This window comes from Bacillus sp. V33-4 (assembly GCF_002860225.1).
Classification (GTDB): Bacteria; Bacillota; Bacilli; order Bacillales; family Cytobacillaceae; genus Bacillus_BJ; species Bacillus_BJ canaveralius.
The window spans coordinates 1-57671 of sequence record NZ_PGVC01000001.1; the positions used below are offsets into that span (position 1 = coordinate 1).

Annotated in this window: 54 protein-coding genes, 1 tRNA gene and 1 other RNA gene (1 of these 56 running past the window's edge); 46 read left to right on the forward strand and 10 right to left on the reverse strand. The window is 43.9% G+C overall.

The window, feature by feature from the left end:
* Positions 1-290 precede the first annotated feature (290 nt).
* From CVD23_RS00005 to CVD23_RS00035, 7 genes are all read left to right on the forward strand, one after another.
* Positions 291-1139 carry an STAS domain-containing protein gene (locus CVD23_RS00005; RefSeq protein WP_101575933.1) on the forward strand — a complete coding sequence of 283 codons (849 nt, stop codon included), beginning with the start codon at positions 291-293 and terminating at the stop codon, positions 1137-1139.
* Positions 1140-1188: 49 nt separating this feature from the next.
* Entirely contained in the window at positions 1189-1422 is a 234-nt protein-coding gene (locus CVD23_RS00010; RefSeq protein WP_101575934.1) for a CsbA family protein, read from the forward strand.
* Positions 1423-1716: 294 nt separating this feature from the next.
* Entirely contained in the window at positions 1717-3696 is a 1980-nt protein-coding gene (uvrB, locus tag CVD23_RS00015) for an excinuclease ABC subunit UvrB (protein ID WP_101664578.1), read from the forward strand.
* Between the two features lie 7 nt (positions 3697-3703).
* Positions 3704-6580 (forward strand): excinuclease ABC subunit UvrA, encoded by a 2877-nt coding sequence (uvrA, locus tag CVD23_RS00020; protein ID WP_101664580.1) that lies wholly within the window; start codon positions 3704-3706, stop codon positions 6578-6580.
* 334 nt (positions 6581-6914) lie between these two features.
* Positions 6915-8036 carry a DUF4097 family beta strand repeat-containing protein gene (locus CVD23_RS00025; protein ID WP_101664582.1) on the forward strand — a complete coding sequence of 374 codons (1122 nt, stop codon included), beginning with the start codon at positions 6915-6917 and terminating at the stop codon, positions 8034-8036.
* A gap of 5 nt (positions 8037-8041) precedes the next feature.
* Positions 8042-8236 (forward strand): PspC domain-containing protein, encoded by a 195-nt coding sequence (locus tag CVD23_RS00030; RefSeq protein ID WP_101575938.1) that lies wholly within the window; start codon positions 8042-8044, stop codon positions 8234-8236.
* A 3-nt stretch (positions 8237-8239) separates the two neighbouring features.
* Positions 8240-8596 carry a phage holin family protein gene (locus CVD23_RS00035; RefSeq protein ID WP_101664584.1) on the forward strand — a complete coding sequence of 119 codons (357 nt, stop codon included), beginning with the start codon at positions 8240-8242 and terminating at the stop codon, positions 8594-8596.
* 48 nt (positions 8597-8644) lie between these two features.
* Here the strand turns inward: CVD23_RS00035 and CVD23_RS00040 are convergent, their stop codons facing one another.
* The 6 genes from CVD23_RS00040 to CVD23_RS00065 form a co-directional block, all read right to left on the reverse strand.
* A complete protein-coding gene (locus CVD23_RS00040; RefSeq protein WP_101664586.1) occupies positions 8645-9373 on the reverse strand; it encodes a GntR family transcriptional regulator in 729 nt (242 codons plus the stop codon).
* 23 nt (positions 9374-9396) lie between these two features.
* Entirely contained in the window at positions 9397-10122 is a 726-nt protein-coding gene (gene nagB / locus CVD23_RS00045) for a glucosamine-6-phosphate deaminase (RefSeq protein WP_101575941.1), read from the reverse strand.
* Positions 10119-11312: an N-acetylglucosamine-6-phosphate deacetylase gene (nagA, locus tag CVD23_RS00050; RefSeq protein ID WP_101664588.1), complete on the reverse strand. Its 1194-nt coding sequence runs from the start codon at positions 11310-11312 to the stop codon at positions 10119-10121. The genes nagB and nagA overlap by 4 nt, the downstream gene beginning before the upstream one ends.
* A gap of 281 nt (positions 11313-11593) precedes the next feature.
* Positions 11594-12487: an N-acetylmuramic acid 6-phosphate etherase gene (gene murQ / locus CVD23_RS00055; protein WP_101664590.1), complete on the reverse strand. Its 894-nt coding sequence runs from the start codon at positions 12485-12487 to the stop codon at positions 11594-11596.
* Position 12488: 1 nt separating this feature from the next.
* Complete coding sequence (locus tag CVD23_RS00060) at positions 12489-13556, reverse strand: DUF871 domain-containing protein (protein ID WP_101664657.1); 1068 nt, start codon at positions 13554-13556, stop codon at positions 12489-12491.
* 215 nt (positions 13557-13771) lie between these two features.
* Positions 13772-15145 carry a PTS transporter subunit EIIC gene (locus tag CVD23_RS00065; protein ID WP_101664592.1) on the reverse strand — a complete coding sequence of 458 codons (1374 nt, stop codon included), beginning with the start codon at positions 15143-15145 and terminating at the stop codon, positions 13772-13774.
* A 327-nt stretch (positions 15146-15472) separates the two neighbouring features.
* Here CVD23_RS00065 and hprK point away from each other — a divergent pair, with 327 nt between their 5' ends.
* The 20 genes from hprK (at position 15473) to CVD23_RS00165 (ending at position 33096) form a co-directional block, all read left to right on the forward strand.
* Positions 15473-16408: an HPr(Ser) kinase/phosphatase gene (gene hprK, locus CVD23_RS00070; protein WP_101575946.1), complete on the forward strand. Its 936-nt coding sequence runs from the start codon at positions 15473-15475 to the stop codon at positions 16406-16408.
* Positions 16409-16438: 30 nt separating this feature from the next.
* Positions 16439-17254 (forward strand): prolipoprotein diacylglyceryl transferase, encoded by an 816-nt coding sequence (gene lgt, locus CVD23_RS00075; protein WP_101664594.1) that lies wholly within the window; start codon positions 16439-16441, stop codon positions 17252-17254.
* 16 nt (positions 17255-17270) lie between these two features.
* A complete protein-coding gene (locus CVD23_RS00080) occupies positions 17271-18218 on the forward strand; it encodes a nucleoside recognition domain-containing protein (protein ID WP_101575948.1) in 948 nt (315 codons plus the stop codon).
* Positions 18208-18852: a pyrophosphatase PpaX gene (gene ppaX / locus CVD23_RS00085; RefSeq protein WP_101664596.1), complete on the forward strand. Its 645-nt coding sequence runs from the start codon at positions 18208-18210 to the stop codon at positions 18850-18852. Before CVD23_RS00080 ends, ppaX begins: the two co-directional genes overlap by 11 nt.
* Position 18853: 1 nt before the next feature.
* The gene (locus CVD23_RS00090; RefSeq protein ID WP_101664598.1) at positions 18854-19399 is read left to right on the forward strand and encodes an acyltransferase; all 546 of its coding nucleotides are present in this window, start codon (positions 18854-18856) and stop codon (positions 19397-19399) included.
* A 248-nt stretch (positions 19400-19647) separates the two neighbouring features.
* The gene (locus CVD23_RS00095; RefSeq protein ID WP_101664600.1) at positions 19648-20835 is read left to right on the forward strand and encodes an ATP phosphoribosyltransferase regulatory subunit; all 1188 of its coding nucleotides are present in this window, start codon (positions 19648-19650) and stop codon (positions 20833-20835) included.
* Positions 20828-21466 carry an ATP phosphoribosyltransferase gene (hisG, locus tag CVD23_RS00100; protein ID WP_101575952.1) on the forward strand — a complete coding sequence of 213 codons (639 nt, stop codon included), beginning with the start codon at positions 20828-20830 and terminating at the stop codon, positions 21464-21466. Before CVD23_RS00095 ends, hisG begins: the two co-directional genes overlap by 8 nt.
* Positions 21467-21496: 30 nt before the next feature.
* Positions 21497-22768, forward strand: coding sequence for a histidinol dehydrogenase (hisD, locus tag CVD23_RS00105; RefSeq protein ID WP_101664602.1), 1272 nt, complete (start codon positions 21497-21499; stop codon positions 22766-22768).
* A 198-nt stretch (positions 22769-22966) separates the two neighbouring features.
* On the forward strand, positions 22967-23554 hold the full coding sequence (gene hisB / locus CVD23_RS00110; RefSeq protein WP_101664605.1) for an imidazoleglycerol-phosphate dehydratase HisB: 588 nt from the start codon (positions 22967-22969) through the stop codon (positions 23552-23554).
* A complete protein-coding gene (gene hisH / locus CVD23_RS00115) occupies positions 23555-24187 on the forward strand; it encodes an imidazole glycerol phosphate synthase subunit HisH (protein ID WP_101664607.1) in 633 nt (210 codons plus the stop codon).
* The gene (gene hisA / locus CVD23_RS00120) at positions 24187-24918 is read left to right on the forward strand and encodes a 1-(5-phosphoribosyl)-5-[(5-phosphoribosylamino)methylideneamino]imidazole-4-carboxamide isomerase (protein ID WP_101664609.1); all 732 of its coding nucleotides are present in this window, start codon (positions 24187-24189) and stop codon (positions 24916-24918) included. Before hisH ends, hisA begins: the two co-directional genes overlap by 1 nt.
* Positions 24919-25677 carry an imidazole glycerol phosphate synthase subunit HisF gene (gene hisF, locus CVD23_RS00125; RefSeq protein ID WP_101575957.1) on the forward strand — a complete coding sequence of 253 codons (759 nt, stop codon included), beginning with the start codon at positions 24919-24921 and terminating at the stop codon, positions 25675-25677.
* A complete protein-coding gene (gene hisIE / locus CVD23_RS00130; RefSeq protein ID WP_101575958.1) occupies positions 25674-26315 on the forward strand; it encodes a bifunctional phosphoribosyl-AMP cyclohydrolase/phosphoribosyl-ATP diphosphatase HisIE in 642 nt (213 codons plus the stop codon). The genes hisF and hisIE overlap by 4 nt, the downstream gene beginning before the upstream one ends.
* Before the next feature lie 173 nt (positions 26316-26488).
* Positions 26489-27994 carry a tetratricopeptide repeat protein gene (locus CVD23_RS00135; protein WP_101664611.1) on the forward strand — a complete coding sequence of 502 codons (1506 nt, stop codon included), beginning with the start codon at positions 26489-26491 and terminating at the stop codon, positions 27992-27994.
* A 121-nt stretch (positions 27995-28115) separates the two neighbouring features.
* Positions 28116-29069: a thioredoxin-disulfide reductase gene (trxB, locus tag CVD23_RS00140; protein WP_101664613.1), complete on the forward strand. Its 954-nt coding sequence runs from the start codon at positions 28116-28118 to the stop codon at positions 29067-29069.
* A gap of 399 nt (positions 29070-29468) precedes the next feature.
* Positions 29469-29927, forward strand: a complete 459-nt coding sequence (locus tag CVD23_RS00145) for an NUDIX hydrolase (RefSeq protein WP_101575961.1) — start codon at positions 29469-29471, stop codon at positions 29925-29927.
* Between the two features lie 27 nt (positions 29928-29954).
* Positions 29955-30845 (forward strand): RNase adapter RapZ, encoded by an 891-nt coding sequence (gene rapZ / locus CVD23_RS00150; RefSeq protein ID WP_101575962.1) that lies wholly within the window; start codon positions 29955-29957, stop codon positions 30843-30845.
* Positions 30842-31825, forward strand: coding sequence for a gluconeogenesis factor YvcK family protein (locus CVD23_RS00155; protein WP_101575963.1), 984 nt, complete (start codon positions 30842-30844; stop codon positions 31823-31825). Before rapZ ends, CVD23_RS00155 begins: the two co-directional genes overlap by 4 nt.
* Positions 31826-31862: 37 nt before the next feature.
* A complete protein-coding gene (gene whiA, locus CVD23_RS00160) occupies positions 31863-32816 on the forward strand; it encodes a DNA-binding protein WhiA (RefSeq protein ID WP_101575964.1) in 954 nt (317 codons plus the stop codon).
* Between the two features lie 22 nt (positions 32817-32838).
* Positions 32839-33096 carry an HPr family phosphocarrier protein gene (locus CVD23_RS00165; RefSeq protein WP_101575965.1) on the forward strand — a complete coding sequence of 86 codons (258 nt, stop codon included), beginning with the start codon at positions 32839-32841 and terminating at the stop codon, positions 33094-33096.
* 36 nt (positions 33097-33132) lie between these two features.
* Here CVD23_RS00165 and clpP read toward each other — a convergent pair whose 3' ends face one another.
* Positions 33133-33747 carry an ATP-dependent Clp endopeptidase proteolytic subunit ClpP gene (gene clpP, locus CVD23_RS00170; protein ID WP_101575966.1) on the reverse strand — a complete coding sequence of 205 codons (615 nt, stop codon included), beginning with the start codon at positions 33745-33747 and terminating at the stop codon, positions 33133-33135.
* A 327-nt stretch (positions 33748-34074) separates the two neighbouring features.
* Between clpP and CVD23_RS00175 the strand changes: the two genes are divergently transcribed.
* From CVD23_RS00175 to CVD23_RS00255, 17 genes are all read left to right on the forward strand, one after another.
* Positions 34075-34146 (forward strand) — tRNA-Arg (locus CVD23_RS00175).
* A gap of 319 nt (positions 34147-34465) precedes the next feature.
* Positions 34466-35788, forward strand: a complete 1323-nt coding sequence (rpoN, locus tag CVD23_RS00180; protein ID WP_101664615.1) for an RNA polymerase factor sigma-54 — start codon at positions 34466-34468, stop codon at positions 35786-35788.
* Between the two features lie 16 nt (positions 35789-35804).
* A complete protein-coding gene (locus CVD23_RS00185) occupies positions 35805-36047 on the forward strand; it encodes a glutaredoxin family protein (RefSeq protein WP_101664617.1) in 243 nt (80 codons plus the stop codon).
* Positions 36048-36190: 143 nt separating this feature from the next.
* A complete protein-coding gene (locus tag CVD23_RS00190) occupies positions 36191-37213 on the forward strand; it encodes a sugar-binding transcriptional regulator (protein WP_101575980.1) in 1023 nt (340 codons plus the stop codon).
* Between the two features lie 51 nt (positions 37214-37264).
* Entirely contained in the window at positions 37265-38272 is a 1008-nt protein-coding gene (gap, locus tag CVD23_RS00195) for a type I glyceraldehyde-3-phosphate dehydrogenase (protein WP_101664619.1), read from the forward strand.
* A gap of 151 nt (positions 38273-38423) precedes the next feature.
* A complete protein-coding gene (locus CVD23_RS00200) occupies positions 38424-39608 on the forward strand; it encodes a phosphoglycerate kinase (protein ID WP_101575970.1) in 1185 nt (394 codons plus the stop codon).
* Positions 39609-39659: 51 nt separating this feature from the next.
* Entirely contained in the window at positions 39660-40421 is a 762-nt protein-coding gene (gene tpiA / locus CVD23_RS00205) for a triose-phosphate isomerase (RefSeq protein ID WP_101664621.1), read from the forward strand.
* Positions 40414-41949 (forward strand): 2,3-bisphosphoglycerate-independent phosphoglycerate mutase, encoded by a 1536-nt coding sequence (gene gpmI, locus CVD23_RS00210; protein WP_101575972.1) that lies wholly within the window; start codon positions 40414-40416, stop codon positions 41947-41949. Before tpiA ends, gpmI begins: the two co-directional genes overlap by 8 nt.
* Before the next feature lie 26 nt (positions 41950-41975).
* Positions 41976-43271 (forward strand): phosphopyruvate hydratase, encoded by a 1296-nt coding sequence (gene eno / locus CVD23_RS00215; RefSeq protein ID WP_101575973.1) that lies wholly within the window; start codon positions 41976-41978, stop codon positions 43269-43271.
* A gap of 167 nt (positions 43272-43438) precedes the next feature.
* Entirely contained in the window at positions 43439-44149 is a 711-nt protein-coding gene (locus CVD23_RS00220) for a hypothetical protein (protein ID WP_101664623.1), read from the forward strand.
* A 130-nt stretch (positions 44150-44279) separates the two neighbouring features.
* Positions 44280-44513 (forward strand): preprotein translocase subunit SecG, encoded by a 234-nt coding sequence (gene secG, locus CVD23_RS00225; RefSeq protein ID WP_101575975.1) that lies wholly within the window; start codon positions 44280-44282, stop codon positions 44511-44513.
* Positions 44514-44705: 192 nt separating this feature from the next.
* On the forward strand, positions 44706-45452 hold the full coding sequence (locus tag CVD23_RS00230) for an alpha/beta hydrolase (protein WP_101575976.1): 747 nt from the start codon (positions 44706-44708) through the stop codon (positions 45450-45452).
* 30 nt (positions 45453-45482) lie between these two features.
* Positions 45483-47804, forward strand: coding sequence for a ribonuclease R (gene rnr, locus CVD23_RS00235; RefSeq protein WP_101575977.1), 2322 nt, complete (start codon positions 45483-45485; stop codon positions 47802-47804).
* Positions 47805-47937: 133 nt separating this feature from the next.
* Positions 47938-48405: an SsrA-binding protein SmpB gene (gene smpB / locus CVD23_RS00240; RefSeq protein WP_101575978.1), complete on the forward strand. Its 468-nt coding sequence runs from the start codon at positions 47938-47940 to the stop codon at positions 48403-48405.
* 157 nt (positions 48406-48562) lie between these two features.
* Positions 48563-48902, forward strand: a transfer-messenger RNA (tmRNA) gene (gene ssrA, locus CVD23_RS00245).
* 1026 nt (positions 48903-49928) lie between these two features.
* Positions 49929-51290 (forward strand): amino acid permease, encoded by a 1362-nt coding sequence (locus CVD23_RS00250; protein WP_101664625.1) that lies wholly within the window; start codon positions 49929-49931, stop codon positions 51288-51290.
* 877 nt (positions 51291-52167) lie between these two features.
* On the forward strand, positions 52168-53505 hold the full coding sequence (locus tag CVD23_RS00255; RefSeq protein WP_101664627.1) for an amino acid permease: 1338 nt from the start codon (positions 52168-52170) through the stop codon (positions 53503-53505).
* A 149-nt stretch (positions 53506-53654) separates the two neighbouring features.
* Here the strand turns inward: CVD23_RS00255 and CVD23_RS00265 are convergent, their stop codons facing one another.
* From CVD23_RS00265 to CVD23_RS00275, 3 genes are read right to left on the reverse strand one after another with little or no spacing between them, the layout of a single operon-like run.
* On the reverse strand, positions 53655-54155 hold the full coding sequence (locus tag CVD23_RS00265) for a PCYCGC motif-containing (lipo)protein (protein ID WP_308303499.1): 501 nt from the start codon (positions 54153-54155) through the stop codon (positions 53655-53657).
* 18 nt (positions 54156-54173) lie between these two features.
* Positions 54174-55265, reverse strand: a complete 1092-nt coding sequence (locus CVD23_RS00270; RefSeq protein WP_101664629.1) for a copper resistance D family protein — start codon at positions 55263-55265, stop codon at positions 54174-54176.
* Between the two features lie 4 nt (positions 55266-55269).
* Complete coding sequence (locus CVD23_RS00275; protein WP_101664631.1) at positions 55270-55857, reverse strand: copper resistance CopC family protein; 588 nt, start codon at positions 55855-55857, stop codon at positions 55270-55272.
* A gap of 489 nt (positions 55858-56346) precedes the next feature.
* Here CVD23_RS00275 and CVD23_RS00280 point away from each other — a divergent pair, with 489 nt between their 5' ends.
* Together CVD23_RS00280 and CVD23_RS00285 are read left to right on the forward strand one after the other, a co-directional pair.
* Positions 56347-57471, forward strand: a complete 1125-nt coding sequence (locus CVD23_RS00280) for a betaine/proline/choline family ABC transporter ATP-binding protein (protein WP_101664633.1) — start codon at positions 56347-56349, stop codon at positions 57469-57471.
* A protein-coding gene (locus tag CVD23_RS00285; RefSeq protein ID WP_101577431.1) for an ABC transporter permease/substrate-binding protein crosses the window boundary here: on the forward strand, positions 57471-57671 show its 5' portion. 1374 nt of this gene lie beyond the right edge of the window; only the first 201 of its 1575 coding nucleotides appear in the window; it begins with the start codon at positions 57471-57473; the stop codon falls past the right edge of the window. Before CVD23_RS00280 ends, CVD23_RS00285 begins: the two co-directional genes overlap by 1 nt.

Here is a 57671-nt window from a genome sequence, read left to right on the forward strand (position 1 = left end):
GTGGAACACCCTGAAACCCGAGGACAAGAAGACAATATCTAATTCCTGTTTTCTACTCTACATGCAGCGCTTCACTTAGTCTCTCTTTCGTTGTCTTTCTGGAGACAACTATAGTAAAATATAAAAGAGCTTCGCAATGCTGATAACTAGCATTAACAAGGTATTTTTAAAAAAGAACTCGCCTTTTCAAATTTCATTTTACGAACTGCATACTAATAGAATTGAAATTGTTCTGATTCACAGCGCAGATTTTACTTGCATTCGATTGTTACCAGGGGGAGGACGCGGCTATGGAAAATAATAATAGCCAGCTTCATGATTATATGATCAGCCATACAAACGAAATGACAGATGAATGGCTTTCAAGCCGGGACACAGCTGGATCGCTGATGTATTCGCCGGATGCTCCTGAGGAAGTTGTCAACAGGCTTCGTGAACAAAATGGCCTGACGGTTGTGGCGGTCTCAAAAGTGTTTTTAGATTCTGAAAATGTTTTTAACGAATATATAGAAAATTGGGCGTCGGAAGTTGGGAAGGACCGGGCTAACAGCAGCGTACCGATTTTTGAGGTTATCCACCATGTGAAGGTTTTTCGGGACATCTACTGGAAGCAGGTTAAAAACTATTTCCTTGAACATCAAAAAGATGCACACCTCGAAGAGATCTTTCATTGGAGCAGCCGCGTCAATTCTGCTTTTGACACGATTATTGAAAAGTTCTCTGAGCACTATTACCGGGCAACGCTCGATATGCTTGTTTCTCAGCAGGCGTTGATCCAGGAGCTAAGCAGTCCGGTTATACCGATTTCCGATGACATTGGCGTGCTGCCGCTGATCGGTGATATTGATACCCGGCGGGCGAAGATTATACTGGAATCGACCTTAAATCAATGTATTCAAAAGCAAGTAAAGCATTTATTTATCGATTTGTCAGGCGTGATTATTATCGATACAATGGTCGCCCAACAGATCTTTCAAGTGATCGCTGCATTGCGAATTGTCGGCGTCAAAACGACTTTATCCGGTTTGCGGCCGGAGGTTGCCCAGATCGCGACGCAACTTGGCGTCAACTTTAAAGATGTAGATATTCAAAACAATCTGGCGCGGGCTCTTCGTAAACTGGGATTCAACCATTCCTAAAGCAATTGTGAGGGTTTACAGCTAATTATGTTTAAAAGAGGTGTGGCTATTGGCTATTAAGTATTTATCAGCCCTTATATTGCCTGGACTGCTGGTGCTATTTTTCGCCAGGGTCACATACAGTAATGTTATCGGCTTAGTGTTAACCGTTGCATTAATTGCAGCTTCTGTCTATAAAGGCTACACGGATTCGTTCCTGTTGATCATTGTTGATGCTTTCTCATTAACAGCAGGATTCTGGTACGCTAAAAGAATGAAACAAAAGATAAAGAAAAGTGCTTAAAAAACCTGCCCGGGGAAGCCGCTGGCAGGTTTTTATTGTCGTGTTTAGAATCGTTACCCAGTATAAAGGAATCTACCTAGATTAGGCATTGGTCAAAAAAGGTTAAATCTAACCATTTTTGGAAAAAACGAATATCCGTTCGCATTTTATTGGTTTGTTTTAGGTGTTTTGTGGTAGAATGTTGATATGAGTTTTTTGATGAAAACCTATAAAACGATCTTTTGTTTCTATATTTAAGGAAATGAGTAGATTGTTTCGATATATTTCTGTTTTGTTTGAAAAGGAGGTTTGTTTATGAAGGACCAATTTGAGTTAGTCTCGAAATATTCCCCGCAAGGCGACCAGCCGGAAGCGATTAAAAAAATCGTTGCCGGACTCAAAGCGGGCGAGCGTTACCAGACCTTGCTCGGGGCAACCGGAACAGGGAAGACATTCACGATTTCCAATGTTATTAAGGAAGTCAATCGACCTACGCTCGTTATTGCTCACAACAAAACACTGGCCGGACAGCTATATAGCGAGTTTAAGGAATTCTTCCCGAATAACGCTGTGGAGTATTTTGTAAGCTATTACGACTATTATCAGCCAGAGGCATATGTCCCGCACACGGATACATTTATCGAAAAAGATTCAAGCATCAATGATGAAATTGATAAACTGCGCCACTCTGCGACTTCTTCGTTATTTGAGCGGAAAGATGTCATTATTATTGCCAGTGTTTCCTGTATTTATGGTCTCGGTTCCCCGGAAGAATACCGGGAACTTGTTGTATCGCTAAGGTCAGGAATGGAGATTGAACGTAACCAGCTGCTCCGGCGTCTTGTTGATATTCAATATGCACGAAATGATATTGATTTTAAACGGGGAACATTCCGGGTTCGCGGCGATGTCGTTGAAATTTTTCCTGTCGCAAAGGATGAACACTGTTTGCGTGTTGAGTTTTTTGGAGATGAAATTGACAGGATTCGTGAAGTAGATGCTTTGACAGGTGAAATTATCGGCGAGCGCGACCATATTGCGATTTTTCCTGCTTCCCACTTCGTTACCCGGGAAGAGAAAATGCGCAAAGCAATTGAGAACATTGAACAAGAGCTGGAGGAGCAATTGGCGAAGCTTCGTGCCGAGGATAAGCTATTGGAAGCACAGCGCCTCGAACAACGGACCCGTTATGATCTGGAAATGATGCGGGAAATGGGCTTTTGCTCGGGTATTGAAAACTATTCCCGCCATTTAACGCTGAGAGCTGCCGGGTCAACTCCTTATACTTTGCTTGATTATTTTCCCGAAGACCTCCTGATTGTAGTCGATGAGTCTCATGTTACACTCCCGCAAATTCGTGGTATGTACAATGGTGACCAGGCCAGAAAGAACGTCCTCGTTGAGCATGGTTTCCGCTTGCCATCTGCGCTGGACAACCGACCGCTCATGTTTGATGAATTTGAAGAACACGTCAATCAAATTGTCTACGTATCCGCTACACCTGGACCGTTTGAGATAGAGCATACGCCGACAATGATTGAACAAATCATCCGGCCAACCGGACTGCTTGACCCAACCATTGAAGTTCGCCCGATTGAAGGGCAAATAGACAATTTAATCGGCGAAATCCAGGAGCGAATTGACAAGAATGAGCGGGTTCTTATTACGACGCTGACGAAAAAGATGTCAGAGGATTTAACAGATTATTTAAAAGAAATCGGTATTAAAGTTCAGTATCTGCATTCTGAGGTCAAGACACTGGAACGAATCGAAATTATTCGTGAATTGCGCCTCGGAAAATATGATGCACTGGTCGGGATCAACCTGTTACGGGAAGGACTTGACATTCCGGAAGTCTCGCTCGTTGCGATTCTTGATGCGGATAAGGAAGGCTTCCTTCGTTCTGAACGTTCGTTGATCCAGACGATAGGCCGGGCGGCGAGAAATGCCAATGGCCAGGTAATCATGTATGCCGATCGGATCACCAATTCAATGGAACTGGCGCTTAATGAAACGAAACGGCGCCGTGAGATACAGGAAGAATATAATACGAAGCACGGTATTACACCGCAAACAATTCAAAAAGACATTCGCGACTCGATTCGTGCAACCTATGCGGCCGAAGAGAAGGAAGAATATAAACCGGCGGCATCTATTGGCAAGCTCAATAAGAAAGAACGTGAAAAACTGTTAGTCAGCATGGAAAAAGAAATGAAGGACGCGGCCAAAGCGTTAAACTTTGAACGGGCCGCCGAGCTTCGTGATTTAATATTAGAGTTGAAAGCGGAAGGATGACGGTTACATGGCTATGGATAAACTGATTGTGAAAGGTGCGAGAGCCCACAATTTAAAGAATGTTGATGTCACGATTCCGAGAGATAAGCTTGTTGTTTTGACAGGATTGTCGGGATCCGGAAAGTCGTCATTGGCTTTTGACACGATTTACGCAGAAGGCCAGCGCCGCTATGTTGAATCGCTTTCCGCCTATGCCCGCCAATTTCTCGGGCAAATGGATAAGCCGGATGTCGATGCCATCGAAGGGTTATCCCCGGCTATTTCGATTGACCAGAAAACGACGAGCCGGAATCCCCGTTCGACTGTTGGAACGGTGACGGAAATTTATGATTATTTGCGTCTGCTTTTTGCGCGGGTGGGCCGGCCGGTTTGTCCGGTCCACAACGTTGAAATCTCCTCGCAAACGATTGAACAAATGGTCGACCGTATCATGGAGTATCCGGAAAGAACAAAGCTGCAGGTTCTTGCTCCAATCGTTTCCGGAAGAAAAGGTACGCATCTTAAAGTACTTGAGGATATAAAAAAGCAAGGCTATGTCCGGGTCAGAATCAACGGGGAAATGCACGAAATCGGTGATGACATTGAGCTTGATAAAAATAAGAAGCACTCGATCGAAGTGGTCATCGACCGTATTGTTGTTAAAGAAGGGGTGGAAGCGCGTCTTGCAGACTCCCTTGAAGCAGCTCTAAGTCTGGGGGAAGGCAAAGTTGTCATTGATGTCATCGGGGAAGCTGAGCTTCTTTTCAGCGAGCATCATGCTTGCCCGCTCTGCGGATTTTCTATTGGCGAGCTTGAACCGCGCATGTTTTCTTTTAACAGTCCTTTCGGTGCTTGTCCTGACTGCGATGGCCTTGGCGCAAAGCGCGAAGTCGATGAGGATCTGGTCATACCTAACCGGGACCTGTCGTTGCGGGATCATGCGATTGCTCCATGGGAACCGACGAGCTCGCAATATTATCCGCAGCTTCTTGAAGCGGTATGCAATCATTATGGAGTTGATATGGATACACCTGTTAAAGACATCCCCGGCCATTTGCTTGATAAAATCCTTTACGGTTCAAACGAGGACAGAATTTATTTTCGTTATGAAAATGATTTTGGCCAAATACGGGAAAATTATATTGAATTTGAAGGCGTTATTCGCAATGTTGAGCGGCGCTTTAAAGAAACAAGCTCCGATTATATTCGCGAACAAATGGAAAAATATATGGGTGAAAAACCTTGTCCAACCTGTAAAGGCAACCGTCTAAAAAAGGAAAGCCTTGCGGTTCTCATAGCAGGACAGCATATTAGCCAGGTAACGGCTCGTTCGATTGAAGAGGCATACCAGTTTTTTGAGAATTTACAGCTAACAGATAAAGAAATGAAGATTGCTAACCTTATTTTTCGCGAAATAAAGGAACGCCTTGGCTTTCTGATTAATGTTGGGCTTGATTATTTAACGCTAAGCCGGGCAGCTGGAACCCTTTCAGGCGGGGAAGCCCAGCGGATCCGCCTTGCAACACAAATCGGATCCCGTCTAACGGGCGTTCTCTATATCCTGGATGAACCATCAATCGGCTTGCATCAGCGCGACAATGATCGCTTGATTGAGACCTTAAAAAATATGCGTGACATCGGTAATACATTGATTGTCGTTGAGCATGATGAGGATACGATGATTGCTGCGGATTACTTGATTGATGTCGGGCCAGGTGCCGGGGTTCACGGCGGTGAAATTATTTCAGCCGGGACCCCTGAAGAAGTTATGAATGATCCGGCCTCATTAACCGGCCAATACCTGTCTGGCAAAAAGTTCATCCCGCTTCCGGTTGAACGGCGCAAAGCAAATGGCCGTTATCTTGAAATTAAAGGGGCACGGGAAAATAATTTAAACAATGTTTCCGTAAAGCTACCATTAGGGCTGTTTATTGCGGTTACAGGCGTGTCCGGCTCTGGTAAGAGTACGCTTATCAATGAAATTCTTCATAAAAAACTTGCCCAGCAGCTTCACCATGCGAAAAGCAAACCGGGTGAGCATAAGGACATAAAGGGAATTGACCATTTAGAAAAGGTCATTGATATAGACCAGTCGCCAATCGGGCGGACGCCTCGTTCAAATCCGGCAACCTATACCGGTGTGTTTGATGATATCCGCGATGTGTTTGCTTCGACGAATGAAGCAAAGGTGCGGGGCTATAAAAAAGGCCGTTTTAGCTTTAATGTCAAGGGCGGACGCTGTGAAGCATGCCGTGGGGATGGAATTATCAAGATCGAAATGCACTTTTTACCTGATGTATATGTTCCATGTGAAGTTTGCCATGGCAAGCGGTACAACCGGGAGACGCTCGAAGTGAAATATAAAGGCAAGAATATTTCCGACATTTTAAATATGACGGTTGAAGACGCGAATGAATTTTTTGAAAACATTCCGAAAATCAAACGAAAGCTGCAAACGATTGCTGATGTCGGGCTTGGCTATATTACATTAGGGCAGCCGGCCACAACGCTGTCAGGAGGAGAAGCACAAAGGGTTAAACTGGCCTCCGAGCTGCACCGCCGTTCATCCGGACGATCACTTTATATTCTTGACGAACCGACAACCGGACTGCATGTTGATGATATCTCGAGACTTTTGGTTGTCCTGCAACGGCTTGTCGACAACGGTGATACAGTGCTGGTGATTGAACATAATCTTGACGTCATCAAAGCGGCTGATTATATCGTTGACCTCGGTCCGGAAGGCGGGGACCGGGGTGGCACCATTGTTGCTTCTGGAACACCGGAACAGGTAGCCAAAGTGCCTGGTTCGTACACTGGAAAGTATTTAAAGCCGGTCCTCGATCGAGACCGATTGCGAATGAAGAAACTGATTGAAGAGAAAGAACGCGTTGCGAATTCATAAAATGAGCGAGCAGCTGTCTTAAAATAGGCAGCTGCTCTTTTAGTTTTTAAATAGATGTTGATCTCTTTTCACAACGTTAAAGGTCTTAATCCAAACTCATTCCCGGGGCCGAGGTGTCGATCCGATGCAGTGTGGTAAAGTAATAGTAAGTATATTACCGAAAATAAAATTGGCTGAAACTTTGGGTCACTTCCTTGCGTACTACAATTAAGGAGTTGAACGTATCAATACAAAAAGGTTGCTTTAAGTTATTTTAATGTAATATTTGCCGTGTGTATTCAGTGATTGTAACTCAGAAATCCGTTAATAAATCATTCTTGTTGGAGGGAAGATAATGAAAGAGGAACGCAAGCGCATATTAAAGTTGGTCGAAGAAGGCAAGCTTTCTGTGGAAGAAGCATTAACCCTGTTGGAAGGGCTTGACGATGCAAGCAAGTCGAAGGAACAAAAGCAGCAGGATAGCGTCCATGAAATATCGACAAACGTCGAATTTCAGGAAGCAAAGAAAGAGCAGTTTACCCACCAAAAGCTGCAATCGACAAAAGACAAGATTTTTGAATTTGTCGATACCGCTTTCCAGAAAATAAAGGATTTCGATCTGGATTTTAACTTTGGTCATTCGGTCGATATATCGCATATTTTTCAGCATGGCGATGCGTTTTTAAAGGAGATAGACATTGACATAGCGAACGGGTCTATTCGAGTTTTACCGGGGAACGAGCGCGATGTCCGGATAGAATGCCACGCCAGGATCTACCGTGTCGAAAATCAGGACGAAGCGAGACGAAGCTTTTTAAAGGATACGATCTTTGCAATTGAAGGTGAGAAGCTCCGTTTTGTGACCCAGCAAAAGTGGATGAAAATTGATGCAACAGTCTATATTCCTGAGGACGAATACGAGCATGTGAAGGTGCGGATATTTAACGGGTATATTGCCGGCAATGGTTTATCCGCGAAAAATTGCAAAGTAAAGACAGCTAACGGGAAGATTAATCTTGATGGCGTAAGCTGCGAAAAGCTGGAAGCAGAAACAGCCAACGGTCCGATCACGATTGTTGGCAGCAGGATTGGAGAGGTTGATGCGGAAACGATTAACGGGCCGATAAAATTAGAAGGGGACTTTGCCGAGGTAGATATCCAGACCTTTAATGGCAATGTTCATTGCTCACTTACAGGGGATAGGGCCGAACGCATTATCGCAAAAGGAGCAACGGGGAGCATTGAATTATTCATTCCTGAGAAGCTCGCGGTCAATGGGAATTTGAGAACGAACCTCGGTGGTTTTACCGTAGACCTTGAGGGTATTCAAATAGTTGACGAAAAAAACGAAATTGCCCAAAAAACAATGACCTTCAAGCCTGTTAACGAGGAGATCAGAACTGTAAATCTGTCTGCAGAAACAAAAACAGGCTCGATTTCGGTGCGAAAATCTTTTGGAATTAATTTAAAAAAATAGGAGGAATGGAAATGAAGCTTGTCCGATCGCGAACAGACCGCAAGCTGGCAGGTGTCCTTGGTGGTTTAGCCCAGTCACTTGGCATAAATGCAACGATTTTACGAGTATTATTTGTCATTCTCCTTTTCTTGACCGGGTTTTTCCCGTTGACGATTGTTTACCTCGTTCTAGTGTTTATTTTGCCTAATAAGGAGTACTAACAGATGAGATGGCTGCTCGGTATAGGAATTAACTCGGTGTTATTTATGGCAATAGCCGGTTATTTTGAAGATTTTTATTTAGAGGGTTTTGGTTCGGCACTTGCTGCGAGTTTTATTTTAGCGGTGCTTAATATTCTTGTTCGTCCGATTCTGATTTTGCTCACTTTGCCTGTTACAGTTCTGACCCTCGGTCTGTTTTTATTTGTCGTGAATGCAATCACGTTACTTTTGACAGATGGAATTATGGGCACTGCGTTTGAAATTGAAGGATTCGGTATGGCGTTCCTTGCAGCAGTGCTTATGGCGGCAGTTAACCTGATTATTCAAAAAGCTGTGATCAAACCTGCAAGTCAAAAATAAATCAGGGAAGCCGGCACCCCAATCGGTGCCGGCTTTTCCTTTTCGAACCTATTTGCCACGCTGCATTGAGTGGATAAATTTATAACGGTCAGCGCGGTATGCCGATTTAACGTATTCAAACGGTTTGCCATCCTTTAAAAAGGAAGAGCGATGGATTAATAAGATAGGCGCGCCTTTTTCAATCTGTAAATGCTTAATTTCTATGTCTTTTGCGATTGCAGCCTCGATCTGCTGGGTAGCCTCATGGATAGTGAATGACAGCTTCTCCTCAATATAACGGTAGAGGGATTGGTTGATGATCTCTTCAGTGAGGCCCTTTATTAAGTTCGCAGGTAGATAAGTAGTCTCCAGCGCCATCGGAGCTGCATCTGCAAGGCGAACCCGCTTAATTTCGTAAACAGGTGTATTTTCTTTTATGTTTAGGCGGTGAGCTGTTTCAGCCCCGGCGGCAATGATCTCGAAAGAAAGCAGCTTACTGCTCGGCTTCATTCCCCGTTCGATCATATCCTCGGTAAAGCTCGTTAATCCGTGGAGCCGCTGCTCTACTTTTTTCTTATTGACAAATGTTCCTTTTCCTTTTTGACGGTATAAATAACCATCACTAACTAGATTGTTCAGCGCCTGCCTGACGGTCATTCTGCTGATCTGGTACCGTTCCGCATATTCCCGTTCGGATGGAATCGCCTCGTCCGCTTTAATAGCACCGCTCTCAATTTTGCTTTTAAGGTGTTCTTCAAGCTGATGATATATAGGAATCGGTGAGTTTTTATCAATCATGGTCGATTCTCCTTGTCTTTATGCTAAATCAAATTCAATGCGTCCTCATCAGCAAAAATCGTGACGTTTTTATGCAACTTCAATGCTGAAGCCGGAAACTGTTCATCGGCATCACCGCCAATTAGCCGCGCGATCGCGTCTGCTTTGGAAGATCCGGACGCCAAAAGGTAAATTTCCGCACTGTCTAAAATTGTTGCAATTCCCATTGTGATTGCCGAAGTCGGAACTTCATCGACGGACGTGAAAAATCTGGAATTTGCCTGCCGGGTACTCTCTGCAAGGGAAACAACATGGGTTCTGCTAGTAAAAGGGGTACCTGGTTCATTGAAGCCGATATGCCCATTATGTCCGATTCCCAATATTTGCAGATCGATTCCGCCAAGAGCTTGAATCGTCTTTTCATAGCGGGCGCACTCAGTAAGCAGGTCCGTCGCAGTGCCGTTAGGTATGAACGCCCGCTCAAGCGGAAGATCGATATGATCAAAAAACTCACGGCACATGAAAGAATGATAGCTGTTCCGGTCCTTTTGATCAAGGCCGATATATTCGTCAAGATTAACGGAGGCAGCCTGCTGATAGGAGGTGCCGCAATGCTTGTGGTCTTCAATGATGCACCGATAGACGCCTTTCGGTGTGCTGCCGGTAGCAAGCCCTAAAGTAATATCGGGTTTGCTGCGCACCTTCTCAATAATCCCTTTTGCAGCTTTCATGCTCATTTCTTCATAGTTGCTTGCACGAACAATCTTCATTGCTTGTCGAACACCTCTTTTCCGTAGGCGATTTGGCCGCGGCATAATGTGATGATCACTCGAAGCTGTTCATCAAGGATGACAATATCGGCATCTTTTCCAGGCGCAATGCTGCCTTTGCGATCAAACATGTTCAGCTGCTTTGCCGGGTTGGCGCTTGCAAGCGTAATCACATCGAGGAGTGGGGCGTTTGTAAATTCATTCACATTTTTAACCGCATTATTCATTTTTAGAATACTGCCGGCAAGGGTACCGTCAGCTAATAGCGCTTTTCCATCGGCTACTTTTACGGTTTGTCCCCCAAGATCGTATTCACCATTTTTGAGGCACTTAGCTCGCATCGCATCCGTGATTAATATTATTCCATCCTTGCCCTTTGCGTTGAGAACGAGTTTGACCATTTCAGGCCGGACATGGATTCCGTCTGCAATCAGTTCGATCTTAAGTTCATTGAGCAGCAAAGCCGCTCCGGCTGTTCCCGGCTCGCGATGGTGAAGCCCGCGCATTCCGTTAAAAAGGTGTGTCACGTGTCGGGCTCCGGCCCCGGCCGCTTTCGCCATTACCTCGTAGTTGGCATCTGAATGGCCGATTGAGGCGATCACATCTGTTTCGTGCAAATAGTGAATAAAATCGAGGCCGTTCGCAAGCTCGGGAGCTACAGTGACAAGCTTAATTTGGTTTTCTGCCGCCTGTTGCCAATCTCTGAACAGGTCTATATCCGGATCAATAATATATTCCTCCGGCTGGGCGCCGGCACGAATTTTATTAATAAACGGACCTTCGAGATGGATGCCGAGCATTTCTGCTTTACCTGGTTTATTTTGCGTTGTGCTGTACTGGGCCGCATTTTCAAGCGCTTTTTTAATTGCAGTTTTCTCCTGAGTAATCGTTGTCGCCAGAAAGCTTGTCGTCCCTTCTGCAGGCAGGGTGGCTGCGATTGTCGTTAACGCATCCGGGGTGGCGTCCATTGTATCTGCCCCGCCCGCACCATGAATATGGACATCAATGAATCCGGGGACGGCGGTATAGCCGGCGGATAAATCGATAATTCGAGCTTGTTCATCAAGATTAGGAAGCTGGTCCATTGTGCCGATTTCCTTAATGGCAGTGCCTTCTATATAGATGAACCCATTATTAAGCCACTCGTTTTCAAGAGCGATCCTTCCGTTAACAATAAGAAGACGATCCAACCTCTTCATCTCCATTTCCTAATAACTTTATAGTTGAATGAATTCATAAAGCAATTCTTTAATTGAAAAACGAACAGTTATTTAAAATTAAGACAGTATTATTCGTTTCCTACGGCATACTCCTGTATAACCAGACAACTTCATTCGTTTTTCGGTTTAGCTTATTATTGTGAAATTGACTTAGTTATATTATAAACGTTTTATTATATAGTTGTCTATACCAGTTGGTGTAAAATAGACCCCCATACCACTATTAGCAAGGGTATGGGGGCCTGTTTTTTCTATTCTCCAATCGCTTTCCGCAAATAGCCAGAATGCTTTTCAAGCAGGTCTGCTGCTGCTTTCGCTTCCAACCCGGTGATAATTTGTACAATCGCGGCTTTTGTATTGTAATTTTGTTCGTCCAATGCAGCTTTTACAGTTTCTTCGTCAGCACCGGTTGCCATTTTGACGATATTCTCGGCCCGTATAAACAGCTTTTCATTCGTCATTTGCACGTCAACCATGAGATTGCCGTAAACTTTCCCCATCTTAATCATCGATGCGGTTGTCAGCATATTTAGAACGAGTTTTTGCGCGGTCCCGGCTTTCATCCTTGTTGATCCGGTCACGACTTCCGGCCCGACAATCGGGGCTATCGTTACGTTTGCGACCTTTTCCATTTCAGAATCCTTACTGCAGACGACAGCAACAGTGGCAGCGCCGATTTGATTGGCATATTCAAGAGCGCCGATCGTGTACGGAGTGCGGCCGCTCGCAGCAATGCCGACGACAATATCCTGTGCCAATAAGTGAATGTCCTCTAAATCCTTCCGACCTTGATCGTGGTCATCTTCGGCACCTTCAACGGCTTCCGTCATCGCCTTTTTCCCGCCTGCAATGATGCCGACCACCATCTCGGGTTCTGTTCCATATGTAGGCGGGCATTCGGAAGCATCGATAATGCCGATCCGTCCCGATGTTCCTGCGCCGGTGTAAATAAGCCTGCCGCCGCTTTTAAAAGAAGCAACGATCATGTCAACTGTTTTTGAAATGGACGGCAGCTCCCGGGCGATCGCAATCGGAACGAGGCTATCCTCTTCATTGATAGTTGAGATGATCTCATCTGTTGCCATTAAATCGATATTCATCGTTTTTGGGTTACGCTGTTCTGTATTTAATTTCGATATATTCATATTAACCCTCCATGATAAATGTAAATTTCCCACCAGCCCGAATTTGCCTGAGCAGGGGAATATCCTCATCCTGTACATAGCCGATAACATTGACCCGTTCATCTTTCGGCAGATCTGTTAACGTGACCTGGAGCTCACCAGAGTATCGGCCGTAAAGCTGATTATCGAGCGTAATCGCGCCTGTACGGCGTTCAAGCTGATTGGCCGGCAGAATTTGTCCATTTCCGGTTTGGGCATATGACCGGGATTCTACGGAGCGAATGACGTCCCGGGCCGGATCCATCCGGTTTGTATGGATCTCGTTAAGTATCGGAAGAGAGTCGTTTTGATCGACAGGCTTCATTTTTAACAGGATCACGCCATTTACAAGGCTTGATAGCTGCTGTAAAGTGCTGTCGGTAACAGTATGATCTCCGATTAAAACTTTGTCTGTATAGAGTGAATACATTAATTCAGCGGCTGAAGCTGTCGGGGAAGCGCTTCGATGTTCCTCAACCGTTGGCAAACCGGCAAAGACCGGACCCCTTAAATCCAGGTTTCCCGGGATAAATGCCATTGTTGTCAAGCCTTTATTTTTTAAAAATTGATTTCTTTCCGATAGGAAGCGTGCATCGAGCCCGGTCTCAGGACGTGGGTAAAAGTTATGCCATGCTTCAACATTGCTAACGTTTAAGCCCATACTGATCCATTCATCAAGCTCCGTATGTGACACTGTACTGGCATTCATGCCTACTTTCATCAGCGCTGACAACTGGACGATTTGATCGGCACTAAACCCGTAATCAGCCCGGATTCCAGTAAGCCCCCAGTCCGTTAATTGGCTAATCGTTTCCCATGTCAAGCCAAGATAGCTTAATGATAAGGGGGAAACATCTGCCAGAAGCTCCATATCATTTTCTTTGGCCAAGGTTCCCAATTCAATGAGCAGCTCTTTATATCTGGCATGGTCATCTTCGGGAATATGGAGCGATGTAAAGATAGACTTTAAGCCGCACGAAGAAGCTTTTTCAATCCAGATGCGGTTTTGCTCTCTTTTATTCTCTGTTAAATACACGGAGATCCCAATCAACATGTACACCTCACAGCCATTAGGGATTTTTGAAAAACAAACACCAAGAAGGAGGAATAAGGTTTCCTCCTTGTTTTATTTTGTGCTTGAGCGTATACAAGCAACATTTGAGCCTACACCCATATTAAAAGTTATCAAGTATACGAGTTAAATGCAATTTCCTTCGGGACGAATCATTGTACAACCGGGTTATCCGGTCAAGTTGCACAGCGTCATTAAATATTTCTGGCCATTTCTTCTTTGAAACCAAACAGCCATGTGAAAAGAAATCCGAAAAAGTAAGCGATAAGCAAGCCGACTAAATACAAGACCATTTCGTTTGTATTGACGAGGAAGACAAGCGGAATTCCGGAAACGCCAATCGCAATGGTTGCGACATTAAAGAATGCCTGGAAGGCGCCGCCGACTGCTGCTCCTAAACATGCGGTTAGAAACGGTCGGCCAAGCGGGAGGGTGACCCCGAAGATCAACGGTTCGCCAATGCCGAGCATTCCAACCGGAAGTCCGCCTTTAATGACTTTTTTGAGGCGGGCATTTTTTGTTTTAAAGTAAATGGCGAATGCTGCCCCGACCTGGCCGGCGCCGCCCATCGCAAGAATAGGGAGCAGCGGGTCATCGCCAATCGTATTAATCAATTCCATGTGGACGGGTGTCAACCCTTGGTGCAGACCTGTAACAACGAGTGGCAGGAATGTTCCGGCAAGGATCAGCCCGGCAAAAATTCCACCCATATCAATTAATCCAAGCAGACCTTTTGTAATCAAGTCAGAGATGAGTCCGCCGACTGGCTGCAAAATAAACAGTGTTGCAACGCCAGTAATTAATAAGGCGAGAGTTGGTGTGAAAATAATATCAATAGACGCCGCAACGACTTTGCGAAGTCGCCGTTCCAAGAAAGCGATAAATGCGGCAGCGAGCATAACGCCGATTAAACCGCCCCGTCCTGGAACGAGTGCCTCGCCGAATAATGTGATGTCAGCAAGACCGGGATTATATAAAATAATCGCAGCTGCGCCGCCGAGTGCCGGTGAGCCTCCAAATTCTTTGGCCGTGTTGACTCCAACGAATACAAATAAATAGCTAAACAATCCCCAGCCGATCAAGCTTAATACTTTAACGACCGTCGATTCTGGATCGGCCCCTGACCGGATAATCACATTCGTAAGCCCGGCAATTAAACCGGATGCGACGATCGCCGGGATCAGCGGAATGAAGATGCTCGCGATTCTTCTTAAAAACAGCTTGAACGGGGTTGCATTTTTTTTCTTTAAATCCGCTTTTGTTTTGTCTGCCAATCCTGCAAATGGATTGTCGCTGTCTTCATCTACTAAACTGACATCTCTTCCGGTAATCTTTGAAACTTCATCCGCTACTCTCGTAACAATGCCCGGTCCGAGGATAATTTGGATCGTTTCTTCCTCAACAATTCCCATAACGCCATCAATGTTTTTAATGCCTGTGATGTTTACCTTGCTTTCGTCCACCGGCTGTACCCTGAGCCGGGTCATACATGACGCAAGGTTTGCAATGTTCGCTGCTCCGCCCAATTGCTCAATAATCTCCGTGGCTAAGCGTTCCTCTTTGCGCATAGTTGGTTCCCCCTTTTAAAGAATAATAGAATAAAAAATTCCAAAAATTAAAAAATGAATTCGTTTACACTATTATCATAGCAATTAGAAGTATAGTTGTCTAGACCTATTTCAAAAAGAATTAATACTATTTGTCCATGATAAAATGTATGTGTTTTTGTCTGGATTTATACCAATTAACATAAATCTCTTCCTGAATTTAAAAAACTCGAATGAAAAGATTTCTGTATCCATTCGTTTGGTTCTTTCTCAAAAAGTGCTAAAATAAGAGAAGTTAAACTTGCGAGCCCGCAGGTTACGAGTGCGCACAAAGGGAGGAAGCTTAGGTTGCCAAAAGTTCGTACGAAAGATATTATCGAAAAATTCGATCTTGAGCTCATCAGCGGGGAAGAAGGAATTAACCGCCCGATTACAACCAGTGATATTTCACGGCCGGGAATTGAGATTGCCGGATACTTTGAATATTATCCTGCTGAAAGGATCCAGCTCCTTGGAAAGACGGAGCTCACCTTTTTTGCAAAAATAAATGGTCAGGAACGAAAATCCCGGATGGAGCAGCTCTGCACCGATATCACTCCGGCGATCATTGTGACAAGGGAAATGGACGTTCCAGAAGAACTCATTGAAGCGTCAGAGCGGGAGTCTGTTCCTGTGCTGCGCGCAAAATGGAAAACAACCCGTTTTTCGAGCCGTTTAACAAACTTTCTTGAAAGCAAGCTCGCCCCGACAACCGCTGTGCATGGTGTTCTTGTCGATATCTACGGTGTCGGTGTGTTAATTACCGGAAAAAGCGGTGTTGGTAAAAGTGAAACAGCGTTGGAGCTTGTAAAACGGGGGCATCGCCTGGTCGCGGATGACTGCGTTGAGATTCGCCAGGAAGACCAGGATACATTAGTGGGAAATGCACCCGAGTTGATTGAGCATTTGCTTGAAATCAGGGGACTCGGCATCATCAATGTCATGACATTATTTGGCGCTGGCTCCGTCCGCAGCTACAAGCGGATTTCCCTCGTTATCAGTCTTGAACTGTGGGATCAAAATAAAACCTATGACCGGCTCGGATTAGATGAAGAGAAAATGAAAATCATTGATAGCGAGATTACAAAGTTGACCGTTCCAGTGCGTCCAGGCCGAAACCTTGCTGTTATTATTGAAGTCGCAGCAATGAACTTCCGCTTGAAACGAATGGGGATGAATGCGGCTGAACAGTTTACAAACCGACTGACAGATGTGATTGAAGATGGCGAACATGAAGATGTGTAAGGTCAATAAGCTGAAAGAGGAGAAGTGAACATGGAAGAAAATATTCAGCCGCTTGATCCGATTGCCTTTACGCTTGGCCCGATACAAGTTCATTGGTACGGGGTGATTATCGGCGTCGGAATTGCACTGGCGCTCTGGATTGCGATGCGAGAAGCGGACAGAAGGGGTCTTTCAAAGGATCTGCTTGCCGACTTAATGCTATGGGCGATTCCGATAGCGATCATTAGTGCGCGGATTTATTACGTCATTTTTGAATGGGACTATTATGCGCAAAACCCAAGTGAAATCGTGCAGATTTGGAATGGCGGCATTGCCATCCACGGGGCGCTGATCGGTTCGGTTATCACAGCGTATATTTTTGCAAAGAAAAAGAAGATATCTTTTTGGAAGCTTGCCGATATTACTGCACCGAGCATCATCCTCGGCCAGGCAATCGGCAGATGGGGAAATTTTATCAACCAGGAAGCGCATGGCGGAGAAGTAAGCCGCGCCTTTCTTGAAGACCTGTTTCTGCCCGAATTTATCATCAATCAGATGTACATAGGCGGAAGCTATTATCATCCGACGTTTTTATACGAGTCGGTTTGGAATCTGGCCGGATTTATTGTATTACTCCTGTTGCGGAGAGTAAATCTGCGGCGCGGGGAGCTTTTCCTTACTTATGTGACTTGGTATTCAATCGGCCGATTTTTTATCGAAGGATTGCGGACCGACAGCCTGATGTTGACTGAGAATTTAAGAATGGCACAGACGATTTCGATCGCCTTGATTATCGGGGCAGTTGTTTTACTTGTATACAGAAGAAAAACGGGGTTAGCGAAAACCCGCTATTTAGATAAAGCATAAAAGAGGGGAAGAGAATATGCTTCTTGGTTCAATCAAAAAGGGATTAATGGTTGGTTTACACACGACATGGTCACTGGGGAAAATTGTATTTCCGGTAACGCTAATTGTGACACTGCTTCAATATACTCCAGTGCTGCCATGGGTAGTTGATATGATTGCACCATTAATGTCGGTGTTCGGCTTGTCAGGGGATGCAGCTATTCCACTTGTTCTCGGCAATTTTTTAAACTTATATGCTGCAATTGGTGCGATTCTTTCTCTCGACTTAACCGTTAAAGAAGTATTTATCCTTGCGGTGATGCTTTCATTTTCCCATAATTTACTTATTGAAACCGGTGTCGCTCTAAAGGTTGGCGTTAAGCTGTGGATCGTTATCGTGGTCAGGCTCGGGCTTGCTTTTGTATCCGCCGTCGTTATTAATCTTGTCTGGCAGGGCGGCGCCGAACTGGCGAAATACGGGCTGATACCTGCAAAAGAGGAGCCGGCACAAGGATTTACTGAAATATTTATCGAGGCGGTCGAAAAAGGCGGTATCGGCATCATTCAGCTCGCCGCCGTCGTAATCCCGTTAATGGTTGGAATCCAATTTTTGAAGGATTTAAAATGGCTCAATGTTTTCTCGAACTGGATGGCCCCGGTTACGAGGCTGCTTGGCATGAAAGATAATACTTCGACGACGCTCGCATCCGGGCTATTATTCGGCCTGGCAATGGGGGCGGGCGTGATGATCCAGGCGGTGCGAGAGGACGGGGTCAGCAAAAAGGATGTCACGATTGCGTTTATTTTCCTCGTCGCCTGCCACGCTGTTGTCGAGGACACCTTAATCTTTATCCCACTGGGAATCCCAGTATTGCCGCTGTTATTGATTCGCCTTACTGTCGCGGTCCTATTAACACTTGCTGTCGCATTTGTATGGAATCGGGCCGAGCTTGCAAAAGGAAAGGAAGCTACGTATGAGCACTAACATTAACGCGATTTTATTTGATTTAGACGGAACATTAATCGACACAAATGAACTGATCATTTCTTCATTTTTGCACACGCTTGACAGCTACTATCCGGAAAAATATCGGCGTGAAGATGTGCTGCCGTTCATCGGCCCGCCGTTGACCGACACGTTTAATTCTATCGATCCGGCGTTGACAGAGGATATGATTAAGACGTACCGGAAGTACAATATCTCGAACCACGACCTGCTTGTCAAAGAATTTACAGGCGTTTTCGAAACGGTTCGAACCATGAAGGAAAATGACTACAAGCTAGCAATTGTCTCGACGAAAATGGAGGATGTCATTTTAAAAGGCTTAAAGCTGACCAATCTAGATCCATTTTTTGATGTGATTGTCGCCCTTGATCATGTTGAGAAAGCAAAGCCTGATCCGGAGCCGGTGCTAAAAGCTTTAAACCAGCTGGGTTCACATGCTCATGAAGCGATCATGGTCGGCGACAACCATCATGATGTGTTGGCAGGCAGAAATGCCGGAACGAGGACGGCAGGCGTAGCCTGGACCGTAAAAGGGCGAGACTATATCGCTTCCTATCAGCCTGATTACATCCTTGAAACAATGCCGGATTTATTGGATATTGTTGGAGTGTAGGATGAGAAAGACAACCCGCTATCCTGTTGAAGGAGCAAATTCTCTCTGGCATGTCTATAAAACGGTTCCCTTTTTCAAGGTCGTCAAAAATTTCACAGTGATTCAGGCAGCCCGTTACACTCCGTTTCTTGGTATGAAAAACTGGCTGTATCGCACCTTTTTAAAAATGGATGTCGGCGAGCAAACCTCATTTGCCTTGATGGTTATGCTTGATATCATGTTTCCCGAAAAAATCAGCGTCGGCCGTAATACGGTCATCGGGTACAATACGACGATTCTTGCCCATGAATATCTCATTAAAGAATACCGGCTTGGGCCGGTTGAGATTGGCAGTGAAGTGATGATTGGTGCAAACACGACGATATTGCCGGGGATTTCGATTGGGGACGGGGCGATTGTCTCGGCTGGTACGCTTGTCCATAAGGATGTTCCTGCGGGGGCATTTGTCGGCGGAAACCCGATGCGAATCATCTATACGAAGGAACAGCTGGCCGAACGCCGGGCGGAAGATCCGATTTACGATCAGAGCTTTATTAACGAAGGTTAATAAGGCTCTTTTTAGTTGAAAACAAGGCAGTTTTTTGGTTGACGACACACCGCAAAACCGTTACACTACAAATAACTTCATTTTGCTAATACATTAGCGAACTAAAGCATTTTATTTAAGATAAACAATTAGCAATAGAGTTGTTAAGCTAGATCGCGGAACAGAAAGTCATAGTAAAACGCTTTAAGAACAAAATAAAACGTAACTTCAAAAATGTGCGTGTTAGTTTTCAGCAAAGGATGAATAAAATGAGCCAGTTATTTATGTTTGAAAAGCCGTTAGGCATGAGAGATACATTACCCGAATTATTCGAAATGAAGGACAAAGTCCGAACGTCGATTGAGGATGGGATGAAACAGTGGGGGTACCAGTTTATTGAAACACCGGCCCTTGAGTACTTTGAAACGGTCGGATCTGCTTCAGCGATTCCCGATATGCAACTATTTAAATTGCTGGATCAGCAGGGGCACACCCTTGTATTGCGGCCCGATATGACTGCACCGATTGCGAGAGTCGCTGCTTCGAAGCTATTGGATGATGATATGCCGTTAAGGCTTGCATATGCGGCAAATGTATACAGGGCCCAGCAGCGGGAAGGCGGCCGGCCAGCTGAGTTTGAGCAGATTGGGGTCGAGTGCATCGGGGATGAAACGATCAGCGCGGATGGAGAAGTAATTGCGTTATTGATCTCGGTTCTTGAAGACACAGGTTTGAGCGATTTTCAGCTGTCTGTTGGCCATATCAGTTTTGTCCGTGAATTGTTTTTGCAAATTCTTGGCACGGAAGAGCGCGCCGAATCATTAATGAAGTTTTTATATGAAAAAAACTATGTTGGTTACCGTGAACATGTAAAAGCCCTGTCTTTATCGTCGATTGATAAACAGCGTCTACTCGATTTCCTAAAGCTGCGCGGCGGCCGGGAAGTAATCGAAAAAGCTTTATGCCTGATTGAAAACGGGACAGGAGCGGAAGCGGTCGCGCAATTAAGCCAGCTTTGGAACATTATTGCTGATTTTGGCATGGAGGATAACATAAAGTTTGATCTGACGCTTGTCAGCCATATGAGCTACTACACGGGCATTGTTTTTGAAGTTTATGCGGGCCAGGTGGGCTTTCCGATCGGCAATGGAGGCAGGTATGACCGCCTGCTGCGAAAGTTTGGCAAATCGAGCGGTGCAACCGGTTTTGCGATCCGCCTCGACAACCTGCTTGAAGCGCTCGGACCGATCGAAAGTAATGAGCCTATCCATTGTATCCTGTTTAGCGGTGAGCGCCGTAAAGAGGCATATGAATTGGTAAAAACGAAACGCCAAAGCGGGCTTAAGGTTGTTCTCCAGGATATTAACGGTGTCAAAAATGTTGATGCCTATACGAACAAGTATAATGAGACCAGCTTTTTGCTTGGCAACGCAGGAAAGGAGTCTCCTCATGAATGATTTTTTAACGATTGCGATGCCGAAAGGGCGAATTTTTGAAGAGGCGGCAGACCTGCTTCGAAAAGCAGGGTACAAGCTTCCGCCCGAATTTGATGAGTCACGGAAGCTGATTTTGGAAGTGGAAGAGGAAAGGCTCCGCTTTATTCTTGCCAAGCCGATGGATGTGCCGACATATGTCGAGCATGGCGTTGCTGATCTAGGGATGGCCGGGAAGGATGTCATGCTTGAGGAAGAACGGGACGTGTATGAGCTCCTTGATTTAAAAATTAGCAGCTGCTATTTGGCAGTGGCCGGGCTGCCTGGTACGAAGATGAACGATGTAGCCCCAAGAATTGCAACAAAGTATCCGAATGTAGCCGCAGCTTATTTTCGCCAGCAAGGAGAACAAGTGGAAATAATTAAGCTGAACGGTTCGATTGAATTGGCCCCGATTATCGGGCTGTCAGACCGGATCGTCGATATTGTGTCGACCGGCCGGACCTTACAAGAAAACGGGCTGGTCGAATACGAAAGAATTGCCGATATTACAACGAGACTGCTTGTCAATCCGGTCAGCTACCGGATGAAAGATAGCAGAATCAGTGAGCTTGTTGAAAGATTAGGAGCAGTTATCGACGGAGAGCCTGTCTAATCATGCTTCAGGCTTGAAAGGGTGGAAGAAATGGAGATTCGAAAAATTGATAAGCAAATTTCTTTGAAAAGGTCAATTGACAGCGGCACAGAAGAGCAGCGTTCGGCCGTAAAAGCTATTATCACCGATGTTCGAAAACAAGGTGATGGCGCGTTATTGGCTTATACGGAAAAGTTTGACGGTGCCAGGTTGAAAGGCTTAACGGTTGACCAGGCTGAGGTTGAAGCAGCGTATGCGGAGCTTGATGGAGAGCTTGTTTCGATTATAAAAGAAGCGGCTGTGAACATTCGATTATTCCATGAGAAACAACTGCACCCGTCCTGGATGACAAGCGACGAATCAGGAACAATGCTTGGCCAAAAAGTAACTCCGCTCGATGCAGTCGGTGTTTATGTTCCTGGAGGAACCGCGGCCTACCCGTCATCAGTGCTTATGAATGTCGTTCCGGCAAAAGTTGCAGGCGTTCAGCGGATTGTGATGGTTTCTCCGCCCGACGCAACAGGCAAGCTCCCGGCTGCCGTTCTGGTCGCTGCCAAGGAAGCCGGAGTTGAGGAAATATATAAGGTCGGGGGTGCTCAGGCAGTTGCTGCACTCGCATATGGAACGGAATCGATCCGGCCGGTCGATAAAATTGTCGGTCCCGGAAATATTTATGTTGCCCTTGCCAAGCGTGAAGTATTCGGTGATGTCGACATCGATATGATTGCCGGCCCGAGCGAAATTACAATACTGGCTGACGATTCGGCTTTTCCTGATGAAATAGCTGCTGACCTTCTTTCCCAGGCGGAGCATGACCCAAGAGCATGCAGCATTCTTGTCACGACATCGCAAGCGCTGGCAGAAGCAGTGTCGCTGGAAGTTGAAAAGCAGTTGGAACTGTTGCCGCGAAAGGAAATTGCGGCGCAAGCGATAAAGGAGTTTGGCATCATTTATGTAGCAGACAACATCGATGAAGCAATTGACACTGTCAATCAGCTTGCTCCAGAGCATCTCGAAATTTTGACTGAGAACGGAATTGAGCTGTTGGGTAAAATCCGCCATGCGGGAGCGATTTTCATCGGCAGATTCAGTCCCGAGCCGGTCGGTGATTATTTTGCCGGCCCAAACCATGTTTTGCCGACAAATGGCACTGCCCGATTCTCGAGCCCGTTAAATGTCGAAGATTTTCAGAAAAAATCGAGTATTATTTATTATAGTGAAAAGAAGTTAACCGAAAATGCTGAAAAAATTGCAGCGTTCGCCCGCCTCGAAGGGCTTGAAGCCCATGCGCGCGCTGTAGAGGCGAGATTTCATAAAAAATAAGCCCGTCAGAAAAATAATTAAGCGTTCATGCAGATAATTAAGCGCTCAGAAAAATAATTAAGCGTTCACGCGGATAATTAAGCGTTCAGAAAAATAATTAAGCGCTCAGCGCAATAATTAAGCGAAACCTGTTTCGCCAGCACCGGACGGATTCAAGCGATCATCACATTTACTTTAGGACATGGAGGGATAAAAAACATGGCGCGAACAGCGGAAGTTAACCGTAAAACAAACGAAACAAATATTCAGTTGTCTTTTGACATAGACGGGTCGGGCCAGTCGAAGCTCGAGACAGGTGTCCCATTTTTAACGCATATGCTCGATTTATTCACAAAGCACGGGCAATTCAACTTGACGGTCGATGCAAATGGCGATACCGACGTCGATGACCACCATACGACAGAGGATATCGGCATCTGTATTGGACAGGCGTTGCGCGAAGCGCTTGGCGATAAAAAAGGAATCAAGCGTTACGGCAATGCATTTGTGCCGATGGATGAGGCGCTTGCTCAAGTGGTTGTTGATTTGAGCAACCGTCCGCATCTTGAAATCCGCGCCGAGTTCCCGAGCCAAAAGGTTGGCACGTTTGACACTGAGCTTGTCCATGAGTTTTTATGGAAGCTGGCGCTTGAGGCAAGGATGAATTTGCATGTGATTGTTCATTATGGGCAAAACACGCACCATATCATTGAGGCGATTTTTAAAGCGCTGGCAAGAGCGCTTGATGAAGCAACCACAGTTGATCCCCGCATCAAAGGGGTCCCATCAACGAAAGGGATGTTATAAATGATCGGGATTATCGATTATGGAATGGGAAACCTGTTCAGCGTTAGCAAAGCGCTTGAACGGCTCGATGCCCCGTTTTTTATCTCCGAAAACATCGGGGAGCTTGAAGCTGCCGATACATTAATTTTGCCGGGAGTCGGATCGTTCCGAGATGCGATGGAAAGGCTGAAGCAAACCGGGCTTGCCGAAATGATCATTCGTTTTGCCCGGACTGGAAAACCGTTGCTTGGAATTTGCCTCGGTATGCAGCTGCTATTTGAAGAAAGTGAAGAAAACGGATTAACAGCAGGACTGTCGCTATTGCCGGGCAAAGTGCATCGTTTTCCTGGGATCACTGCCAGCAGGGAGTTGTATAAAGTCCCGCATATGGGCTGGAATCGCCTTCGGTTCCTCCACGATTCTCCTATTTTACAAAATATCGATGCCGACTTTGTTTACTTTGTCCATTCCTACTATGTAAGTACCGATCAAGAAGTCATCATCGCAGAAGCTGATTATGACGTTGAAGTTCCTGCCGTTGTAGGCAGGGCAAATATATTTGGGATGCAATTCCATCCTGAAAAAAGCGGTGCTCTCGGCATGGAGCTGCTTCGCAATTTTACCGAGCTTGCAGGGGAAAGGAAGAAGGCCTGATGGGATTTACGATTTATCCGGCGATTGATATGAGAGGCGGGAAGTGTGTTCGTCTTCTCCAGGGAGACTATGAGAAAGAAACAGTCTACGGTGATTCGCCTTTTGCGATGGCGAAGCAGTTTGCCGCTGATGGTGCTGAGTGGATTCATATGGTTGATCTTGATGGCGCAAAGAATGGAAAACGGGTCAATGATCAATATGTGATTCAGGCAGCAAGGGATTTACAGGCGAACGTGCAAATTGGCGGAGGGATTCGTACAGAAGCTGATATTGCTCATTATCTTGAAAATGGAATTTCCCGGGTGATTATTGGCAGTATCGCCGTTTCAAATCCCGATTTTGCGATTGAGATGATCAAAAAATATCGAGAGCGAATCGCTGTCGGCATTGATGCGAAGGATGGCTTTGTCGCCACGCACGGCTGGGTAACGACGAGTGAAGTGTCAGCGATTGAGCTTGGAAAGCGGTTTGCGGATGCTGGAGCGGAAACGTTTATTTTTACCGATATTGCAACAGACGGGACATTGTCAGGACCTAATTTGCAGGCAGTGAAGCAAATGGCTGAGGAAACGGGCAAAAGTGTCATTGCCTCTGGAGGAGTCAGCACGCTTGATGATTTAAACCAATTAAAAGCTTACGAGAAAAGCGGGATTACTGGAGCGATCGTCGGTAAAGCTCTTTATGAAAAGCGTTTTACGCTTGCAGAGGCACTAAGAGAGGTGAAAGCGTAAATGCTTACAAAAAGGATTATCCCTTGCCTGGACGTCAAGGAAGGCCGGGTTGTAAAAGGGATCCAATTCGTTCAGCTCCGCGATGCAGGTGATCCGGTCGAGCTGGCGCGTTTTTATGATCAACAGGGAGCAGATGAACTTGTATTTTTAGACATTTCTGCTTCGCATGAAGGCAGAAAAACGATGATCGAAGTCGTAAAGGCTGTCGCTTCACAACTGGCAATTCCGTTTACGGTTGGCGGCGGTATCAATTCGCTTGAGGATATGAAACGAATTTTGCGCGCGGGTGCTGATAAAGTGTCATTAAATACAGCGGCAGTGCTAAATCCCGGTTTGATTTCCGAAGGAGCTGGATTTTTCGGAAATCAATGCATTGTCGTCGCGATCGATGCAAAATATGATTCGGAAATCGGTTCATGGCGGGTATACACCCATGGCGGCAGGACACCGACAGATCGTGAAGTCGTCGCCTGGGCGCAGGAAGCTGTGAAGCGGGGCGCAGGAGAAATTCTCCTGACGAGTATGGATAGCGACGGCGAGAAAAATGGCTTCGATCTTGCTTTAACAAAAGCGGTCAGTGAGGCAGTAACAGTTCCTGTCATCGCTTCAGGGGGAGCGGGCAGCAGTGCTCATTTTGCCGAAGCTTTTATAAGCGGCAAAGCGGATGCAGCTCTTGCTGCTTCAATTTTTCACTATAAAGAGACATCTGTCAGCGAAGTAAAAGAATTTTTACGGGAGAAAGGAGTGCATGTCCGTTGAATATCGACAACATCCGCTTTGATGAAAAGGGACTTGTAACGGCAATCGTGCAGGATGCTGTGACAAAAGCAGTTCTGACGCTCGCCTATATGAATCGGGAATCTCTCGAAAGATCGATTGAAACAGGAGAAACCTGGTTTTTCAGCCGTTCGCGCCAGGAGCTCTGGCATAAGGGAGCGACGAGCGGGAATACGCAGAAAATTATCGAGATGACATATGATTGTGACGGGGACGCCATTCTCGTCCTCGTCAACCCGAACGGACCTGCATGCCATAACGGTACAGTCAGCTGTTTTACCAACTCTTTATATGCAACGCAGTCAAACGCGGCTGAAAATGACAGCGCGGCGAACTATGAGATTCTCACCAAGCTTGAGCAGGTGATTAAAGAGCGGGAACAGCAACGCCCTGAAGGAGCGTATACGACCTATTTATTTGAAAAAGGTGTCGATAAAATCCTTAAGAAGGTCGGCGAAGAAGCAGCAGAGGTGATCATTGCTGCGAAAAACCGCGACTCTGAGGAACTGAAATGGGAAGCGGCAGATCTTATCTTCCATTTGTTTGTTTTGCTGAGGGAGCAGGAGCTTTCTTTTAGCGAGATTCTAAGTGTTTTGGAAGAGCGGCATACAAAAAAATAATCTTGAAACGGCGGCCCATTGTGGACCGCCTCTTTATTTGATGATACCACCGGAACACACTCGTTTTAATAAGGGCAGTACTAAACGTTTGCGATTCAGTTTCATTCCCTTCTCTACTTGCTTGCACATATGGTATACTACTGTAGTTAAAATCGATTTATTTGGAGGATTTCATGGGGAAAGACTCAGAAGCTAGACAACAGCGTGGAAAACTATTACCGTTTGCCCCGACTGGTGAGTATTACTTCGCAAAAGGGATTAAAGCATACCAGCGCAGGGATTTAAATAAAGCAAAAAAATATATGCACCGTGCCATGCAGCTTGAGCCAGGCGAGCCGATGATTGTTTGCCAGCTTGCCGTCGTTTGCACGGAGTTGGGAGATTATCAATATTCAAATAGTCTTCTGCATACGATTCTTGAAGATCTTGATGAAGAAATGGCGGAATGCCATTATTTTTTAGCCAATAATTATGCCCATCTTGGATTTTTTAAAGATGCTTATCATCATGCCAATTTATACTTGGATCTGGATCAGGATGGTGAGTTCACGGAAGATACGGAGGACCTGCTTGAACTGCTTACTTTGGAAGCGGAGGAGTTTGAAGAAGATCTTTACGACCAGGATGATCTTATTATCAGGCAAGAGCATGCCCGGGAGCTTCTCGAATCAGGCCATTTCCCAAAGGCTGTAGCAATACTGAATGGCGTCATCAAAGAATATCCGGAATATTGGTCAGCCTATAACAATTTGGCGCTTGCGTATTTTTATCTCGGTGAAACCGAGAAGGCGTCCGGCATTCTTGACGAAGTTTTGAAACTTAATCCAGGGAATTTGCACGCGATTTGCAACAGGCTCGTATTTTCCTATTATGAAAATAATGCAGAGGAAGTAAACGAGATAAAAGAAGTGCTTCGTAAAATAAAGCCGATTTCCGTTGAACACCAATATAAGCTAGGCACAACGTTCGCGTTGATCGGCGAGTATGAGAGTGCCTACGTGTGGCTTCGAAAGCTGCAGCGCCAAGGTTACGAAGGGGACGGCGGTTTTTATTATTGGCTCGCTTATTCGGCATACTTTACGGGACACGAGCAGGCAGCAAAAGCGAACTGGAAAAAGGTGCTTGAAATAAATCCGGAAAAGGAAGGTCTCGAACCATGGAATGAAGACCGTCATCAGGCAAATGGCTTAGAAGAACACATCCCTTCGATCATGAAGAAGCTTGCCAGCGACTATCCGGAAGAGAGATTATTTGCGTTGTTCTTAACATCACATTCGAATAAAAAAAATGACATTCTTACGTCTGATGAAACGATTGCGAATCAAAAATTCACTGCAATTGAAAAGCAGTATGTCGTTTTATTGACTACGGAAGCAGCGGGATTCGAAGCCCATTTAGCAAAAATGGCCCACGATACCGCTGAGTTGCTTTACCGTTCTCATAGGCCGATCGGAACGAAGGAGGCGGGCCTGTATTTGATGTGGTTTTCCGTGTTTGTGGAGGCTGTGAAGGCAGGCCTGGATCTGAAAAATACAAAAGCTTGGGCAGCGGCTATCGAGTATATATGGCATAAGCTCAGAAACGAAAAAGTGCCGCAGCAGACAATCGCCAAGCAATACGGGCTTTCAGGCTCAACATTGCAAAAGTATGTAAAAATCGTGAACAGCTGCCTGCAATGAGCAAATACTTGGACGATAGCAGCCTTTATTTTATAGGATAAGAGTAGATAGGATATAAATAAAGTGAGTGAAAAAATCCATGAAGTCATGCGAATCCTCGTGGACGAAGGAGTGGACCAACGTGTCAGAAGAAAAAATTTATGATGTGATTATTGCCGGTGCAGGTCCTGCTGGAATGACGGCCGCTGTTTATACATCCCGTGCCAATTTATCAACTTTAATGATCGAACGCGGCGTGCCAGGCGGCCAGATGGCCAACACTGAAGAGGTGGAAAACTATCCTGGTTTTGACCATATTTTGGGGCCGGATTTATCAACGAAGATGTTTGACCATGCCAAAAAGTTTGGTGCAGAATATGCCTATGGCGATATAAAAGAGATTATTGACGGCGAAGAATATAAGACGGTTGTTGCTGGATCCAAGCGGTATAAGGCCCATGCTGTCATTATTACGACCGGTGCCGAATATAAAAAGATCGGTGTACCTGGTGAAAAAGAACTCGGCGGCCGCGGTGTATCGTATTGTGCGGTTTGTGACGGAGCCTTCTTCAAGGGAAAAGAGCTGGTTGTTGTCGGCGGAGGAGACTCAGCAGTAGAGGAAGGGGTTTACTTGACCCGTTTCGCTACAAAGGTTACGATTGTTCATCGTCGCGATGAGCTTCGCGCCCAGGCGATCCTTCAGCAACGTGCCTTTGCCAATGACAAAATCGACTTCATCTGGAACCATACAATTAAAGAGATCAACGGTAAGGATGGAAAAGTCGGCAGTGTTACCCTTGTTTCCACAGAAACAGGGGAAGAGCAGGATTTTCCGGCCGATGGCGTATTTATATACATCGGAATGGTGCCTCTCTCCAAGCCGTTTGCCAATCTTGGCATCACAAATGCAAATGGCTATATCGAAACGAATGAATTGATGGAAACAAAGGTGCCTGGTATCTTTGCTGCAGGTGACATTCGTGAAAAAACACTCCGACAAATTGTTACGGCTACTGGAGACGGAAGCATCGCTGCCCAAAGTGCCCAGCATTTCATCGAAGAACTGAAGGAAGCACAAAAAACCGCGAAAGCTTAGGTTTTGTGAACAAATTTTCGGATTGGAACATTCAATGACATTCAAGCGTGTATCACGATTTCACTATGGTGAGCTGTTGGATGTCGGCATTCCTTTACAAAAAAGTCATTATGTTTTAATTCTGCTGTAACAGTAGTGAAATAATATTGAGGTAGAATAGGAATAGAAATTGACCCCCTTTTAAGAATATATTTTTCTACAGCACAGGTTATCCTGTGCTATTTTTTTTATCAATGTAATATTGGCTAAGCGTGAACAATATGGATCATTTTTTTTTACCTAAAATTATCCGATTTGTATTCATTGTAGCTGTATGTCAAAAATAGTATAATGAAAAGAATGAAATATCGGCGTTTCGAAAGCCGGGTGACAATGGACGGATAAGTTGAGGTGGAATTCGTGCAGCGGGTAACAAATTGTGTCTTGCTTAAAGAGGACAAAATACTTTTATTACAAAAGCCCCGTCGCAGCTGGTGGGTCGCTCCCGGCGGAAAAATGGAACCGGGAGAATCCGTAAGGGATTCATGTATAAGGGAATATCGGGAAGAAACGGGCATATACTTGCGAAACCCAAGTATTAAAGGGATTTTTACCTTCATTATGATGGATGGGGACCAATTGATCTCGGAATGGATGATGTTTACTTTTTTTGCCACCGAGGCAGATGGTGTTCACCTTGAAGAATCCGAAGAGGGCATCCTCGCCTGGCACCGCCTCGAAGATATAAAAAATTTGCCAATGGCAGCGGGCGATTATCATATACTTGATTATATGATCCACGGTAAAGGAGTCATGTATGGGACGTTTACATACACTCCGGATTTTGAACTAATCAGTTACCGTCTTGATCCGAGTTAGAAAGACTTTATTACAGGGGGAAATGAAATGAGTACCGGTGCTAACGATACCCAATTGGTTATCATTACAGGAATGTCAGGAGCAGGGAAAACGGTAGCGATCCAAAGTTTTGAGGATCTCGGTTTTTTTTGCGTCGATAACTTACCGCCTACTTTATTACCAAAGTTTCTTGAACTGATGAAGGAATCTGGGAATAAAATGAATAAAGTGGCGCTGGTTATGGATTTAAGGGGGAGAGAATTTTTCGACCACCTCTTTAAAGCTTTGGATGATCTTGCCGAAAAGTCATGGGTTGCGCCACAAGTACTTTTCCTCGATGCAGATGACAATACACTCGTAAGAAGATACAAGGAAACACGCCGTGTTCATCCGCTTGCTCCGGCAGGCCTGCCACTCGAGGGGATTAAGCTGGAGAGACAGCTTCTTGAAGAGCTGAAAGGAAGAGCACAGCTTATTTATAACACGTCTCAAATGAAACCACGCGAACTTAGAGAGAAAATTTTAACCGAATTCTCAGCTGATAAAAAACTAATTTTTACGGTCAATGTCGTGTCTTTCGGCTTCAAGCATGGCCTGCCAATCGATGCGGATCTTGTCTTTGATGTCCGTTTTTTACCGAATCCACATTATATTGAACATATGCGGCCAAAAACAGGACTTGATGAAGAGGTTTCAAGCTACGTCTTAAAATGGATTGAAACGCAGAAGTTTTTGGAAAAGGTAACCGAACTGCTTAGCTTTATGCTTCCCCACTATAAGCGTGAAGGGAAAGGCCAGCTCGTTATCGCGATTGGCTGTACAGGCGGGCAGCATAGATCGGTTGCGCTTGCCGAATATATTGGCCACTATTTTGAGAACGACTATCATACAAAAATTGCGCACCGGGATATTGAGAGAAGAAAGGACCCAACGACATGACCACCGAACAACAACCTAGAATAGTCATCATTGGAGGCGGAACGGGGTTGCCGGTCTTGTTGCGCGGACTTAAGCAGCTCCCGGTTGATATTACCGCAATTGTCACAGTTGCTGACGATGGTGGAAGCTCGGGTCGGATTAGAAATGATCTTAAGATCCCACCGCCCGGCGATATCAGGAACGTCCTGGCCGCTCTTTCTGATGTTGAGCCGCTGATCGAAGAAATGTTTCAGCACAGATTCAAGACTTCGAATGAACTTTCAGGCCATTCGCTTGGAAATCTAATCTTGGCTGCCATGACTTCGATAACCGGAAATTTTGTGCATGCGATCCAGGAAATGAGCAAGGTTTTGAACGTTCGCGGCAAGGTTCTGCCAGCCGCTAACCAAAGCGTTGTCCTCCATGCCGAAATGGAAGATGGCACGATTGTGTCCGGAGAATCGAAAATTCCTTTCTCCGGAAAGCGCATCAAAAAAGTATTTTTATCACCAAAAAGAATTAAATCATTGCCGGAAACGCTTCACGCCATCAGGCAGGCAGATTTAATTATCATCGGTCCCGGAAGTTTATATACCAGCCTTCTTCCCAATTTGCTTGTTCCGCGGCTTGGTCAAGAAGTATGCCGATCAAAAGCGAGAAAGGTATATATTTGCAATTTAATGACGCAGGCAGGAGAAACACATGATTTTACTGCGAGCGACCATGTGAAAGCCATTTATGAACATATGGACTGTGCTTTTATCGATACCATTTTAGTCCATAATCAAGAAATTCCGCTCGATGTCCAGTATCGCTACAGGGAAGAGCTGGCCAAGCCTGTCCAGTATGATTTGCCAAAGCTTTACGACCTCGGCCTTAAAGTTGTATATGGCGATATTATCAGCGTTGAAGATGGAGTCATTCGCCATGACACGAAAAAAGTTTCCGATTTATTATTTTCTTTGCTTATGGATGAAACTAAAAAGAGGTTCAATGCGTAATACGTAATGCAACCGTTTGTCTACAGGGGGTGGAGGGATGTCTTTCGCTTCGGAAACGAAAAAAGAATTGACGAATATGGAGATAAAGGATTGCTGCGGAAAAGCGGAATTGTCGGCATTAATCCGCATGAATGGGTCTCTGTCTTTTTCCAATCGAAAGCTGGTTGTTGACATTCAAACAGAAAATGCAGCAATCGCAAGAAGAATCTATACATTGATCAAAAGGAGTTACGAGCATGTACAGGTCGAGCTCCTTGTCCGCAAAAAAATGCGTTTGAAAAAGAACAACGTTTATATTGTGCGTCTTTCAGAAGAAGGAAAGAGGATTTTAGAGGATTTAAAAATCCTTGGGGACGGGTTTACTTTTGTCCACGATATTTCCCGGGAGCTTGTTAAAAGGAAATGCTGTAAGCGTTCTTATTTACGGGGAGCCTTTTTGGCGGGAGGATCGGTGAACAATCCGGAAACCTCCTCCTATCATCTTGAAGTGTTCTCCCTTTACCAGGAACACAACGACTCTCTATGTGAATTAATGAATTTGTTCGATTTAAACAGCAAAACGCTTGAGCGGAAAAAAGGCTTTATTACGTATTTAAAGGAAGCAGAAAAAATCACTGAGTTTCTGAATATTATCGGTGCCCACAATGCACTCCTGCGCTTTGAAGACATCCGCATTGTCCGCGATATGAGAAATTCGGTCAACCGCCTTGTCAATTGTGAAACAGCAAACTTAAACAAAACAATCGGTGCAGCATTGCGGCAAGTAGAAAATATTCGCTTTATTGAGCAGACTGTCGGTCTTAAGGTTTTACCTGTAAAGTTAAGGGAAATTGCGGAGCTGCGTGTCGCTTACCAGGATGTTACGTTAAAGGAGCTTGGCGAGATGGTCTCCGGAGGGGAGATCAGCAAATCAGGAATTAACCACCGGCTAAGAAAAATTGATGAAATAGCTGAGAAGCTGCGCGCTGGACAGCCAGCAGGTGATTTATAGAGAAAAACCGGGAGGAATTGTGATGGTAGAAACAAAAGTAGAAGTAAAATTAAAAACGGGCTTACAAGCACGGCCAGCCGCTTTGTTCGTCCAGGAAGCGAATCGTTTTTCTTCCGATATATTTCTGGAGAAAGACGGCAAAAAAGTGAATGCGAAAAGCATCATGGGGTTAATGAGCCTTGCAGTCAGTGCCGGTTCGACGATAACCTTGATTGCGGACGGACATGATGAGCAGAATGCGCTTCAAGAGCTCGCAAATTACATCCAAAAAGAAAATTAAAAAAACTCGCGCCGATTGGCACGAGTTTTTAATTGGTTATTTTTTGTCTTTTTTGTCGGTATTTTCGATAGGGTTTCTAGTGATAATTTGGTCTACTAAGCCGTATTCAAGCGCTCTGTCGGCGGTCATAAAGTTATCGCGTTCTGTATCCCTTGCGATCACTTCAAGTGGCTGGCCTGTGCGTTCAGAAAGAATTTCGTTTAGCTTGTCACGCAAGAATAAAATGCGTTTTGCAGCAATTTCAATTTCAGTTGCCTGGCCTTGCGCGCCGCCAAGCGGCTGATGAATCATGACTTCGCTGTTAGGAAGTGCATAGCGTTTGCCTTTTGTACCTGCAGCAAGTAAAAATGCTCCCATTGAAGCAGCCATTCCGATACAAATTGTTTGCACATCCGGCTTGATAAACTGCATCGTGTCATAAATCGCCATACCGGCAGTAATGCTTCCTCCCGGGCTGTTAATGTAGATGGATATATCTTTCTCGGGGTTTTCCGCTTCAAGGAACAGCAACTGGGCGACAATTGAATTGGACACATGGTCATCAATTCCACTTCCAAGCATAATGATGCGGTCTTTTAGCAGGCGTGAATAAATATCGTAAGCACGCTCGCCCCGGTTTGTCTGTTCAATAACTGTTGGGATTAAATTCATTAACGCTTCCTCCTCCAATATCAAGAGATCAAACATACATTAGTAATGCAGTTCTTCCAATAGAAGAATAGTATGTATTGCTATCATACAATGATGGTCAATAAAGGTCAAACGAATCGCATTCGAGAATGGGGTGAATCGTTCGACACTTTTATGACTGGAAAAAAACCGCTCCGTTTCCATCTTACCCAAAGTATATTTTTTTAAACGCCGAACTTGCTTGCAAAGAATGAAAACATGCCCTATAATAGTAAATCGTAGTGCTTAAACGATTAGCAGCTTTTTATGCGAAAGAAGGCGCTTGACAAGCGATTTATATTTTAATATGCCCTCGTGGTGCAACGGATAGCACGTAAGATTCCGGTTCTTGAGATGTGGGTTCGATTCCTGCCGAGGGCGTTGCCAAAAACCTTTTCCTGATTCACAACATCAGGGAGAGGTTTTTTATATTATCGGGGTGAGTGCCGCTGGTCAGTTGCGTCTCTCTGACAAAACTGGTTTCGCTCATAAATTCGACAACCGCTCATAAATCAATCTCATAAATTCGGAGTGTTGTAAATAAAACTGGAATACATATTATAATACCGTGTAACTCAGTGCACCCAACGAAAATCTTCCTGCAACGAGGTCCTTATTTCTACCGGGATCTGCATTATAAATAAATTTCCATACACCATTGCTGATCCTTATTGTAAAATGGGTGCAGGGGGGATGCAGAATGGATTTTAAAGCGGGACTTTGGCAGCAGCAAACTTTAAAATTGATGCTTACGCAGGAGCTGACTCAAGCGATTGCGCTTTTGCAGTATTCTGCTCAGGAGCTTAACGCTTTCCTCGAAAATAAAGCAGCAGAGAACCCCCTTTTACAGCTGGATTCAGGCAATTTTCAAACCGCCATTGATCCGCGGATGGACCGGAGTAAATCCTCATGGAAAAATAGTCAAAAAGACAAGAAAAGCTGGATCGAACAAATAGGCGAGAAGGTTGTCTCATTAGATGAATACTTGCGTTCACAAATCAATTTTAAACAAGTCACAACACGGCAAATACACATTCTCACCGATTTCATCCTTAATTTAGATGAAAACGGTTACTTCTATGATTGGCATGAAGCTGTGGCTAAATATCCACTGCAAGAGGCGGAAGAATGTTTGCACATCCTCCAGCAGCTCGATCCTGCCGGCATCGGTGCGCGCAGCCTTCAGGAATGTCTGTTACTGCAGTTGCAAAGACTCGGAAACAGAAATGCATTGGCGGAGATGATTATAACCGATTATTTTCACCCATTTGCCAATAAGAATTGGAAGCTGATCTCGAAAGAGGCAGGAATTGAGCTAAAGGAGATCCAGCAAACATTTGATTTTATTCAAACGCTCAATCCCAGACCGGGTGCTCTTTTTCAGCAGCAAAAGCCGGTCTACATGATCCCGGATGTAATTATTGATTGGAATGGCATCGATTATACGGTGACCATCCTTGATTCCGTCATTCCGAAGCTGAGCTTTAACCATGCTTATTTTACGGAAATGTCAACCTATAAGGACGACCAGGTCAGCCGCTTTCTTCAGGAAAAAAAACAGGATTATTATTGGATTTTAAAAAGCCTGGAGCAAAGAAAAGAAACGCTGCTGAAAGTAACAATGAAAATCGTTGAAAAGCAGCAAGGTTTTTTCAAAAAAGGACGCGAGGGTCTCAAGCCATTAATCATGAAGGAAATATCCGATGAATTGGGCATTCATGAATCGACAGTCAGCAGGGCGGTCCGGGAAAAATATGCACAAACCCCATTTGGAACGATGGAATTAAAATCATTTTTTACGAGTACAATTCAAACCGTTTCAAGTGAAAATACTTCATCGGCACAGGTGAAAAGTAAAATTGAAGCATATGTTGCCGCTGAAAATAAACAAAAGCCGTTATCTGATCAGGAAATTGTCGCAAGGCTGCAGGAAGAAGGAATGATCGTTTCAAGAAGGACAGTCGCCAAATACCGGGATCAGCTAGGGATAGCTTCATCCTCAAAAAGGAAAAGATACGAATAGAAGGAGAAATAAACTGGTGCTTAAGCTTACTTTTTATACGCGAACTAAATGCCCTTTATGTGACAAGGCAAAAACCGCTTTAATTGAGATGCGATCAGAATATCCTTTCGAATTGGAAGAAAGGGATATTGACGAAAGCGACGAATTAACCGAGAAATACGGTTTGATGATTCCGGTTGTCGAACTTGATGGAGAGATGCTTCAATACGGTCATATTGATAAATTCGAATTAAGTAAACGTTTGCAAAAAAAAGATTAAACATATATGTTGAATTAGCCGTTCACTCCTGTTAAAATGAAAATGGAATCAGGAGTGATTTTTTTTTACCGTTAGCGGGACATAATATGTCACACCGGGACGTTTTGTGACCAACATCACTTCATTCAAGGAGAAACGGTATGATGAATTCATTATTTGATATCCAAAGAAGATTATTGCCTGATCTGCTTGATGTTATGCAAAAACGTTATCTGATCCTCCAATACATAAACGTGATGCAGCCAGTGGGGAGACGAAGTCTGGCGATCAGCCTCGGGCTTACCGAGCGCGTGCTTCGTTCAGAAGTCGAGTTTTTAAAGGGCCAGAGCTTGCTTTATTTTACAAGCCTGGGAATGAGTTTAACAGAAGAAGGCAAGGCCCTGTTGGAAAGACTTGATAGCATAATGAGAGGCATAACGGGTATAGACAAATTAGAGCGCCAGCTCGAAGCCCAGCTTGGCATCCAAAAAGTGATTATCGTCAATGGCGACAGCGACCAGTCACCATGGGTAAAGCATGAACTTGGGAGAGCGTGCGCGATCTCCATGAAAGAGCGTCTTCACGACGAAAATATCATTGCCGTAACCGGTGGATCTACAATGGCGGCAGTTGCTGAAATGCTGACACTCGATTTTGGCAAGAATGATTTGCTGTTTGTGCCTGCAAGAGGCGGGTTGGGTGAAGATGTACAAAACCAGGCGAATACGATCTGTGCAAAAATGGCCGCGCAAACAGGGGCAAAGCACCGCGTTCTTTATGTACCTGACCAGGTAAGCCGTGAAATTTACCAATCATTTATAAAAGAGCCTTTTATTCATGAAGTGCTTGATTTAATCAAATCGGCTAGCATGGTTTTACATGGAATTGGAGACGCTATAACAATGGCGGAGCGCCGGAAAACGAGTGCGGAAGATTTGGAGATCATTCGTAAAAAGAAAGCTGTTGGTGAAGCTTTCGGCTATTACTTTGATGAAACTGGGGAAATTGTCCACAAAGTCCCAACGATTGGTTTGCAGCTTGGAGACTTGCCCGGCGTTGACAGCGTTTTGGCTGTTGCGGGCGGCTTCTCAAAGGCAAAGGCCATTCGCGCCTACATGAAACAGGCTCCGGCATCGACGATTTTAATTACCGATGAAGGTGCCGCTAAGCAGTTGATACAAGGGTAACCCCCTTTATATAAATAAAAAGCCTTATATATTCAAAGGAGGAAAATCATCATGGCAGTAAAAGTTGGTATTAATGGTTTTGGTAGAATTGGACGTGTTGTATTCCGTGCAGCACTGAACAACCCAAATGTAGAAGTAGTGGCAGTAAACGACTTAACAGATGCAAATATGCTTGCGCATTTATTAAAATATGATACTGTTCACGGTAAGCTGGACCAGGATGTGACTGTTGATGGAGATTCCCTCGTTGTCGGCGGGAAAAAAGTAAAAGTTCTTGCTGAACGCGATCCTGCTCAACTAGGCTGGGGCGACCTTGGTGTTGAAGTGGTTGTTGAATCAACAGGCCGTTTTACAAAGCGTGCTGACGCTGCAAAACATTTAGAAGCCGGCGCGAAAAAAGTTATTATCTCTGCTCCTGCGAGCGATGAGGATATCACAATTGTTATGGGTGTAAACCATGATAAATATGATGCTGCAAACCATCATGTAATCTCGAATGCTTCTTGTACTACTAACTGTTTAGCTCCTTTCGCGAAAGTTCTTAATGATAAGTTTGGAATTAAACGTGGAATGATGACAACTGTCCACTCATACACAAATGACCAGCAAATCTTGGACTTGCCGCATAAGGATTATCGACGTGCCCGTGCCGCGGCAGAAAATATTATTCCGACAACAACTGGTGCTGCAAAAGCAGTGTCCCTCGTTTTGCCTGAACTTAAAGATAAATTAAATGGAGGCGCAATGCGCGTACCAACTCCAAACGTATCTTTAGTAGACTTGGTGGCTGAACTTAATTCAGATGTAACAGCTGAACAACTAAATGCCGCTTTCAAGGAAGCTTCTGAGGGAGAATTAAAAGGGATTTTAGGCTACACAGAAGAGCCTTTGGTATCAAGGGACTTTAACGGAAGTGAGTATTCTTCCACTATCGATGCACTTTCCACAATGGTTATGGAAGGTAACATGGTAAAGGTTATTTCTTGGTATGACAACGAAACAGGCTATTCAAGCCGTGTAGTTGACCTTGTTGATTACATCGCTCAAAAAGGACTATAAGACTAAAAGAATAAATATCCATGCATTATATAATTAATGGATATTAATATCGTGAACCACTATAATATAGACGGATGAAAAGGGGAGCGGGGATCATTCCCCACTCCCTTTTACTCGTCCAGGCTGATAATCCAAAGGAGGTTCTTTTGCCATGAATAAAAAAACCGTAAAAGATGTGGATGTAAAAGGGAAGAAAGTGTTTTGCCGTGTTGATTTTAACGTTCCGATGAAGGATGGAACCATTACGGATGAAACACGGATCCGCGCTGCGCTGCCGACAATTCAATATTTAACAGAACAGGGCGCCAGGGTTATTTTGGCATCCCATCTCGGCCGTCCTAAAGGCCAGGTTGTTGAGGAATTGAGGCTTACCCCGGTTGCCGCTCGATTGTCAGAGCTTCTTGGCAAAGAAGTGAAAAAAACGGATGAAGCATACGGAGAGTCTGTCAGCAAAGAGATTGACACAATGTCTGATGGCGATGTACTCCTCCTTGAAAACGTCCGATTCTACAAGGGCGAGGAAAAAAATGACCCCGAGCTGGCAAAAGCGTTTGCAGATTTAGCTGACATTTATGTCAATGACGCGTTCGGAGCTGCCCACCGTGCCCATGCATCAACAGAAGGAATTGCTCACCATCTTCCAGCGGTTTCAGGCATTTTGATGGAAAAAGAATTGGCGGTGCTTGGGAAAGCATTGTCTAATCCGGAACGGCCTTTCACAGCAATTATTGGCGGTGCCAAGGTAAAAGATAAAATCGGTGTCATCGATAATCTGCTTGAAAAGGTTGATAACTTAATTATCGGTGGCGGCTTGGCCTACACTTTTGTAAAAGCAAACGGAAATGAAGTCGGAAAATCATTGCTTGAGGAAGACAAAATCGATCTGGCAAAATCGTTTATGCAAAAAGCAGCAGAAAAAGGCGTTAACTTCTATATGCCAGTTGATGCAATTGTCGCAGATGATTTTTCACCTGAAGCAAACACTCGAGAAGTAGCGATTGAAGAGATTCCTTCTGATTGGGAAGCTTTGGATATCGGTCCGAAAACGGCGGAAATTTATCGCGATGTCATCAAGAATTCAAAATTAGTCATTTGGAACGGTCCAATGGGTGTTTTTGAGTTTGATAAATTTGCAGGGGGAACGAAAGCTGTCGCCGAAGCACTTGCCGAAGCGTCTAATACATATTCGGTAATCGGCGGCGGAGATTCTGCAGCAGCAGTTGAAAAATTCAACCTGGCTGAAAAAATGAGCCATATCTCCACCGGCGGAGGTGCGTCCCTCGAATTTATGGAAGGCAAAGCACTTCCTGGGGTCGTGGCTTTACTGGATAAATAAACCCGGGAGCAGCTTTTGCTCCCAGAATTGACACACGAAAGGATGTGCGACATGCGCAAACCAATTATCGCAGGAAATTGGAAGATGCATAAAACTCTTTCAGAGGCAAAAGCCTTTATTGAAGAAGTAAACGGGCTGGTCCCTCCTAAAGAAAACATCGAATCGGTCGTCTGTGCCCCGGCATTGTTTTTGGAACAGTTAGTCGAAAGCACAAGAGACTATGATCTCGAAATCGGTGCCCAGAATATGCACTTTGAAGAAAGCGGTGCTTTTACAGGGGAAGTAAGCCCGAAAGCCCTTGCTGACATTGGAGTTAAATATGTAATTATCGGACACTCCGAGCGCAGGGAAATGTTTAACGAAACCGATGATTCGGTCAACAAAAAGACGCTTTCCGCATTTAATTATGGTTTAACACCAATTGTTTGCGTCGGTGAAACACTTGAACAGCGTGAAAACGGCGAAACGAATCAGCTTGTCGGCGACCAGGTAAAAAAAGCATTAAACAGTTTAACAGAAGATCAAGTTAAGCAAACTGTCATTGCTTACGAACCAATCTGGGCGATTGGAACAGGTAAATCTTCAACTGCGCAAGATGCAAATGAAGTTTGTTCCCATATCCGCCAGGTGGTTGCGGAACAATTTTCACCGGCTGCAGCTGATGCAGTCCGCATTCAATACGGCGGAAGTGTAAAGCCGGGCAACATTAAAGAATATATGGAACAGCCAGATATTGACGGAGCCCTTGTAGGCGGAGCAAGCCTTGAGGCCCAGTCATTCCTACAGCTATTGGAGGCAGGCCAGAATGAGTAAAGCCCCTGTTGCGCTCATCATTCTTGACGGGTTTGCTATAAGAGGCGAGCGAAAAGGGAATGCTGTTGCGCAGGCGAACAAACCAAATTTCGAACGATATTGGAACAAGTACCCACATGCTAAGCTGATTGCATCCGGAGAAGCAGTCGGGCTTCCGCAGGGGCAGATGGGGAACTCCGAAGTCGGCCACTTAAATATTGGAGCGGGCCGAACCGTGTTTCAAAGCTTAACACGAGTCAATATTTCGATTCGTGAAGGCGAATTTGCGAAAAATCAAACCTTTCTTGATGCAATCAAGCATGTAAAAGAAAAAGGGAAAAGACTCCATTTATTCGGGCTTCTTTCTGACGGTGGCGTCCACAGCCATATTGAGCATATGTTTGCGCTTTTGCGCCTTGCCGCTGAGGAAGGAGTCGAAAAAGTCTATCTTCACGCGTTCCTGGACGGACGCGATGTCGGGCCGCAAACGGCCCGGAAATATATTGAAGAAACTTTGGAGAAAATGAATGAGTATGGTGTAGGAGAGTTCGCGACAATCTCAGGCCGATATTATTCGATGGACCGGGACAAGCGTTGGGAGCGTGTTGAAAAATCATATCGCTCGATGGTGTACGGAGAGGGTCCAGCCTATTCGAATCCATTGGAACTTATTGAAGACTCCTACAAAAACGGAATTTTTGATGAGTTTGTGTTACCATCGGTATTAACGAGACCCGATGGAAAACCGGTTGCAACAATCGAAGATGAAGATGCGGTTATTTTTTATAATTTCCGTCCTGACCGGGCCATTCAAATCTCGAATACTTTTACAAACAAGGATTTCCGTTCTTTTGACCGGGGAAGGAAGCATCCGCAAAACCTTCACTTTGTCTGTTTGACGCATTTCAGTGAGACAGTTGACGGCTATGTGGCTTTCAAACCAGCGAATCTCGATAACACCATTGGAGAGGTTCTGGCGCAAAACGGCCTGAAACAGCTGCGTATTGCTGAAACCGAAAAATATCCTCACGTTACGTTCTTTATGAGCGGCGGACGCGAAGAGAAATTTCCTGGTGAAGAACGAATTTTAATTGCATCACCAAAGGTTCCGACCTACGATCTTCAGCCAGAGATGAGTGCATACGAAGTCACGGATGCGCTCGTGAAAGAGATAGAGGCGGATAACTTTGATGCGATTATTCTAAACTATGCAAATCCGGATATGGTCGGCCATTCAGGCATGCTCGAACCGACAATTAAAGCGGTCGAAACGGTCGATGAATGCCTCGGTCGCCTTGTCGATTTGATTATCGCAAAAGGCGGAACAGCGATTATCACCGCTGACCATGGGAATGCTGATGAAGTAGTCACCATCGAAGGGCACCCTATGACTGCACATACAACGAATCCGGTCCCTGTCATTGTTACAAAAGAAGGCGCTGAATTACGGGAAGACGGAATTCTCGGCGACCTGGCACCAACAATGCTCGATCTTTTAAATTTAGCAAAACCAGTTGAAATGACTGGACGATCTTTATTAAAAAAATAACTGATCCAAAAGGAGAGATTTTGATTATGCCATTCATCGAAAATGTATACGCACGTGAAGTTCTTGATTCCCGCGGAAATCCAACAGTTGAAGTAGAAGTGATTACCGAATCTGGTTTCTTCGGCCGTGCAATCGTGCCATCAGGCGCTTCAACCGGTGAGTATGAAGCGGTTGAGCTTCGTGACGGTGACAAATCACGCTACCTTGGCAAAGGCGTACAAAAAGCAGTTGAAAACGTCAATGAAGTAATTGCAGAAGCGGTTATCGGTATGGACGTTACAGACCAGGTTGGCATTGACCGTACAATGATTGAGCTTGACGGCACTGACAATAAAGGGAAATTGGGTGCGAACGCAATTCTTGGTGTTTCAATGGCGGCAGCTCATGCTGCAGCTGAATCTGTTGGCTTGCCTTTATACCGTTACCTTGGCGGATCAAATGCGAAGCAGCTGCCAACGCCAATGATGAATATCATCAACGGTGGGTCCCATGCTGACAATAACGTGGACTTCCAGGAGTTCATGATCATGCCTGTCGGAGCGCCTACTTTTAGAGAAGCAATCCGCATGGGTGCAGAAGTGTTCCATTCCTTGAAGAAAGTTCTATCCAGCAAAGGCCTGAACACAGCAGTTGGTGACGAAGGCGGATTCGCTCCAAACCTTGGTTCAAACCGTGAAGCATTAGAAGTGATCATCGAAGCAATCTCTAACGCAGGTTACGAAGCAGGTAAAGACGTCTTGCTCGCAATGGATGTTGCCTCCTCTGAGTTCTTTAACAAGGAAACAGGCAAATATGACCTTGCCGGCGAAGGCCGCACAGGTTTATCTTCAGAAGACATGGTCAGCTTCTATGAAGACCTTGTTAATCAATTCCCAATCGTTTCTATTGAAGATGGATTGGACGAAAATGACTGGGAAGGCCATAAGCTGTTAACGGACCGCATCGGCGGCAAAGTCCAGCTTGTTGGTGACGATCTATTCGTTACAAACACCAAAAAGCTTGCTGAAGGAATCGAAAAAGGGATTGCCAACTCAATCCTGATCAAAGTAAACCAAATTGGTACACTAACAGAAACATTTGACGCGATCGAAATGGCGAAGCGCGCTGGATACACAGCAGTTGTTTCCCACCGCTCCGGTGAAACAGAAGACGTAACGATTGCTGATATTGCTGTCGCAACAAATGCCGGACAAATCAAAACTGGTTCGATGTCCCGTACAGACCGGGTTGCAAAATACAACCAACTTCTTCGCATCGAAGACGAGCTTGGTGAATTAGCCGTGTATGGCGGGTTAAGCTCTTTTTATAACCTGAAGAAGTAATTTTCCTTGATAGTAACAAAATAAATAAACAGAAAAACCTCCTACTTTTTATTTTTCATGGAAAAGTAGGAGGTTTTTTATATGTTTTCTTCCTTACTAAGAAAGAATAAAGGAAATGGTGGTAAAATAATTATTATAAATCGAATCATTAGAGGCAGGTATCATAGGTGAAAAGAAATAGTTGGTTTATTATATTATTTATTGCGACAATCGCCTTAACCAGTTGGTTCTTTTATCTTAAGGTAATTGATAATAATCATTCCGGGACGTCGATTATCCCTGAACAAGAAGATGACATTCCGTTGTTTGAGGGTTTAGAGCCGGATGAACATGAGTATGTTCTCGTCGGCAATCACGTCAATGATATCTATGATTTTTATGAAAAAGAACTGCCGAACAATGGTTGGAAAGTATCGCAGAGACCAATATTTGAAATCAACAAAGAAAAACATGAATCAAGCTTCCATTCACAGTGGCAGAAGTCAGGGTTTGAAGGAGAGCTGTCGGTTTCCGCTTATTATAACGAACAAGAGGGACGCACCGAGGTAGTGTTCGATAAGACCCCTATTCACACGTTCACAACATGGATTGTGCAAATTCCTGACAGTATTTGTATTTATGCCAGTTCCCACAATGAGGCATGTATAGAAATAAACGACAAAGATACGATCAATCAAATTGCCTATTTTATTAATCATGCTATAGATTGGGATAAAGAAGCGTCCACCCGTGAAAAAATCAGTGAGATTGATTTCGGCAGCTTAAAGGTCAATGTTTCATTTGGAGATGACCAGGCAATCTATTTTCAATCAGATAAGGGCACGAAATATATGAAGCCGGAGCAAGAGTTTTTGGATCTGCTGCACATTCAAGAATGATTACAGATGAATTTCGAGCAGACCACCCCCTGGTGTAGTGATCACCTGACTCAGATTGTTATTGTTTAATGTAAGGAAATATGATACATTAAAAATACTGTGAAGGTACGTTTTATAGGAGGTGGACTTCTTGCACGCAGTATTAGTCACACTATTGGTTATTGTATGTATCGCACTTATCGTTGTTGTACTTCTTCAATCGGGAAAAAGCGCAGGGCTTTCTGGAGCCATTTCCGGTGGTGCTGAGCAATTATTCGGTAAGCAAAAAGCACGTGGGCTTGACTTGATTCTCCACCGCATTACAATCGTTCTCTCGGTTTTATTTTTTTTCTTAACGATTGCGGTTTCGTATTTTGACCTATAAGAATACAATAAATCCTGGCCTGTGACGGGTCAGGTTTTTTTATGCTTTTTTTTCTATATGCTGAAATTACATAGATGAGTACGTTTTAGTGGAATGTTATCGGTATGTTTGCTAAAAATAAAGTACTTGTGGTTAAACGTTTAATGAAGAGGATGTAAGGAAATATTACGTTAGAAAAGGAGTTTTTCATAAATGAATATTGTTATGCCGAAGCCGTTTACTTTTGAAGGGGGAAAGAGAGCGGTTTTGCTGTTGCACGGATTTACAGGAAATTCAGCGGATGTCCGCATGCTTGGCCGCTTTCTTGAGAAAAAAGGTTATACCAGCCATGCCCCTCATTATAAAGGCCATGGCGTTCCTCCGGAAGAGCTTGTCCATACCGGTCCTGAAGATTGGTGGAAGGATGTGATCGGAGGCTATGAATTTTTGAAAAACAAGGGCCATAACGAAATTGCCATTGCCGGCCTTTCTTTAGGCGGAGTCTTCTCTTTGAAACTGGGTTATACAGTACCGGTAAAGGGTATCGTACCGATGTGTGCACCGATGCATATTAAAAGTGAGGAAGTCATGTATAAAGGAATCCTGGCATATGCCCGCGAATATAAAAAACATGAAGGCAAAAGTGAAGAGCAAATTGAACAGGAAATGACTGAATTCGAGAAAACACCGATGAATACATTAAAAGCACTGCAAAACCTCATTGCCGACGTCCGCAATCATGTTGATATGATATATGCCCCGACCTTTGTCGTCCAGGCCCGCCATGATCATATGATCAATACAGAAAGCGCGAATATTATTTATAATGAAGTTGAGTCCGAGCGGAAGGAACTGAAATGGTACGAGGAATCGGGACATGTCATCACACTCGATAAAGAGCGCGACCAGCTTCATGAAGATATTTATCAGTTTTTAGAAAGCTTAAATTGGCAAGAATAAAAACAGAAGCCCTGAAAAGGAGGGATTACAATGGATGAAACCATCCAGCACCACATTGACCGACTCTTACAATATATGAAGGATGAGGCGTATAAGCCGCTGACAGTCCAGGAACTTGAAGAAGCCTTCGGGATTGAGGACTCATCAGCCTTTAAAGATTTTGTTAAAGCACTAGTTGTCATGGAAGAGAAAGGGCTCGTTGTCAGAACGCGCAGCAACCGCTACGGCCTGCCGGAAAAAATGAATCTGATTCGCGGGAGAGTATCTGGACATGCGAAAGGGTTCGCCTTCGTTGTGACGGACGAGCCGGGCATGGATGATATTTTCGTTCCACCAAACGAAACGAATAATGCGATGCACGGCGATATTGTATTAGTGCGTGTTTCAACAGAAAGCTCGGGACAACGGCGCGAGGGTACAATTGTCCGAATTCTTGAGCGTGGCATCAAGCAAATTGTCGGAACCTACACAGAGAGTAAGCATTTCGGATTTGTGCTTCCCGATGATAAAAAGTTTACGAGCGATATTTTTATTGCGAAGTCTGCATCTAAAGGTGCCATCGAGGGACATAAAGTCGTTGTTAAGCTGACAACTTATCCAGAAGGACGCAAAAGTGCAGAGGGAGAAGTTGTCGAAATTCTCGGCCATAAAAACGATCCGGGTGTTGATATTCTCTCTATCATTCACAAGCATGGCTTGCCGATGGCCTTTCCACAAGATGTGCTTGAGCAGGCGAATGAAGCGCCGGAAATCATTGCTGAAAGTGAAATTGCCAATCGCAGGGATTTAAGAAATCAAACGATCGTGACGATTGACGGTCGAGATGCTAAGGATCTTGATGATGCGGTTACGGTCACAAAATTGGACAATGGTCATTACAAGCTCGGTGTCCATATTGCCGATGTTAGTCATTATGTTCAGGAACATTCGCCGATTGACAGGGAAGCAGAGGAACGCGGAACGAGCGTGTACCTGGTTGACCGAGTGATTCCGATGATCCCCCACCGTCTCTCCAATGGAATATGTTCATTGAATCCGCAGGTGGACAGGCTTACCCTTTCGTGTGAAATGGAAATTGCACCTGACGGGGAAGTGGTTCATCATGAGATTTTTGAAAGCGTCATTAAAACGACAGAGCGCATGACGTATACGGATGTAAAAAAGATCCTCGTTGATCAGGATGAAGATTTAATCGAACGATATGCGCCGCTTGTGCCAATGTTTAAATTGATGGAAGAGCTTTCTTTAGTATTGCGGAAGAAACGGATGAACAGAGGGGCGATCGATTTTGATTTTAAAGAGGCGAAGGTTCTCGTTGAGGAAGATGGGAGGCCAACGGACGTTGTCATTCGTGAGCGTACAGTAGCCGAGCGTTTGATTGAAGAGTTCATGCTTGCTGCGAACGAAACGGTTGCCGAGCATTTTCACTGGATGGATGTCCCGTTTATTTACCGGATTCATGAAGATCCGAAGGAAGATAAATTGCGGCGCTTCTTCGAGTTTATCACCAACTTTGGCTATATTGTAAAAGGTAGCGCCAATTCGGTCCATCCAAAAGCGCTTCAGGAAATTATTGAAGAAGTCCAGGGCAAGCCTGAAGAAATGGTTATCTCTACTGTCATGCTCCGCTCGATGCAGCAGGCAAAATACAATCCGAACAGCCTTGGGCACTTTGGGCTTTCGGCTGAATTCTATACGCATTTTACATCACCGATCCGCCGCTATCCCGATTTGATTGTACACCGCTTGATTCGCACCTATTTAATTGAAGGGAAGCTGGATCCGGCAACAAGGGAGAAATGGAACACACGCCTTCCGGAGATAGCTGAACACTCTTCCAACATGGAACGCCGCGCTGTCGATGCCGAGCGGGAAACAGATGAACTGAAGAAGGCTGAATTTATGGAAGACAAAATTGGCGTCGAATATGATGGCATCATCAGCTCTGTCACAAATTTCGGGATGTTTATCGAGCTTCCAAACACGATTGAAGGGCTTGTGCACGTCAGCTATATGACCGACGATTATTACCGTTATGACGAGCGCCATTTTGCGATGATTGGTGAACGGACTGGCAATGTTTTCCGCATTGGTGATGAAATAACAGTACGTGTTGTCAAGGTAAATACGGAAGAACGGTCGATTGACTTTGAAATCGTCGGCATGAAAGGGACACGCCGCCGCGACACAACTGGGGCACCCCGAGTCTTTAAAGCAGGTGACGGTCCGAGGAAACCGCGTGCCAAAAAAGCAGCAGAAAAAGGCGAAGACAAAAAGAAACCGAAGAAGAGCAAACGGTTTTATGAAAATGCACCGAAAATAAAGCGGGATAAAAAGAAAAAAAGCCGTTAACTTGATTAATGAGAGAGCTTTCCTCGGCCTCTCTTTCCCGCTCGAACGTTGTGAGCCCGGCTTATTTTTGATAAAATAGAGGGATAAATAGAAACGTTGTTTTTCCCTGCTGAGGGGAAAAGGGGGAAATATCATGCCAAAGGGCGAGGGAAAGACTGTCGCACAAAATAAAAAAGCATACCATGATTACTTTATTGAAGAAACATATGAAGCAGGTATCGTATTGCAAGGTACTGAAATTAAAGCAATTCGCGCCGGCAGAGTGAACCTTAAAGATGCCTTCGCACGAATCCAAAACGGCGAAGTCTTTTTATACAATATGCATGTCAGCCCGTACGAACAGGGAAACCGCTATAACCACGACCCATTGCGAACGAGAAAGCTGCTCCTTCATAAAAAGCAGATCAGTAAGCTGATCGGTGAAACAAAAGAAGAGGGATACTCACTTGTTCCTGTCAAGCTTTATTTGAAAAACGGATATGCGAAGGTATTAATTGGCCTTGCCAGAGGTAAAAAGAAATACGATAAGCGTGAAGACTTGAAAAAGAAAGAAGCAAAACGCGACATCGAGCGGGCCTTCCGGGACAGACAGAAGATATGATATGAGTATCCACTATTGAAAAATGCCAGCAATATGGTATAATAGTAATTGTCACTGTTGGTGGCAAAACTTAATGCTCATGATCTTGAGCGTACGTAACGCCTGCCTGTGACAGTCTGAAAAAAAAGACTTGCAGGACCTTTAATAATGGGGACGCTACGGATTCGACAGGGATAGTTTGAGCTTAGGTTGCGAGTCGAGGGGATCGGCCTCGTTAAAACGTCAAAGCCTATAACTGGCAAAGAAAACAACAACCTCGCTTTCGCTGCTTAATAACAGTCGATAGCGGTTCCTCCCTCCATTGCCCATGTGGTAGGGTAAGGGACTCACTTTAAGTGGGCTACGCCGGATTCCACCGTCTGAGGATGAAGGAAGAGAACAACCAGACTAGCTGCCCGGACGCCTGTCGATAGGCAGAAGGTTGCCGCGAAACGCTAATATGTCGACTACACTCGTAGAAGCTTAAGTGCCAATATTCTTGGACGTGGGTTCGATTAGTAATTAGTCGCCTTGTGTGGCAACACACAAGTGAAAATCTGGCTTTATCGGTGAAACCTAAGTCGCGGACGCGATAAGGCAATGCCGAGCGGTATGTGGAGCAATCCAACAGCCGTGTATCGACTTATAGGCTGCCATGACCTGAATGGTAGTACTAGGATGCGAGATCCTGCTTGATCCCAAGTAAATTTACATTTCGCATAAGACGCCAGAGGACCTGATCATTCAGGTTCAAGATATAGTCAGTGCCATGACGAAAGCATGGAACAGCATGTCCCACCGTCTCCACCATACATAACTATGGTGGTTTTTTATTTTTTTTGTGACTTGAACCATATTTTTGCCGCTTTGCACTGATATGCTTCAACTACTTCAATGACACGCTTAGGAAGAACTGTTTGATACAAATGTGACGTAAAGCATAACAAATGTCATAATTACTTACCTCCCAATCGATCAAAAATGTGGTTTTTTTGCATATCCGTCACTAGGAGAATATAAAAGAAACATAATGAAACGACTAGGATATTGATGATTTATACTCCAATAACTTCTTTTTCATATAAAGTAAAGAACTGTTGGCGATTTACATTGATTTACCTGAAGTAAATTATACAGGGTAAAAGGATTTTAGTATCAATATAAGGGAGTATACTAGTTATGTATAGGGTCCCGACAGAAAATCGCGATTCTGCCCGGGCCCATATATGTGTGAATAATATCCGATTTCTATTGTTTTTAATACATTAAAGGCAAAATTGAAATAGCCTTGAGGGTGTATGACGAAACTATAATCAAGCTTTACAGTTGGGCTCTTGGGAAGATTTTGGATAAGAATATTTATCACGAAAAATATTGATTTATTCGATATTATAAACATTTGCTGCCGTCGAATTAACTGATAAGATGTTAAACTTTTATCTGGATATCAATTTGTAATTATTTGATTTTAAATTTATTATTAAAAAATGTATGATCAGCAAAAAGATGCAAACAGTCTAGAAAAGCAGAGAGTGGGAAATCATATGCAGGAACAAGAATTGTCGAGAGGCCTTAAAAACAGGCACGTACAGCTAATCGCTATTGGCGGGGCAATCGGAACCGGATTATTCCTTGGAGCAGGAAAATCTATTCACTTAGCAGGACCATCGATTTTATTTGCTTACATGATTACAGGCGTAATTTGCTTTTTAATCATGCGCGCACTTGGAGAACTACTCTTAACCAATTTGAAATATCATTCTTTTGTTGACTTTATCAACGACTATTTAGGTAACATGGCAGCATTTATCACCGGCTGGACCTACTGGTTTTGCTGGATTTCAATCGCAATGGCCGACTTAACAGCAGTTGGTCTCTATACCCAATTTTGGTTTCCTGAAGTACCACAGTGGATGCCAGGATTGATTGCGCTTGTAATATTACTAATTATGAACCTTGCAACAGTAAAACTTTTTGGCGAAATGGAATTCTGGTTCGCATTAATTAAAGTCATCGCGATTCTAGCACTAATTGTTATCGGTATTTTTATGATTATTAAAGGTTTTTCCACCAATTCAGGCGCATCTAGCTTCACCAATCTATGGAGCCACGGCGGCATGTTCCCAAATGGCATAAATGGCTTTATCCTCTCATTCCAGATGGTGGTGTTTGCGTTTGTTGGCATTGAACTTGTCGGACTTACAGCAGGTGAAACAGAAGACCCAGAAAAAGTTATCCCAAAAGCAATCAACAATATCCCTATTCGGGTTTTAATTTTCTACGTTGGCGCACTGATTGTCATTATGAGTATTTATCCGTGGAACGCCATCAACCCCATGGCAAGCCCATTCGTACAAGTCTTCGTTGCGGTTGGTATCGCTGCAGCTGCTGGTATCGTCAATTTTGTCGTTCTGACATCGGCAGCTTCGGCATGTAACAGCGCCATCTTCAGTACAAGCCGGATGATATACTCACTTGCCAAAGATAAAAATGCACCTGTACCATTGACAAAACTTACTTCCCGTAAAGTACCATCGAATGCATTGTTCTTTTCAACTGTCGTTATTCTAATTGCCGTTGTTTTGAACTATGTAATGCCAGAAGGAGTATTTACGCTTATTACAAGTATTTCTACAGTATGTTTCATCTTTATTTGGGGGATTACTGTCATCAGCCATTTGAAATACCGTAAAACAAGACCAGATCTAGTGAAAGTGAATAAATTTAAATTGCCCCTTTATCCATTTTCCAATTACTTGATCCTCGCTTTCCTGTCGTTCGTTCTTGTCGTGCTAGCACTTGCGGAAGATACTCGTGTTGCCTTGTTCATAACTCCTGTTTGGTTTATTTTGCTGATTGCGGTTTATAAGATGCGGAAAACGAAGGCGAATCAAGCGAATCAGTGAAAGGTATCTATTTCTGAATAAACAAGTTACCCTTTATGGAGACATAATAAAAGTAAGAATATACGTAATAATATATACTTTTCGACCCGAACTAAACCTTGACAACCTCCACCTTGACGGTGGAGCTCAGGGAGAAGTGTTAGCGCACTTCTCTTTTTTATTATAAAAGAAAAACAGCGAAAAACGTAAGGGTCGTTAATCTCACTAAGAATATTTCCTGAGCATACTGTTCTGAGCTTGTGAGCGAGGAGTTTTGCTCCTTGCTTTTATTTTATAGCTAATCAGATGTGCTGTTTATGGCAAAAGCAAGTATTAATAGGTCGCAGTATATAGCTTCCATGATTTGTTCATTGCTAGTTTTTTCATAGTCATTAACAGTCGACCAAATTCTTTAAGAAATAAAAGTTGTTCGTATTCACTAATCATTATCATAACCTGTCCTTTACTGAAAAAAGTATTAGTTTATAGGTTAGCATTTTCATGGTCGGTGAGAAATTTTATGCTTTATCAGTGCAATAACCTCTTTTGCGCATCATATGCACTCAAACTCCGGTTGAACAATGCTTATCTTGTTGACAAACCATTCGAAAATGATATATTAATATAATAATACTTTAATACAAAAAAGCATAAAAGCTAAAAAGCGTTTAAGTGAAACGGCAAATTAGATAAGGTAGTTTTTTGTGGTCACCCATAAAGCCGATGCTTTTGTGGAAATGAGTAAAACGAGTGACATTACTTAATCAGCCTTTGGAGTTACCATTTAATAAGGTAAGTCGTCATAACCAACAATATAAAAGCTTCTACTGTACGGGGTGGTTGAGGTTATTATTGCATCGGTGTTCAGATGATCTTAGGATAGAAAGGTAAAAACGGAATGGAAACAAATCATCAGGATTTAAAAAAAGGCTTATTGCCGAGACATGTCCAGTTTATTGCGTTAGCAGGTATGATCGGAACGGGTATTTTTAAAGGCAGCTCTGAAACGTTAAGTATCGCAGGTCCGAGTGTCGTGGTTGCCTATTTAATAGGAGGACTTTTATTATTTATTGTAATGGCGGCGTTGGGAGAAATGGGTACCGTTTATCCAAATTTAAATGTTCAGCGTCTTGTGCATAAAGCTTTTGGATTTCAAACCTCGTTTATCGTAGGGTGGCTCTATTGGATTAATTGGATTCTCGTAACGATTGTAGAATTAATCGCTGCGGCAAGCTTTTTACAATATTGGTTTACTACTGTCCCACTATGGATTTTAAGTTTACTGTGTGCGGTTTTCATAGTCGGAATTAATTTATTTCAAGTAAAACACTATGGAGAATTGGAGTTTTGGTTTGCAGGAATTAAAATCGTTGCTTTAATACTCTTCATTTTATTAGGTATTTTCATCCTGCTGGGTATCTTCCCTAATTCCATTCAAGATCCTTTCTCCAACTATACCGCTCATGGCGGATTTTTCCCGAACGGTATCGGAGGAGTTATCAGCGCGTTTTTAGTTGTCATGTTCTCTTATGGTGGTGCAGAATTAATCGGGGTTGCTGTCACAGAGACAAAAGATGCGAAGCGAGTTTTACCGAAAGTGATTATGGGCACGGTTTGGAGAGTGATCATATTTTATGTCCTTCCCATTCTTATCATTTGCGGAATCATACCTTGGAACCAAGTTTCATCAGAAGATAGCCCTTTCGTTCAGGTATTCGACATGGCAGGGATTCCCGGCGCAGCTCATATCATGAATTTCGTTCTGATCACCGCAGTATTATCAGCGGCAAACTCAGGAATTTATGCCACATCAAGAACATTGTTTGCGATGGCTCAAAGCGGAGAAGCACCAAGAGCATTCTTAAAAACAACAAAAAATGGAATTCCTTTGAATGGTATTGCGATCACGACAATATGTATATTGATGGGAGTATTTCTAGCCTACAGGACGCCCGATCAGGTAATCGGCTATCTTATGTCCATTCCTGGTTTTACTATAATATTAATATGGCTAAGTATTTGTGCAGCACAATTGAAGCTTCGCCCTCAATATGATGGCCAGCCATCATTCCGGGTAAAATGGTATCCATTCATGACGATCGTTGCAATCTTGATGTTGGCCTTGATCTTCTTGGCGTTTATTTTTAACACAAATAATGTAATTGGCACATATGTATGCCTTGTAACGGTAGGAATTCTTATCCTACTGTCATTCATTTTAAAAAAGACAGAATAAATTCTATCAGTAATGCAAAGCACAATTTATTTCCTTAAAAAGGAAGGTAATCAGGTTGTGTGAAAAAAATAATGATTTGAAGAATTTTATTTAGTTAATATACGAAAAGCAATAAAAAAGAACATCGCTAGCGATGTTCTTTTTTATGCCTATGCCGTTGGTATTGGTGTAGGTGTTGGATGTTTACCCTCATATTTAAAATCGATATTCTCACGAATCGTTTTTAAATCTGTACCTTTTTCAAACTCTTGTTTCGCCTCACGGGCGATATCAACACAGACTTGTCAGCCAAAGCCCATGGTGTCTAATTTAGCTATGTCGCCGTCAACTGAATCTACAAAACAATTTGTGTTGCTTGTATGCCCGTCTTCTTCGTAACAGCCACAATAACAAGGCATGTAATTTAACACTTCTGGGTGTTCAACCGCAAATTGATAAGCTTCCAGGATCTCTTTGCTATCTGTATAATCCATAATCGCGGACCAATCATTGCTGCCGATTACATACTCCAATTTTGGCTGTTCTTGTTCAGCGTGGTTATGTTCTTGTTCACGAAGATTCTCTTCAGGATGCTCACTGCCACTGTCGTTTGACGCACAACCAGAAATGATGATAGAGCTTAGTAGCATTGGATAAATGAACTTCTTCATCTTCTTTCACCACTTTTCCTATTGAATACTTATAATCAAAGATAAATAGCTAGATAAGACAAATAGAATACTCATACAGAATGATAACATTGCCGGCGCTTTTTTGATCAATGTAAAAAGTGCTAAAACTAAAAACAGAACCGAAAGAATAATGAGAGAAACACTTGTTGTGTTCAATATAAGCTCTACAGTCATACCAGGTTGAAATTCGCCTTGATAAAATATTTTAAAAAGCTTAGACACACTTGTGTCCGTCACCAGTGTTTCATGAGGAGGGGATTGCTGTCCCATTGCTGCTGTTGCTGAGAATATCAGCAATATCACAACACTTTCTATTTTAGTCCAAGGTTTTGGATTGAAATTCTCATCACTTCTTAGTTTATTTTTGATCAATAAACTGTTCATAGTAGCATAGACAAGTAGTGGAACAATTAATAAATGCTTGATTAGCAATGCTTGCCCATATGGAATCATCCAAGCATTTGTGTAATCCTTAAAATCCGTTACAACACTCATTAAGATAAGCCCGGAAATAATTGTTACTGTGAAGCAAACCATCGCTACAGGCGTAAACCATTTCAGAAAGCGCAGCCAGTTGGAATGATCTTTTGAAAACCAACTTACAATAATGAGTATGCCAACCCAGACACTGATCGCTGTAAAGTGGGATGTATGGGTGAGAAATCCTTTCCACTCCACTATAGAAGTAGCGTGACTGGAGTAACCAAGTGCCAAAATTAACACCACTGTAAAGAATATGCCCACGTATGCATACAGCTGTTTTTTACGGTAATCAAACCAGACAATATAGATAAATAAAATATTTGAGATAAGGTAAGTGAATATCCACGCTTTCCCTATTTCAAAGGTAAATAAGACAGATTGTGTCGTCTGGGATAACCCGATATCTTGATACAAATGTAAGATTAACGATAGGACCGGGATAAAAGAAAAAATCGCTATTCCTCCGGTTGCAGTCATTAAAACTCCTTTTGGAACGTGTATATCCGGCCGTTTGCCAGCAGGTACGAGATATAAAAGAAAACTGCCGATAAGGAGGGCAAAACAAAGATATAAAAGAGTATCACTAATGACTCCCAAAACTAACATTAAACTATTTCTTCCTCCTCATCAGCCAGAAGAAGCTAACAATGATGATTATAACTAAAGCACCGATAATGGATGGGATCACAAAAGACGGCAATTTGTTATCAGAAGCCTCTGCAGATTGACCTGCTTTGTTCTCTTCCAACTGTTTTTCTTGCTGAGTCTGTTTGTGTTCGTCTTCTTCTGTTACCGGCTCGTCATCTGGCGCTTCAGCAGGCTCCTCAGCAGGCGTTTCTGCAACCGGTATCTCTACAGTGAAAGAATATTGTCCTTCTATCAGATGTCCGTCGGATCCGACGATTTTCCATAAAACTTGATAACTGCCATTTTCAAGTGTCTGTGATAAACTTCCTGTCATTTGATTCTCGCTAACAATGATGTTGTCTATTGCTATAACATCCCCAGTTGTATTTTTCAACTCAAATGTACTACCTTGTTCTACTTTTGATTCGAACGTTAAACTCACTTCATCTAGGTTTTCTGTTACAACTTGACCATCCGCTGGGGAAGAGCTTTCTAACCCAGTGTGTGCAAACGCATTAGTAGCAAATGCAGTGAACAACATTATAGTTAAAATAAATAATTTCTTTGTCATAATAGACCTCCATTCACAAAATACGTTCTCAATTCTACCAAAACTATCATTATTATTCAAACGAGTCTTTGTATATTACCAGATTCGTTTAAATACTGGTATTAATAGTGTTGGTAAAAATGTTTGGAGTACCGGAAAATGAGATAAAAGAGGAAGATGCATTTGGATAAGGAGTTAATCCGAAGGAACTTAGTCTAAATCTATTTTAATATAGTAGATTAATGAACAAACCAATCGTACGTGACGGCAGTAATTGCTGCGAGCTGCGCATCAAGGTATATCACCCGGGATTTAAATAGATTGTTAATAATAGTAAAACGCCGCAGGCACTTCATTTACGGCGTTTTTCGGTATTGCAGGATATACTGGCAACCGATATTGTCTATTACCTCCTGCCTTTGCTGTTGCTCTGCAAACAAACAACTTTTGTGTTATAATAAAGTTGTTACTTTCAGTAGAAAAGCAAAAAAGTAAATAGGGAGGTATAGGATGATTCAGTTTGAAAACATCATCAAAAAATATAATAAAAAAACAGTCATAGACAATTTCAGCCTGAATATTGAAGCCGGGCAGCTTGTAGTTTTCATCGGCCCAAGCGGATGCGGAAAAACGACCTTGCTCAAGATGGTCAACAGACTCATTCAGCCGTCATCCGGGAAGATTTTTGTGAATGGCCAGGATATTTCCACTGTCGACCCAATTGAATTACGCAGGAATATCGGGTATGTGATTCAAAACACCGGGCTCTTCCCACACATGTCCATCAAGGAAAACCTCGAACTCATCCCTAAGCTAAAAGGAGAAGATCCGCAAGCAATTGAAAAGCAAACAGAAGAGCTGCTTGAACTGGTTGGTTTGGATCCAAAGGAATACATGCACCGGTTTCCAAAGGAATTGAGCGGTGGACAGCAGCAACGGATCGGGGTAGCAAGAGCCTTCTCCACGAACTCCGATATCATCCTCATGGATGAACCCTTCAGCGCATTAGATCCCGTCACAAGAAGTTCCCTCCAGGAAGAACTTTTCAATATGCAGAAGGAATTGAACAAGACGATAATCTTTGTTACCCACGATATGGATGAAGCATATAAAATTGCGGATATGATTTGCCTGCTAAAAGATGGGGAAATCCTTCAGTACGATACGCCGGAGAATATTTTAAAGAATCCAGCATCGGAATTCGTTGAAAACTTTATCGGCAAAAGACGGGTTTGGAATAACCCAGAGGTCTTAAATGCACAGGACATCATGATTTCCAATCCTGTGAAGGTCACGCCGAAGCGCAACGTGCTGCAGGCGATAGAGATCATGAGAGAAAACAAGGTTGACAGCCTATTGGTGACTGATAAGAATAGTATTCTATTAGGACTGATCACGTTAAAAGATATCAAGCTGCAAGACCGGAATTCTGTTATCGGAGAAATTATGGAGCGCAACGTTCTTTCCGTTTCTAAAGATGCAAATTTGATTTCCGTTCTGAAAATGATGAATGATCATAAAATCGGCTATTTGCCAGTCGTCAACAGCGAAAAGCAATTGACCGGTCTGATCACGAGAAGCAGCATCCTGGCTGCGTTGAGCAGTCAGTTGATTGACTTGGAGGTGGCTTTTTAATGAGTGCATTTTTCGATTATGTAACGGCTAATTATAACCAGATTCTTAATTTACTGGGGCAACATATATTGCTGAGTGTCGTTTCTGTCCTTATTGCAGTCATCGTTGGGGTTCCTTTAGGGATCCTGGTTTCCAGGAACAAACACTTATCAAAACCCATTATTGGTTCGGCCAATGTCCTCCAGGCGGTACCTAGTTTG

Bases quoted from the DNA above. Each gene is read 5' to 3' on its own strand.
- CVD23_RS00005 (WP_101575933.1), top strand. From the start codon at position 291: ATGGAAAATAATAATAGCCAGCTTCATGATTATATGATCAGCCATACA.
- uvrB (WP_101664578.1), top strand. From the start codon at position 1,717: ATGAAGGACCAATTTGAGTTAGTCTCGAAATATTCCCCGCAAGGCGAC.
- uvrA (WP_101664580.1), top strand. From the start codon at position 3,704: ATGGCTATGGATAAACTGATTGTGAAAGGTGCGAGAGCCCACAATTTA.
- CVD23_RS00025 (WP_101664582.1), top strand. From the start codon at position 6,915: ATGAAAGAGGAACGCAAGCGCATATTAAAGTTGGTCGAAGAAGGCAAG.
- CVD23_RS00030 (WP_101575938.1), top strand. From the start codon at position 8,042: ATGGAAATGAAGCTTGTCCGATCGCGAACAGACCGCAAGCTGGCAGGT.
- CVD23_RS00035 (WP_101664584.1), top strand. From the start codon at position 8,240: ATGAGATGGCTGCTCGGTATAGGAATTAACTCGGTGTTATTTATGGCA.
- CVD23_RS00040 (WP_101664586.1), bottom strand. From the start codon at position 9,373: ATGATTGATAAAAACTCACCGATTCCTATATATCATCAGCTTGAAGAA.
- nagB (WP_101575941.1), bottom strand. From the start codon at position 10,122: ATGAAGATTGTTCGTGCAAGCAACTATGAAGAAATGAGCATGAAAGCT.
- murQ (WP_101664590.1), bottom strand. From the start codon at position 12,487: ATGAATATATCGAAATTAAATACAGAACAGCGTAACCCAAAAACGATG.
- CVD23_RS00065 (WP_101664592.1), bottom strand. From the start codon at position 15,145: ATGCGCAAAGAGGAACGCTTAGCCACGGAGATTATTGAGCAATTGGGC.
- lgt (WP_101664594.1), top strand. From the start codon at position 16,439: ATGGAAGAAAATATTCAGCCGCTTGATCCGATTGCCTTTACGCTTGGC.
- CVD23_RS00080 (WP_101575948.1), top strand. From the start codon at position 17,271: ATGCTTCTTGGTTCAATCAAAAAGGGATTAATGGTTGGTTTACACACG.
- ppaX (WP_101664596.1), top strand. From the start codon at position 18,208: ATGAGCACTAACATTAACGCGATTTTATTTGATTTAGACGGAACATTA.
- CVD23_RS00090 (WP_101664598.1), top strand. From the start codon at position 18,854: ATGAGAAAGACAACCCGCTATCCTGTTGAAGGAGCAAATTCTCTCTGG.
- CVD23_RS00095 (WP_101664600.1), top strand. From the start codon at position 19,648: ATGAGCCAGTTATTTATGTTTGAAAAGCCGTTAGGCATGAGAGATACA.
- hisG (WP_101575952.1), top strand. From the start codon at position 20,828: ATGAATGATTTTTTAACGATTGCGATGCCGAAAGGGCGAATTTTTGAA.
- hisD (WP_101664602.1), top strand. From the start codon at position 21,497: ATGGAGATTCGAAAAATTGATAAGCAAATTTCTTTGAAAAGGTCAATT.
- hisB (WP_101664605.1), top strand. From the start codon at position 22,967: ATGGCGCGAACAGCGGAAGTTAACCGTAAAACAAACGAAACAAATATT.
- hisH (WP_101664607.1), top strand. From the start codon at position 23,555: ATGATCGGGATTATCGATTATGGAATGGGAAACCTGTTCAGCGTTAGC.
- hisA (WP_101664609.1), top strand. From the start codon at position 24,187: ATGGGATTTACGATTTATCCGGCGATTGATATGAGAGGCGGGAAGTGT.
- hisF (WP_101575957.1), top strand. From the start codon at position 24,919: ATGCTTACAAAAAGGATTATCCCTTGCCTGGACGTCAAGGAAGGCCGG.
- CVD23_RS00135 (WP_101664611.1), top strand. From the start codon at position 26,489: ATGGGGAAAGACTCAGAAGCTAGACAACAGCGTGGAAAACTATTACCG.
- rapZ (WP_101575962.1), top strand. From the start codon at position 29,955: ATGAGTACCGGTGCTAACGATACCCAATTGGTTATCATTACAGGAATG.
- CVD23_RS00155 (WP_101575963.1), top strand. From the start codon at position 30,842: ATGACCACCGAACAACAACCTAGAATAGTCATCATTGGAGGCGGAACG.
- whiA (WP_101575964.1), top strand. From the start codon at position 31,863: ATGTCTTTCGCTTCGGAAACGAAAAAAGAATTGACGAATATGGAGATA.
- CVD23_RS00165 (WP_101575965.1), top strand. From the start codon at position 32,839: ATGGTAGAAACAAAAGTAGAAGTAAAATTAAAAACGGGCTTACAAGCA.
- clpP (WP_101575966.1), bottom strand. From the start codon at position 33,747: ATGAATTTAATCCCAACAGTTATTGAACAGACAAACCGGGGCGAGCGT.
- rpoN (WP_101664615.1), top strand. From the start codon at position 34,466: ATGGATTTTAAAGCGGGACTTTGGCAGCAGCAAACTTTAAAATTGATG.
- CVD23_RS00190 (WP_101575980.1), top strand. From the start codon at position 36,191: ATGAATTCATTATTTGATATCCAAAGAAGATTATTGCCTGATCTGCTT.
- gap (WP_101664619.1), top strand. From the start codon at position 37,265: ATGGCAGTAAAAGTTGGTATTAATGGTTTTGGTAGAATTGGACGTGTT.
- CVD23_RS00200 (WP_101575970.1), top strand. From the start codon at position 38,424: ATGAATAAAAAAACCGTAAAAGATGTGGATGTAAAAGGGAAGAAAGTG.
- tpiA (WP_101664621.1), top strand. From the start codon at position 39,660: ATGCGCAAACCAATTATCGCAGGAAATTGGAAGATGCATAAAACTCTT.
- gpmI (WP_101575972.1), top strand. From the start codon at position 40,414: ATGAGTAAAGCCCCTGTTGCGCTCATCATTCTTGACGGGTTTGCTATA.
- eno (WP_101575973.1), top strand. From the start codon at position 41,976: ATGCCATTCATCGAAAATGTATACGCACGTGAAGTTCTTGATTCCCGC.
- CVD23_RS00230 (WP_101575976.1), top strand. From the start codon at position 44,706: ATGAATATTGTTATGCCGAAGCCGTTTACTTTTGAAGGGGGAAAGAGA.
- rnr (WP_101575977.1), top strand. From the start codon at position 45,483: ATGGATGAAACCATCCAGCACCACATTGACCGACTCTTACAATATATG.
- smpB (WP_101575978.1), top strand. From the start codon at position 47,938: ATGCCAAAGGGCGAGGGAAAGACTGTCGCACAAAATAAAAAAGCATAC.
- CVD23_RS00250 (WP_101664625.1), top strand. From the start codon at position 49,929: ATGCAGGAACAAGAATTGTCGAGAGGCCTTAAAAACAGGCACGTACAG.
- CVD23_RS00255 (WP_101664627.1), top strand. From the start codon at position 52,168: ATGGAAACAAATCATCAGGATTTAAAAAAAGGCTTATTGCCGAGACAT.
- CVD23_RS00270 (WP_101664629.1), bottom strand. From the start codon at position 55,265: ATGTTAGTTTTGGGAGTCATTAGTGATACTCTTTTATATCTTTGTTTT.
- CVD23_RS00275 (WP_101664631.1), bottom strand. From the start codon at position 55,857: ATGACAAAGAAATTATTTATTTTAACTATAATGTTGTTCACTGCATTT.
- CVD23_RS00280 (WP_101664633.1), top strand. From the start codon at position 56,347: ATGATTCAGTTTGAAAACATCATCAAAAAATATAATAAAAAAACAGTC.